The following is a 57,671-nucleotide window of genomic DNA, read 5'->3' on the forward strand; positions in this document are numbered from 1 at the left end:
AAGACAAACAAGCCCTCGATCAAGTAGACATGAACAAGGTCAGGACCTGGGGAATTACGTGACGCCGGGCCCGGGGAATTACGTGATCGTTCACAAACCCGGGCGGATAAGAGGCTTCTTCTGTCCCCGGACACCGCGGTCCTGGGACAGGCCAGGCCCACTGTCACCGGCCCGGCGGGCTGCAACACTCGTACCCATGAGCAGCAGCAACTCCCGCGACAGCGAACTGGGCGCCTTCCTCAAAGCTCGGCGCACAGAGCTGAGCCCGGCCGAAGTGGGGCTGCCCGACTCGGCCGGCAGGCGCAGGGTCAAGGGCCTGCGGCGCGAGGAGGTGGCCTTGCTGGCGTCGATCAGCCCCGACTACTACACGCGCCTGGAGCAGGGCCGCCGCCAGGCCTCCGAACCAGTGCTGGACACCCTCGCGCGCGTCCTCCGGCTCGATGACGGTGAGCGTGCCTACATGTTCGAACTCTCCGGTCGGGACGCCGCCCGGCCGCGTCGGCGCACCGCGCAGAAGGTCCAGCCGCAGCTGCGGCGCCTCCTGGCGGACCTCTCCACCACGCCGGCCGTCGTCCTGGGCCGCCGCACGGACATCCTCGCCTGGAACGCCATGGCGGCCGCCCTGTTCACCGACTTCGCGCGGATCCCGGAGAGGCAGCGCAACTTCGTACGGCTGGTCTTCTGCGAACCGGCCATCAGGGCGCTGTACCCCGACTGGGACTGGGTTGCGCAGATGACCCTGGCGCAGCTGCGCATGGAGGCCGTCCGCGATCCGAAGGATCCGCGACTGGCCGAACTGGTGGGCGAACTGTCGCTCCAGGACCCCGACTTCCGGCGCTGGTGGGGTGCCCACCGCGTCGCCACCCAGGGATCGGGCACGAAAACGCTGAACCATCCCGTCGTCGGCCCGCTCACCCTCGACTGGTCCTTCCTCACCTCCACCGACGACCCCGACCAGCAGCTCATCACCCTGACCGCCGAGCCCGGCACCCCCAGCCACGACCGCCTGCGCATCCTCGCCTCATGGGCCGCGCAGGCCGCCGACCACCCGATCGCGGACCGTTAGAGGCTCCGGCCCCGGGATGTCGCCGAGGACGAGCGCGCCGTGGCGTGCCTCGTGAGGCTGACGCCGATCGCGAACACCGTTCACCGGCCGCACGCCCTGCTACCCTGCGTTGCCAAATGACAGCTTTGGGTAACTCCGGCAACTCCTAGGGGTGTGCGTGAAGGTCGCCTGCGTCGGCGGCGGGCCCGCCGGCCTGTATCTCTCGATCCTGCTGAAGCGGCAGGACCCGTCCCACGACATCACCGTCCACGAACGCAATCCGGAGGGCTCGACCTACGGCTGGGGCGTGACCTACTGGCGCGGACTGCTCGACAAGCTCCACGAGCACGACCCCGAGTCGGCCCGCGCCCTGGAGCGGCACTCCGTCACCTGGAACGAGGGCGAGGCCCGCGTCCGGGACCTCGCCACCCGGCGCGACAGCGACGAGGGCTTCGGCATCGGCCGCCACCGGCTCCTGGAGATCCTCGCCGCCCGCGCCCGCTCGCTGGGCGTACGGCTGGAGTTCGAGCACGAGATCACCGAGGGGAACCTGCCCGCCGCCGACCTCGTCGTGGCCGGCGACGGCGTGCACAGCGCCCTGCGCGGTGCGCACGCCGACCACTTCGGCACCGAGCTCAGGCCCGGCCGCAACCACTACATCTGGCTCGGCACCACCAAGGTCTTCGACGCCTTCACCTTCGCCTTCGTGGAGACCGACCACGGCTGGATCTGGTGCTACGGCTACGCCTTCAGCCCCGAGCGCAGCACCTGCGTCGTCGAATGCGCCCCCGAGACCTGGACCGGCCTCGGCCTCGACACCGCGAACGAGGTCGACGGACTCGCCCTCCTGGAGAAGCTCTTCGCCGACATCCTGGACGGCCACGCCCTGATCGGCCGCTCCTCGGCCGACGGCGCCGCCCAGTGGCTGAACTTCCGCACCCTGACCAACCGCACCTGGTCCCGCGGCAACCTGGTCCTGCTCGGCGACGCCGCCCACACCACCCACTACTCCATCGGCGCCGGCACCACCCTCGCCCTGGAGGACGCGATCGCCCTGGCCGGCGCCCTGCGCGACCAGCCCGAACTCCCGCAGGCCCTCGCCGTCTACGAGCGGGAACGCAAGGCCGCCCTCCTGTCGATCCAGAGCGCGGCCCGCTACAGCGCCCAGTGGTACGAGAACCTGCCCCGCTACATGCACCTGCCCCCGGAGCAGATGTTCGCCCTGCTCGGCCAGCGTCACTCGCCCCTGCTGCCGTACGTCCCGCCCCAGCTCTACTACCGCATCGACAGGGCGGCCGGGCAGCTGGAGGCGCTGCGCCGCTTCAAGCGCTGGCTCGGACCGAGGATCGCGCGCACCGTGCACGCGCGGGCGCTGGCCTCCCGGAAGTAGCGGGCACCCGGAATCCCGCTTGGGTGAATGGCAATTCACCGGCTATGGTGAATTGCCATTCACCCGTTTTTCGTGTCGTCCGGGAGCGCCGATGGATCAGCCCGTACCGATAGCCGAGCCCTCCGAGGCGAGGGCCCTGCGGGATCGGCTGACGATCCCGGTGCTGGCGTTCGGCGGCATCCTCATGGCCGTCATGCAGACCGTGGTCGTGCCGCTGCTGCCCGACCTGCCCCGGCTGACCCACTCCTCCGCGGGCACCGTCTCCTGGATGGTCACGGCGACCCTGCTGTCCGGAGCCGTCCTCACCCCGGTCCTCGGCCGCGCCGGCGACATGTACGGCAAGCGGCGGGTGCTGATGGCGGCCCTCGGCCTGATGACCGTCGGCTCGGTCACCTGCGCGCTCTCCTCGAACATCGGCGTCCTCATCGCGGCCCGCGCGCTGTCGGGCGCCGCCTCCGCCGTCGTACCCCTCTCGATCAGCATCCTGCGCGACGAACTGCCGCCGGAGCGACGGGGAAGCGCGGTCGCGCTGATGAGCTCCACCGTCGGCATCGGTGCCGCGCTGGGCCTGCCGCTCGCCGCGCTGATCGTGCAGTACTCGAACTGGCACATCATGTTCTGGGTGACCAGTGCCCTCGGCGCGCTGGGCACGAGCGCGGTCTGGTGGGCGGTGCGCGAGTCGCCCGTCCGGGAACACGGGCGCTTCGACGTGCTGGGCGCGGTGGGGCTCGCCGCCGGGCTGGTGTCCCTGCTCCTCGGAGTGTCCCAGGGTGGGCAGTGGGGGTGGGGGAGCCCGCGGATCCTGGCGCTCTTCGCGACCGCCGTCGTCGTACTCGCCCTGTGGTGGTGGCAGCAGCTGCGGACCGAACAGCCGCTCGTGGACCTGCGGTTGGTGAGCCGGCCGAAGGTCGGGCTGTCCCATGTGGCCGCGCTCTTCACCGGCTTCGCGTTCTACGCCAACTCGCTGGTGACCGCACAGCTGGTGCAGGCGCCCGAGGCCACCGGATACGGGCTCGGGCTCTCCATCGTGAGCACCGGCCTGGTGCTGCTGCCCGGCGGCTTCATCATGCTGGTCTTCTCACCCCTGTCGGCCCGCATCTCGGCGTCCCGCGGGCCGCGCATCACACTCGCCATCGGGGCGCTGATCATCGCCCTCGGCTACGCGGTGCGCATCGCCGACAGCCGCGACCTGTGGATGATCATCGTGGGGGCGGCCGTCGTGGGCACCGGGACCACCCTGGCGTACTCCGCGCTGCCCACCCTCATCCTGCACGCGGTCCCGGCCGGGCAGACCGCGTCCGCCAACGGCGTCAACGTCCTGATGCGCACGATCGGCCAGGCCACCTCCAGCGCCGCCGTGGCCGCCGTCCTGGTCCACCACACCAGCCTGCTCGGCGCGGTCGCCGTCCCCACCCTGCACGGCTATCTGCTCGCGTTCACCATGGCGGGCATCGTCGCCCTGGCCGCGAGCGCGACCGCGCTGACCATCCCCGGCGACCCGGCGCAGGGGAGGACTCGCCGCGCCCGCGGCCGTGCCCGGGACGCCCGTGACGAGGCCCTGGAGGGAGCATGAGTGCCGTGAGCACTCCCCCCACCGCGCCCGCACCCGCCCGCCGCGACGCCGAGGCCACCAAGGCCGCCATCCTCCGGGCCGCCCGCCATCTGCTGGCCCGGCACGCCCACGCCGACATCACGCTCAAGGCCGTCGCCGAACGCGCCGGTGTCAGCGCCCCGTTGATCCTCAAGTACTTCGGCAACAAGGACGCCCTCTTCGCCCGCGTGATGTCCTTCGAGGCCGACGCCGACGCCCTGCTCGACGCCCCGACGCCCGAACTCGGCCGGCACATGGTCCGGCACGTGCTGGTCAGCCAGTCCCGGCAAGGCGCCGACCCGCTGCTGCGCATCGTCTTCGCGCCCCTGCACGGCGAACAGGGCGACATCCTGCGCGCCAACTTCCGCACCCAGGTCACCGAACGCCTCACCGCCCGCCTCGACGGCCCCGACGCCGGCCTGCGCGCCGAACTCGCCGTCGCCGCGCTCCTCGGCCTCGGTGTGGTCTACGGCATCGCCCGCGGCAGCCACGTCCGCACCGCCGAGGTCGACGACGTCGTGGAGCGCTACGCCCCCCTCGTGCAGCAGCACCTCACGCCAGGAACTCCGCGACCGTAGCCACGAACCGCCCGGGGTCGTCGAGCCACGGGAAGTGCCCCGCACCCGGCTGCACGACGCACTCGCCCTTCGGGAAGAGCCCGGCGAACTCCTCGACCGAGGGCGCGGGGGAGTTGAGGTCGACTTCCCCGGCCAGGGCGAGCACCGGCGCCGTGAACCCGGCCAGCGCCGCCCGGGTGGCGACCGGGTCGAAGGCACCCGGGTCGGCAAATGCGGCGGCGGCCTCCTGGTTCCGTTGCTCGGCGCCGGCGGCGTGATGGGCCCGGGCCGCCTCGTCCCAACGGCCGTACAGGAAAGGCGCGATGGCGTCCCAGCTGTCGGGCGTGGCCTGTCCGGTGGTGATGGCCCGGAGGGCCGCGAAGGCGGTGGGGAACCACCGTTCGTCCTGGCGCAGCCGGGCCGTCGCACGCCGGACCTCGGGCGGGACCGTGATCCCGACGGCCGTCGCGCTCGGCGTGATCAGCGCGAGCCTGTTCACGCGGTCGGGGTACCGGGCGGCGTACAGCACGGCGATGTTCGTGCCGGCGGAGTGCCCGAGCAGGTCCACCGACTCCAGGCCGAGGCGCTCGCGCAGTGCCTCCACGTCGTCGACCAGCCGGTCGCAGCGGTATCCGGCCGGGTCCCGGGGGAGCGCGGAGTCGCCGGTGCCGCGCAGGTCCGGCAGGGCGAGACGGCGGCGCGCGGACAGGCCGCCGAGCTCACCGAGGTAGGCGGAGGCCTGCATCGGTCCGCCCGGCAGGCAGATCACGGGCGGGCCGTCGTCCCCGTACACGTGATAGGCGAGCTGGGTCCCGTCGGGCGCGGAGAAGATCGGCATGACCGCGACCCTCTCAGCGCCCGTGCGGGACGGCAACCGCTTATCGGAACAGCCGGTCCAGGAATCCGTTCCCGAACACGCGGTGCGGGTCGAGCCGGTCCAGGGTGCCGGCGGCCTGCCCCCACACCGCCTCGCCGAAGGACGCCGGGATCGCCGTACCCAGCACCTCCTCGTCGCTCCAGACCGAGTCGTCCGTGTAGGCCCAGCCCTTGGACCACTCGACGCGGGTGAGCGCGTGCTCGCCGTCGTAGGTGCGCAGCAGGAACTGTTCGAGCTCCCGCAGGAAGGCCTCCGCGTACGGCGTGCCGGGCAGCGTCAGGACGTCCAGCCACACCGCGGTGTCCCACTCGGGATGCGCGTCGCTCTGGCGCAGCGCGGACAGCAACGGGGCGCGGGCGCCGTCCAGTTCGGCGTCGGCCGGGTCGTCGAGACCGGTCACCCGGATCTCGACCGAGCCGTTCACCGGGAACCGGCCCAGCGCCGAGTACGCGGCGAGCCGCTCACGGTAGTAGGACGTGAACTCGGCGACCACGCGCTGCACTTGGTCCCGCGTGGTGAGCACGGCGTATCCGTTCGCGGTCACCCGCAGCGTGGTCGGCCGGATGTAGAGCAGGGTGTTCTTCGAGGGACCCCAGATGTCGGCCGACAGCGTTGCCACCAGCCCGAGCGCCGCCGCGTCGTACTGCGCGTTGCCCAGCACCGGCGCGAGATACCAGGCCGCACCCGACGTCATCCGCCCCACCAGATCCGCCACCACGGTCGGCACGTTGTCGGAGAACGGGTAGTTGTACGGCGAGGTCACATGCCGTGAGGTGAGCGGCCGGGTCGGCGACACGCTCCACACCTTGAACCACGGGAACTCGGTGAACGCGAACCAGATCGCCTCCACCCGCCCCGCCTCGTCGAGGAAGCTCGCGAGCGTACGGCCGTCCGAGCCGGGGGCCGCGAACAGTTCGGCGGCAGGGATCTCCGTATGGGACACGCACCGCAGATGGGAGTTGGCGCCCACCCGCAGCACCACCTCGGTCACCAGCGCGCGGCCGAGATGGGTGAGCAGGGCGGGACAGTCCGCCTCGTCGCGCTCGTACGTCCGCAGCGCGTACGCCCCGGCGTCCTCGTCCCACACCACCGCCGTCAAGGACAGCACGCGATTGCTGAGCGAGCCGTACGTCTGACCCGGCAGCCGCTCCTCGCCCTGCGCCGCTACGGCCGTGCCGTGCGCGTCGATGGCCAGGGCGCCGCCCAGCGTGAGGTCGCCGGGAGCGGGCGCGGCCGTGACGCCCAGGCCGTGTCCTTCGAGGTAGGTGAGCAGCGCCTCCAGCGTGACGCCCGTGCCGGCCCGCACGGCCGTCGGCGAGTCGAGGGACAGGCCGGTCAGATGGGTGGCGGTGTCGACCAGGAGGACGGGCGCGTCCGATACCGTGCCCTCGGTGATCGTCAGCGGTGACCAGCCGTGCGAGGCACCCCGGGCGCGGACCGTCCAGCCGTTCCGCCAGGCCCAGTTGACGACGTCGACCACCTGGCCCGGGCCGGTAGGCGCACAGGCCCACAGGCCGTCGGCGGTGATCTCGCCGACCCAGTTGCGGTAGGCCGAGCGGTAGAGGGCCACGCCCTCGGGGAAGTCCGGCAGCTCCTGTGCCGCCACCGCCGGATCGACGGCGATCAGGACGGGTGCGGCAGCCAGCGCGGCGGCCGAGAGGAGGAAGCCGCGGCGGGTCCAGGACGGGTCGTCCGCCGCCTCTGACGAGTGGTTGCTCAGTGAACGATCAGTCACGGGGTCACGCTAGGCGCGAGTTGACACGAGTCGGCCGCCTGTCGGGTCGTATCACCCGTGTGAGTGAACGATTCACAGGCGGCGGGCCGGAGCGCCCGATTCCGTGCACGGTCGCGACGGATGACAGACTGACGCCATGGACGAGCGCACTTTCGGCAGGTCGGGTCAGAATGCTTCCGTCGTCGGTCTCGGGACGTGGCAGCTGGGCGCCGACTGGGGAGACGTCGACGACAAGGAAGCCCTCGCGGTGCTGGAGACGGCGGCCGAGTCGGGGGTGACCTTCTTCGACACCGCCGACGTGTACGGCGACGGCCGCAGCGAGCAGACCATCGCCGCGTTCCTCGCCGGGCGGCCCGATCTGCACGTGCTGGTGGCGACCAAGATGGGCCGCCGCGTCGAGCAGCTCCCGGAGAACTACGTCCTCGACAACTTCCGCGCCTGGAACGACCGTTCGCGCCGCAACCTCGGCGTCGACCGCATCGACCTGGTCCAGCTGCACTGCCCGCCGACCCCCGTCTACTCCACCGACGAGGTCTTCGACGCCCTCGACACCCTGGTCGAGGAGGAGCGCATCGCGGCCTACGGCGTCAGCGTGGAGACCTGCGCGGAGGCGCTGACCGCGATCGCCCGCCCGGGCGTGGCGAGCGTGCAGATCATCCTCAACCCGTTCCGCATGAAGCCCCTGCGCGAGGTCCTCCCCGCCGCCCGGGAAGCGGGCGTCGGCATCATCGCCCGCGTCCCGCTCGCCTCCGGCCTGCTGTCCGGCAAGTACACCAAGGACACCGTCTTCCCGGAGAACGACCACCGCACCTACAACCGGCACGGCGAGTCCTTCGACGTCGGCGAGACCTTCTCCGGCGTCGACTACACGACCGGCGTCGAGGCCGCCGCCGAGTTCGCCGCCCTCGCCCCCGAGGGATACACCCCGGCCCAGCTCGCCCTGCGCTGGATCGTCGACCAGCCCGGGGTGACCAGCGTGATCCCCGGCGCCCGCTCCCCGGAGCAGGCCCGCGCCAACGCGGCCGCCGCCAGGCTCCCCGAGCTCTCCGAAGAGACCCGCACCGCGATCCGCGACCTCTACGACCGACGGATCAAGGACCAGGTGGAGAGCCGCTGGTAGGACCCCCGGACGGGGGGAGCGGCCGCCCCGCCGGTCCCCCCGGTCCGTTTGGGCGATCAGCCGGCGGATACCCGTACCGCATGGTGGAGACGCAGCCTCGGACGGGCCGCGACGAGACCCAGGAGGAGCGTGCCGACCGCATGTGGGTCGAGCTCATCCAGGAGGTCCGTGTCGCGCAGACCGGCGTGCAGATCCTGTTCGGCTTCCTGCTGACCGTGGTGTTCCAGCAGAAGTACGCCTCGCTGGAACAGACCGACAAGACCATCTACATCGTCACGGTGGTCCTGGGCGCCGCCGCCACCGGCGCGCTCATCGGTCCCGTCTCCCTGCACCGCGTGGTCTCCGGGCGGAAGGTCAAGCCGCAGGCCGTCCAGTGGGCCTCCCGGATGACCTTCGTCGGCCTGCTGCTCCTCCTCGCCACCATGACCTCCTCGCTGCTGCTGGTCCTGCGGGTCGCCACCCACAACGCAGCGGTGCCGTGGATCGTCGCCTGCGTGGTCGCCTGGTACGTGCTGTGCTGGTACGTCATCCCGCTGTGGACCCGGCGCCGCCATACGACGACGTGACCCCGAGCCGGTCCAGCTGCCGGTCGTGCACGCGCGAGAGCACCAGCACCGAGACCGTGGCGCCGATCAGCGCGCAGAACATGTCCCACTGCGTGTCCCACACATCGCCCTGCGTGGCCAGGAACGCGTCCGCGGAGTGTCCGCCGGTCACCGCGGCCAGCCACTCCAGCATCTCGAAGACGGCGCTGAAGGCCAGGCACGCGCACACCGTCAGCGGCGCCAGCCACCGACTGCCCCGCAGCGGCGAGGTACGGCTGAGCAACTCCCGTACCAGCACAGCCGGTACGAAGCCCTGCATGAGGTGCCCGAAGCGGTCGTACGGATTGCGGTCCAGGCCGAAGGCGTCCCGCACCCAGTCACCCAGCGGCACCTGCGCGTACGTGTAGTGGCCGCCGACCATCAGGACGAGCGCGTGGAAGGCGAGCAGGCAGTACAGCAGGTCGGTGAGGGGGAAGCGGCGGTGGGTGAACACCAGCAGCGGCAGCCCGACCAGCACCCACACCGTCTCCAGGAACCAGGTCGTGCGGTCCTTGGCGCCCCAGGCCGACACGGCCATGCCCAGGACCACGAGGACGGCGAGCACGGCGGGCAGCTGCCGTCGCGGGACGGCGGAGTGCGCAACAGCAGTCATGGGGGCTCCCTTTCGTAGGAGCCCCCATGCTGGTGGAGCGGGTGGACGGCGGCATGAGTACGGCTACTCAGCCCCGACCGGGTACGGGAACGCTCAGTCCGTCGCGCCGCGCAGCGCGGTCAGGCAGCTCGCGATGGCCTGCTGGAGCTCCTCCAGCCGTTGCACCATGTCGTCCTCGACGAACTCCTGCACGTCGTCGAAGGTCAGCTCCTCGAAGGCCTTCGTCGCCTTCTGGAGGCTGCTGTAGAACTTCGTCCGCCGCTCCTGGACGCGCAGTTCGGGGTCGGCCTCGACCGTCTCGGCGACCAGGGACTTGAGGGTGTCGTAGGCCTCGGTGGCCCACTCGCCGGTGTCCTCGTCCTCGTCGAGCTCGTCGATGAGCGAGAGATGCCGCTCGGCCTCCTGGCGCAGGTCGGCCGGCGCCTCGATGGTCTGTCCCGCGGGCGTCTTGACCTGGCCCGACTCGGCGATCTGACGCACGTAGCCGATCCGGTCGGCCGAGCGGCTCTCGGTGGCGACGGCCTTCTTCAGGTCGTCGGTGCGTACGACGTCCCGCGCCAACTCGGCCTGCAGCTCCGGGTCTTCGCGCACCCGGTCCAGCAGCGCCTGACGGGCCGCCCGCGCGGTGGAGGGGTCGGCGAGGATCGCGGCCCGCAGCGCGGTCGGGTTCTCGGCGACCTCCAGGGCCTTGGTGGGCCGGATGCCCTCGGCCTCGGCCGCCTCGGCGATGGCGGTGCCCCGCTCGGACGTGGCGCTGTTGCGGGAGACGTAGTAGCTCAGCCACACGTCGGCGTCCGGCAGCTCCACCTCCTGGCCCGGCGCCAGCGCCTCGAAGTGCGGCACCATTCCGTCGTCGGCCGCCCGGTCCCAGGCCTTGTAGTAGCGCATCACACGCTCCGGGGAGCAGCCGGCCAGCTCCGCGAACTCCTTCGCGGACACCTTCGGCGTCTCCTCGGCGCCCTGGCCGCCGGGCCGGACGCTGCGCGCCACCATCAGGCCGAAGGCCCAGCCGCCGGTCCGCGCGTAGACCCCGAACTCGCGCGCGTCGCGCGCCACGAGGTCGGACAGCGGCGCGGGGGACGCCTCCGGGGTGTCGGACGACTCGGATGTCTCGGACGGGTCGATCGCCAGTGTCACCGATGACTCTCCTGTGCAAAGCTTGTCGGACTGCGAAACGTGCAGACCGGCAGCCTATATGCACCCCTTGGCCATGGTTTGCCAGGTCCCTGGTGTCGGCGCGCTCAGGGTCAGCCGAACGCGTCGTGCAGCGCGGGCAGCAGCGTCTTCTCCGCCCAGTCCAGATACGCCGGCTGCGACTCGCCGCCGATCTGCACCAGCGCGATCTCGCCGAAACCCGCCTCGGCGTACGGCCGTACGGCCTCGATGAAGGCCTCCGGGTCGTCGCCGCACGGAATCGACGCGGCGACGTCGTCCGGGGTGACGAACTGGGTCGCCGACTCGAAGGAATCCGGGTGCGGCAGCTCGGAGTTGACCTTCCAGCCGCCGCCGAACCAGCGGAACTGGGCGTGGGCGCGCTTGACCGCCGTATCGCGGTCGGGGTCGTAGCAGACGGGCAGTTGGCCCACGCGTGGCTTGCCCTCGCCGCCGTGCCGGTCGAAGGCCGACAGCAGGCCCTCCTCGGGCTCCAGGGCGATGACCAGGTCGGCGAGCCGGCCCGCGAGGGCACAGGACTGTTCGCCCGAGACGGCGATCCCGATGGGCGGCGGCTCGTCCGGCAGGTCCCACAGCCGGGCCGACTCCACGTCGAAGTGCGTGCCGCGGTGGTTCACATGGCCGCCCTCGAACAGCGCGCGGATGATCTCCACCGCCTCCGCGAGCATCTCGTGCCGCACATCGGCGGAAGGCCAACCGCCGCCCACCACATGCTCGTTGAGGTTTTCCCCGGAGCCGAGCCCCAGCCGGAACCGGCCCTCGGACAGCAGCTGCATGGTCGCCGCCTTCTGTGCCACACGGCCGGGTGGTAGCGCCTGGTCGGACACGTCACGTACGTCATCAGGGGAATGCGCGAGGTCGCCTGCGCGGCCGCGCCCAGCACGCTCCACGCGTACGGCGAGTGGCCCTGCGAGCGCAGCCACGGAAAGTAGTGGTCCGAGGTCACCGAGAAGTCGTAACCGGCGTCCTCGGCCCGCACCAGATGGTCGACCAGCTCACGGGGGCCGGCCTGCTCGGTCATCATCGTGTATCCGATTTGCACCATAACCGCCGAGTCCCCTGTGCGGGCGACGGAAAACGGCCCCTCGATCCGACGTGGATCATGGGAGAGGATGCCCTCATGAGCGCCCGTCCGCTGCCTTCCAGCACCCCCGCGGCCCAGGGGGTCGACGCCGCCGGCGTCCACGCCTTCCTCGACGCCCTCGAAGCCGCGCCGGACATCGAGCCGCACAGCCTGATGATCATGCGGCACGGTCACCTCGTCGCCTCCGGCTGGTGGGCCCCGTACACCCCGGACCGCCTCCAACTGCTGTACTCGCTCAGCAAGAGCTTCACCTCGACGGCCCTCGGCCTCGCCGTCGGCGAGGGGCTGGTACGGCTCGACGATCCGGTGATCTCGTACTTCCCGGAGTTCGAGGCCGACATCACCGACCCGCGCAGCCGCGCGATGCTGGTGCGGCACATGGCGTCGATGTCCAGCGGGCATGTCGAGGAGACGTACGAACGGGCGCGTGCCCTGGACAGGACGGATCTGGTCCGCGGGTTCCTGCTGCTGCCGCCCGACCGGGACCCCGGGACCGTCTTCGCGTACAACCAGCCCACCACGTACACACTCGCCGCGATCATCCAGCGGGTCACGGGCGGCTCGCTGACCGAGTACCTGCGGGCGCGGCTCCTCGACCGGCTCGGCGTCGGCGAGGTGGCCTGGACCCGTGACCGGTCGGGTCGTGAGCTGGGCTTCAGCGGGCTGCACGCCACCACCGACGCGATCGCCCGGCTCGGCGAGCTGTATCTGCGGGACGGGGTGTGGCAGGGGGAGCGGCTGCTGCCCGAGGGCTGGGTGGCCGAGGCCACGCGTGTGCACATCGACAACGCCGACAGCGCGGGCTGGGGGCCGATGACGGACTGGCAGCGGGGATACGGCTTCCAGTTCTGGATGGCCCGGCACGGCTATCGGGGCGACGGCGCGTACGGGCAGTTCTGCCTGGTGCTGCCCGAGCAGGACGCCGTCGTCGCGATCACGGCGGCGACCGAGCAGATGCAGCACACGCTGGATCTGGTGTGGGAGCACCTGCTGCCCGCCCTCGGGCCCGAGCCGTTGACCGGCAGGGACGCCGAGGACGCGGCACTGGGGGAGCGGCTCGCGCGGATCGCGCTGCCGCCGGCCGCGGGGAGGCCAGCACCGCCCGAGCGGACAGAGGACTGGTCCGGCGCCGAATTCACTCCGGCCGGAGGTGTGTGCGCCGACCAGCCGAACCTCGCCTCCGTCGCCGTCCGCCCGGGCCCCGACGGCTGGAGCGTCACGCTCACCGAGGACGGCCGCCCGCTGGAGCTGCCCGTGGGCGGGGCGGGCTGGACGGTCGCCGAGGAACCGCTGCCCGTCGCCGTGAGCGGGGGATGGGCCGACGCGGAGACCCTCGCCGTGGAGATCGTGTTCCTGGAGACACCGCACCGCCTGGCGGTGACCTGCTCGCTCCCGGCCGGGACCTTCACCGCGCTCTGGCGTACGACACCCCTGCACAGCCCCCCGCTGCGCGCGCTGCGCGCACCCCGCGCGTCAGTCTGACTCCACACGGAAGGTCCGCAGAAAGGTGCTCAGGGCCTGACGGTTCGCGGAGTCGTTCCAGTCGGCGGCCGGGGTCGCCCAGCGCAGCGAGAACCCGCGGCCGCCGCCCAGCAGGAAACCTCGCCCGAAGGTGCGCACCTGCGTGCCGTCCTCCTCGGACAGCCACTCCATGTCCGCGGCCTTGTGGCCCTGGTACGTCGTCGCCTCGATGTCCCCGATCCGCTTGAAGCCGGCGTCCTGCGCCAGCTCGGGCTCGACGTCGTCACGCCACACGGCGACGGGATCGGGACCCAGGACGGTGCTGTAGGTGATCGCCAGGGTGCGCGGATCGCCGTCCGCGCCGAAGGTCACCCGGGTCGACAGATCGCCCACCTTCGAGGTCGCCACCCGCTTCCACCCCTTGGGCAGGGCGACGGAGAAGCCCTCGGCGGCCGTGTAGCGGTGGAAACCCGGCGGCAGGGCGGAGGCCGACGGGGACGCCGGGGCCGACGGCGACAACGATGCCGTCGCGGACGCGGTGGGCGATGCGGTGGCCGAGGCCGACGGGCCGGACTTGCGGCCCTCCGTGCTGTTGCCCGGCGTCGAAGCGGTGGCGGACGCGGACGGCCGGGGTGCCGATTCCGTCGAGGAGTTGTCGAGCCCGGGGAGCTGGTCGGTGGCGGCCAGCGCGGCCACCGCGACCGTGACCACGGCCAGCGCGGTACCGGCGGCCATGGTCCTTCTGCTCCAGCCCGGCGCGGCATGCACGGCGGCCGCATAAGCACCGCGCAACCGCGGCCTGGGCACCGTCGCGGCGAGCATGTCGGGATCCTCGGTCACGACCCGCGTGAGGGCCTCGCGCACCACCTGGCGGGTCAGCCGCTCCCGGGAGTTCTTGCGCAGCAGCCCCAGCACGGTCGTGGTGAGGGGACCCGCGTGCAGCGGGCTGCGCAGCGGCAGCCGGTCGACGCCCTTGAGCGTGGCCTCGGGCCGGTCCCGGTCCCGGAACGGCGGGCGCCCCTCGATCATCGTGTAGAGCATCGCGCCGAGCGCCCACAGGTCGGCGGCCGGCCCGATGCGCTCGTCGCGGGCCTGTTCGGGGGAGGCGTACGACGGCGCGGTCACCCTCGGTGCCAGGGTGGCGCCGGCCAGTCCGAAGCCGGTGACCACGACCGATCCGCGGTCCCGCACGAAGACCTGGCCGGGGCTGAGCTCGCCGTGCGTGATGCCCTCGCCGTGCGCCGCCTCCAGCACGTCGAGGATCTCCAGCGCGGTGCGCGCCGCCCGTACGTAGTTGAACGTGCCCTGCTGGGCGAGGAGTTCGCCCAGCGGCGTCCCGTCGATCCACTCGGTGACGATCCACAGCGTGCCGTCCTGCTCCACGGCGTCGACGACCGTGGCGACCGCGCCCGGACACAGCAGCCCCATGGTCTCGGACATGCGGATGACCCGGGCGCTCGCCCGCATTCCGGTCTCGCCGTCCGGATCGGGTGGCAGCGATATCTGGGTGAGCAGATAGGGGCGTTGGGCGTCGACGTCCTTGCCGTACCAGCAGACCCGGTTCGTCTCGCGATGGACGACGTCCACGAGCCGGTACCTTCCGGCGACCAACTCCTGTGTGAAGACATGCGCCTTGACCATGGTCATCCCTCGTCGAACCCCTGGCTCTTTCCGTACACAGAGGTACGCGGGGTGCGACGGGGTGTGTTCAAAGCATCCGCAAATCATGCTCAGGCAGCCGCATTTGCTCACACAGCGTCGACCTAATTCCGGGAACTCCCCTTTACCTGACCGGAATTCAGGACCGGTCATTCAAGTGGACGATGAAAGCAGTTCAGCGCAGCCCGAAGCGCTCCGCCCACCCCATGACATCGCCGGTCGTCGCGTTGCCCCCGCACACGACCAGCCCGAGGCGCGCGCCCTCCCCGACCCGTTCGAGGACCCGGCGGGCCGCGGGCAGCAGACAGCCGGCGGCGGGCTCGGCCCACACCTTGGCGTGGTCGGCGAGGTCCAGGGTGCCCTGCACCGCCTCCCGGTCCGACACCACCAGCACCTCGTCGACCTGCGCGGACACATGCTCGTACGTCAGCGGTGAGACGGCCGGCGCGCTGAGCGTGGACACCACGGAGGTCAGCTCGACCGGCACCGGCCCGCCCGCCGCCAGTGCCCGCGACATCGCCTCGGCGCCCTCGGTCTCCACACCCCAGACGCGGACGTCCGGCCTGCGGTCCCGCAGCGCCGTCGCCACACCGGCGATCAGCCCGCCGCCCCCGATGCTGACCAGGACGTCGGTGAGCTCGCCGGCGTCGGCCGCGAGCTCCAGCCCGACGGTGCCCTGACCGGCGATCACCACGGGGTCGTCGAACGGGTGGACCAGGGTCAGCCCCTCCTCCTGGAGCCGGGTCATGAGCGCGAACGCCCCGGCCATGTCGTCGGTCAGGCGCACCGAGGCCCCGGCGTCCTCCGCGATCTCGACGGCCCGCGCGGGTGCCGAGCGCGGCATCACCACCGTGGCCTTCACATCGAGCGCCGCGGCCATCACCGAGAGGGCGATCCCGTGATTGCCGCCGCTGACCGCCACCACCCCGGCCGCCCTCTCCCGCTCGCTCAGCGAGAGCAGCTTGGCCGTCGCCCCACGGGACTTGAACGAGCCGGTGCGCTGCAGCAGTTCGAGCTTGACGGTGACCGGTGCGCCGAGCAGCGTGGTCAGTCCCGGGCTGGGCAGCGTGGGTGTGCGCAGGACGTGCCCGGCGATGCGTTCGGCCGCGGCCTCGACGTCGGAGATCCCGATCAAGGTACTCACCCTTCCGGCGCGGGGTGACGGACCGCGCCCTCTGCACCCTGACCCGGGACGCGGCCGAGGTCAAACCGGATTCCGGCAGTACGCCCGAGGTGCCTCCCGGCGAGCAACGAGCAGGCGACAGCGCGTCACATGTCGCGCCGCAACAGGTCGTCCAGCAGTGCCCGCAACTCCTCCCCGGCGCGCACCTCCAGCGACACCTCGGCGAGAGCCGTCTCCACGGCGTCGGTGTGCCGCCGGGCCTCCGCGAGCGCCCCCGCCCGGCCGCCCAGCGCCTCGATCAGCGCGGCTGCCTCCTCGGGTGCGTCGCCGCGGTCCAGCAGCGCGGCCAGCCGCCGGGCCCCGGGCGAGGGCGAGTCGAGTGCGGCCAGCACCGGATACGTCTTCTTCCGCTCCCGCAGATCCCCGTGCACGGGTTTGCCGGTGACCTCGGGATCGCCCCAGATGCCCAGCACGTCGTCGACGATCTGGAAGGCGATGCCGAGATGCCGCCCCGCCCGGTCCAGGGCGGTGACCGTCGCGGGCGGCGCGCCGCCGAGCAGGGCGCCGAGTGCGGCCGCGCATCCCAGCAGCGCGCCCGTCTTGTGCTCGGCCATAGCCCGGTACTCCCGTGGCCGCACCCGCTCCGGCCCGGTCCAGGGGCGCGTGGCGAACAGCAGGTCGTCGGCCTGCCCGCGCACCAGGTCGCCGAGCGCCACGGACAGCACCCGCACGGCCTGCGGCCCGGCAGCAGCGGCGAGCGTCTCGACGGCCAGCGCGAACAGCGCGTCGCCCGCGAGCACCGCGGGCCCGGTGCCGTACGCCTTCCAGACCGTGGGGCGGCCGCGGCGGGCCGCATCGCCGTCCATGATGTCGTCGTGCAGCAGCGAGAAGACGTGCACCAGCTCCACCGCGACCGCCGCCGGCACCCCGGCCGCCCCGGGTGCGCCCGCGGCCTCCGCACCGAGCACGGCCAGCGCCTGCCGCACACCCTTGCCGCCGGACGCGACAGCCGGCGCACCGCCCACCTCGCACCAGCCGAAGGAGTACGCGGCCATCTCACTCACCCACGGATGCAGCCGCCCCACCGCCTCCACGAGTGCTGGCCGCACCAACTCCCGGCACCGCACGAGGACTTGGGGAGCGTCGGCCGGTGCCCGCAGCACCGAGTGAAGCGCCGTCACCGTACGACCTCCGCCGTCACGCCGAACTCCTCCTGCGCCCGCGCCACCATCTCCCGTGCGTACCGCAGCCCGATCCGGTCCAATTCGTGGGCCAGTGCATCGAGTTCGGCCGCGGTCTCGGCGCGGTCGCGGCCCAGGTGGGCCAGTGACTTGGCCAGCCCGAGCCGCGACAGCGCCTCGCCGCGCGGCTCGCGCATCGCGCGGAACTCCGCAAGCGCCTGCTCGTAGAGGTCGCGTGCATCGGCGTAACGCCCGGCCCGGTACAGGACGTTGCCGCGCATCTTGTGGTTGTAGGCCAGCGCGCTGGACAACTTCATCGCCCGGCAGGTCGTCTCCGCCTCGGACAGCAGCGCGAGCGCCCGAGCGGTGTCGCCGTCCCGCACCGAGACCACGTCCGCGAGGCCGCGCAGCGCCCAGGCGTGACCGCGCCGGTCCTCGGCCCGCGCGGCGATCTCGGCCGCCTCCTCGAACAGCGCGTACGCGGTGTCGTAGCGGCCGGTGTTGCGGTGGATCTGCGCGATGCCCTCCAGCGCCCACACGGTGTGCCGTGCCTCGCCGCGCCGCCGGGCCTCGGTCAGAAGTTGCTCGTGCAGCCTGGCCACGGCCTCGTAGTCGCCCTGGATCCGGCCGGTCTCGGCGAGGCCCGCGAGCGAGTAGCCGCGTACTACGACGTCGCCGCCCAGCTCGCCGAGTTCGGCCGCGAGTCCGAGCAGCCGCCGGGCCAGCGGGAAGGAGCCCCGCTGCCGGGCCAGGGTGCCGCCGCTCCACAGCGCCCAGGCCATGGCCGCCGTGTCGCCGGCCGCCCGGGCCGCGCGGTAGCTCGCCTTCCACGCCCGGTCGGCGTCCCCGATCTGCCCCAGCCGGCGGTGCGCCTCGGCGACCGCGAGCCCGGACCGCGCCGCCTCCCCGTGCCGGCCGGCCCGTTCGGCGGCCTTCAACTCCCGTGTCCCGGCGGCCAGTACGTCGGTCAGCGACGAGTTCACGGACAGGGTGGTGAGGGCGCCCTGGTACTCAGGGGCGAATGCCTTGCCGTACATGCATCCCTTTCGGTTGGTATACACAGTGTGTATAGATGGTGTGTATGCACCCTGCGTATACATAGTGTGTATAGGGCGGTGAAAATTAGGCCCTGACCCCTTGCGGGGGCCAGGGCATCACCTGTTGCCGATCAAGACGTCATGGGTCGCCGAGAGGTTGCTCGTGAGGCACAGATCACTCGGAGGCGGCTCAGTGCTGCTGGGCTTTCTGCGGTGTCGCCTCGCTCGGCCGGACCACGACATAGCCCTCGCCCTGCAGCATCAGCTGCACGGCCTCGCCCGAGCCGCCGCGCAGCATCGAGCCGATGGACTGCGAGCGGTGCAGCGAGGTCTGCAGGCCCGCTGTCCAGCCGACCACGGCGTCCGTGTCGACGTACACCGGGTACTGCGGCGAGACCGGGATGACCAGCGGGTTGCCTTCGCAGACCAGCCCCAGCCGGCCCTGCCCGGTGAAGACGCTGTTGAACAGGCCGCCGCCCGCGACGCCGGCGCCCTTGACGGTGGAGATGCGGTACGACAACGAGGCGTCGAAACACAGCACGTTGCGGCCGTTGACGGTGAACTCGTCACCCGGGTCCACGTCGACGATGAAACAGTTCTGCGCCTCGTGCGCGAACCAGGCCTCGCCCTGCCCGCGCACCGTCATGAGCGGGAGACCCTCCCCGGTGACCGCGCGCTTGAGCATGCCGCCCACGCCTTGGCCCTTGCGCTCGAACTGGAGGTTGCCGCGGTAGGCGATCATCGCGCCCTGGCGGGCGAGCATCTCGCCGTTCACCGCGTACTTGATGCACTTGGCGTTCTCTACGGTCATGCCCGCCTGCGCGGCCGGCTGGACCATGTGCTCACTGGAAAAGAGGGATCCCTTCATGCGGGCATCCTGGCCCGGACGAAGTCATTCCGCCAAGATCGCGGACGCGGGTCGTCGCCGGGGCCGTCCGGAGGGTCTACGGCGGTCAGGCGCCGAAGAGTTGGGTCCAGTACGTCCCGGCCTGGCCGCCGCCCGCGAAACCTATACCGATGTGGGTGAAGTCGGGCTTGAGAATGTTGGCCCGGTGGCCGGGGCTGTTCATCCAGCCCTCCACGACCTCCGCGGGGGAGCGCTGGCCGCAGGCTATGTTCTCGCCGATCGAGCGGCGGGTGGAACCGGCGGCGGCCGCCCGGTCCCACGGCTGGCTGCCCTCCGGGGAGGTGTGGGAGTAGAAGGCACGGGCCACCATGTCGGCGCTGTGCGCCTGCGCGGCGGTGGTGAGCAACGGGTCGACGGCCAGCGGAGGCAGGCCGGCCGCCCTGGCGCGCTCCCTGTTGGTGAAGTCGACGACCTCGGCGGCGGTCCGGGCCAGAGCGGCGGGGCTGAAGGGGGTGGCCCACAGGGCCGTCCAGAAGACGTCGCCGGAGCGGGCGTCGGCGACATGCCCGACGCCGACGTGCGTGAAGGCGCGGTCCTGCAGTGTCTGCCGGGACTGCTCGTTGCGGACGCAGTACTCGACGAACTCGGCGGGCGTGCGCGGGCCGGAGACCAGGTGCTCGCCGACGGTGATGTACGTGTATCCCGTGGCCGTGAGCCGTTGGTGGACGGAGACGCCGTCCGGGCCCTCGACACCGAGCCGGCCCGCCGATGCCATGGCGGTGGCATGCGCGTTGGCGGCGGTCGCGAGGCGGGAGTCGAGCGAGACGGGGGCGGAACCGGCCCTGGCGCGGGCGGAGTTGACCAGGGCGAGGAACCCGTCGTCGGCGGGGAGAGGCCGGTACGAGGGTGGCGGTACGGCGGGAGCCGCCCCGGGGCCGGGGGTTCGCTGCTCCGGGATGACGGGGCGTGCCATGCGGGTCGGCGCACTGTTCGTCGACGGCGCCGGCGTCGGCGTCCCGGCTCCGTCTTCGAGGACATCCACGCCGAAGTCCCTTGCTATACCTGCGAGTCCGTCCGTGTACCCCTGCCCCAGGGCCCGCAGCTTCCAGGCGCCGCCCCGCCGGTAGATCTCCGCGAGCAGCAGCACCGTCTCCTGCTGCGGACGCGGCGGGGCGAACCGGGCGAGGGAACGGCCGCCCGCGCCGGTCACCTGGAGCGTGGGTGCGGGCAGCCGGCCCAGGGGAGTGCCGGGGTCGGCCGGGCTGACGGCGATCGTGACGCGGGTGGCTCCCGGGCGCAGTCTCGGCGGGTCGACGGTGAGCGTGTCGCCGTCGAGACGGGCGCCCGGGGCCGACGGCTGGTTGTAGAACACGAAGTCGGCGTCGCCCCGGACCCTGCCCCCGTCGTCCGTGATCAACGCGGACACGTCGAAGGGCCCGGGCACCCGGACGGTCACGGCGCCGCCCGGGAGGGGCATGTTGCCCCCGGGAACCAACTCGCTCATACCGCCGCCCTGGTGTGCTCCGTGGTTCGCCCCTGGTGGGGTTGTCCGGAAAACGTCCACCCGGGCTCGCGGGTTCCCGACACAGGTCAGAAGCCCCTGCCGGTCACTTCGTCCAGTAACGGATGTTGCGGAAACGCGCCTCCGCCCGGCCCGAGCCGTGGTTGTAGACGCCGTTCTTGAAGTAGCGGGTCGCGGGACCCCGGTCGGCGACCGTCAGGGTCAGGGAGTCGTCCAGGTAGACCTTGATCGTGCCGGTCCCGCTGCTCGCCTGGTGGGCGATCTTGACGTTGAACCAGGTGTCGTACGCGTTCGTCCTCAGCACGGTGCCGTCGTAGCGCCGCACGGTCCCGCCGCCGGTGTCGTACACATTGAGCATGATGTCGGTGGCCGGTGTGCCCGAGGGATGCACGCTGCGCAGGATCTGGACGAAGGACGCGCCGTCGGTGCCGGAGGGGAGGTACACGTCGGCGTCCCACATGTGGTTGCCCGTGCTGTAGTCGACCTTCCAGCGCATCTCGGTGCGCGGGTCGGTGGAGCTGCCCTCCTCGAACGGCTCGTCGGTGGCGTACACCCACATCCGGTCGACGCCGCCACTGGAGCTGTGCCGGTCGCTGAGATCGAGGTTCCACGGCTTCTGCCAGCTGTACGTGAACGACTTCTGCGTCCAGCCGTCGGTGGGGTCGGCTGCCGCGGCGGCGAGCGGGGCCGGCGGCAGCGCGAGCGCGGCGCCGCCCGCCAACAGGCCCGCCCCGGCCCGTAAGACAGTTCTCCTGTTCATCGCGTCCTGTCCTTTCCGGTGAGTGAGTGGAGGTCGACCGCGTCGGCCGTCGCCTGGAGGCCGCCGTCGTTGAAGTGCAGATGGTCCCCGGAGCCGTACGCAGGGAGGATCCGGTCGGGGGAAGCGGGGGCGCGCACCACGGCGTCGAAGATCTCGCCGTACGGGGTGATCGTGCCGCCGATCACGCGGATGCCGTGGGCGTGCGCGCGGGCCACGATCTCGCTGTAGGCGGCCTCGAAGGCGGCGGGGTCGGTCTGGTTCGGGCTGCCCTTGATGTCGTTGACGCCCTCCACGACGACCAGGGCCCCTACACCGCTGCGGGAGAGCACGTCCGCGTCCAGCCGGGACAGGGCGCTGGGGTCGGTCCCGTCGAGGAGTACGCGGTTGCCCGCGATGCCGACAGTGGTTCACGCTCGCCATCGAGCCGGAGCCGTCCGTCAACGCGACCGTCGCGGCGCCCAGTTGGAGGGGTGCCGTGCCGAGACGGTTGGAGACGCGGATGCGGACGGCGCGGCACTCGCGGGCAGGGGCAGAAGTGCCAGGGGCAGTGCCACCGCGAGTGCCGCGAGTAAGTGCCGACCGAGACCTTGCCCATGCGGAGCCGTCCTTCCGGAGGGGAGTCGAGGCGAACGCAGAGAACCCCAATACATCGGATGAGTCAAGGAGTTGTGCGCGATTCAGGTGATGCCAGGACTGTTGACAGGTGTGCAGGAGGTGTCTAGGTTCCCGGATACACCCGATGTCTCGATGATCCGTCCGGTTCGGCACGTCAACACGGGAGGCTTCACATGGCGGTTCCTGTCAGGACCGCGGTCGCCGCGCTCTGCGCCGGTCTGGCGGCCACACTCTGCACGACCGCGCCCGCACGGGCCGGCCAGGACACCACGTCCCCCGAACACGTCTGGTCGGTCTCCGGCCCCGAGCGCACCGCGGCCGCACACGAACCGCTCGCACGGATCTCCCTCGACGACACCACCGGCGCACTGAGCCTCTCCGTGTCCCGCGGCGGCCGTACCGTCATCGAGCCCTCACCGGTCGGAATCGTCACCCAACAGGCCGACCTTTCCAAGGACTTGCACTTCCTGCACCGAAGAGACCGGCTCGTCGAGGAGCACTACCGGACCAAGTCCGGCAAGCGGCTGGACCGCCAAGTCCGCATGAACGAGACCCGTTTGTCGTTCGCCACGGCAGCCGGGGCGAGACTCGACCTCGTCGTCCGCGCCTCCGCCGACGGCGTCGCCTACCGCTACGTCCTCCCGACCGGATACGGCGACGTGCTCGGCGAGACCTCCGCGTTCAACCTGCCGCCGGACGCGAACGCCTGGCTCGGTACCTACCGGGTCGACAACGAGGGCCCGTTCAACCAGTACACCGCCGCGACCGCGCCCACCGGCGAGTACTCCGACCAGGCGCTGTTCGCCACCGACGGCGGCTACACCCTGCTCGCCGAGTCCGACCTCACCGGCGCCTACTCCGGCGCCCGCCTCGCCCACGACCAGGGCACCGGCACCTACCGCATCAAGCTGGCCGACGACGCGGTCCACACGGACGGCCGGCTCGCGACTCCCTGGCGGGCGATGGTCACCGGCGACCTCGCCACCGTCACCCGCTCCACCTTCACGGACGACCTCGCCCCGGCCTCCAAGGTCCGCGACGCCTCCTGGATCCGGCCCGGCACCGTGCTGTGGACCTGGCTCGCCGGCGGCAGGGAGGCCGGCCAGAGCCTCACGGCGCAGAAGGCCTACGTCGACTACGCCGCCGAGCGGGGCTGGCCGTACGAAGCCGTCGACGCGGGCTGGTACTTCAAGAGCGACGCGTGGGACACCACCGACCCGAACTGGCAGACCGACAGCTGGATGCCCCAACTCGTCGACTACGCAAGGGCCAAGGGCGTCGGCATCGTCGTCTGGATCCATCAGCGCGACCTCGACACACCCGAGGAACGCGCCCAGTGGCTGCCCACCCTGGAGCGCTGGGGTGTCAAGGGCGTCAAGATCGACTTCATGAACTCCGAGGCGCAGTCCATGCTCCAGTGGTACGACGCCATCCTGAAGGACACCGCCGCCCACCACCTGATGATCGACTTCCACGGCTCGACCATCCCCAAGGGCATCCAGCGGACCTGGCCGCAGGTGATGACCCTGGAGGGCGTCGGCGGCGAGGAGAAACGCACCAACACCGCCGCCCACCTCACCACCCTGCCCTTCACCCGCAACGTCATCGGCTCCATGGACTTCACCCCCGGCGCCTTCCAACGCGTCGGCCTGCGCCCCAACTCCGACGCCGCCGAGGTCGGCCTCACCGTCGCCTACGAGTCGGGCCTGCAGATGTTCGCGGGCACACCCGAGTCGTACGACGCCCGGCCACTGGCCCGCGCCTTCCTCGACCAGGTCCCCGCGGCCTGGGACGACACCCGGCTGCTCGCCGGAACCCCGGGACAGGAGGCCGTTCTCGCCCGCCGCAGCGGCGACCGCTGGTTCCTGGGCGGGGTGTACGCCGGCGCGGCCCGCACGGCGGAGGTTCCGCTGACCGTCGGATCCGGACGCTGGCTCGTCGAGACCATTCGCGACGGCGCCGACGGACTCGTCCAGGACCGCCAAGTCCTGCGCGGCGGCGACAAGTTCGACGTCGACGTCGTCGCGAACGGCGGCTTCGCCGGGATCGCCTGCCCCTGGCGCCCGGGCATCACCACCTGCTATCGCTGAACTCTGCGCAGCGAGCCCGGCTTCTTCGCGGTGAAGGGTGGTGGACGGTGAGTCCGTCGATCGGGGTGGTCGTGCACGCGAGCCGCCGGGGCGTCTTCGAGGAAGCCGTGGAACCACTCTCCGGCATCTCGCTGAAGTGGGTCACCTACGGGCACGAACAGGAGATCCGCCCCCGCGTCCAGCGCCTGGTCGACGGACACGCCCTGGACGGGCTGCTGGTGGGTGCCGTCCCCCATCGCGCCTGCCGGGACGCCCTGCCCCCGAGCCTCCCGGTCGCCGTCATCCGCAGCTCGGCCCTCGACCTGGCGCTGGCCCTGTCACAGGCGCAGGCCCGCGGCTGGCAGCCGGTCCCGGTCAGCATCGACACCTTCGACCACGAGGTGGTCTCCGAGGTCACGGAGTCGGTGCATCTGGACCGCACCCGCGTCACCTGCCTGCCGTACGCCGACGACCAGACCATCGACGAGATCTGCGCCTTCCACCACCGGTCCCTCCAGGACGGCGACGGCTATGTCATCACCGCACGAACGGCGGTGCTGCGACAGCTCCGCGGAACCCTGCGGGTGCTGAACGGTTCACCCACCCCGTCCAGCATCCGCGCGGAACTCCACGAGCTGGCACTGCGCATCCGCTCGGAGCGAGCGGGCGCGGCCGGCTTCGCGGCGGGCGTCTTCAGCATCAACAGACCTGGAAACTCAGGGGAGTCGGAGCGAGCGCGGACGGGTCTCGTACGTCTCCTGCGGGCCACGCCCGAACTCGCCGACGCCTGGATCGAGGATCGCGGCCGCCGCGGCGCGGTGGTGCTCGGGCGCCGGACGCTGTTCGAGCGCCTGACCCGCGACTGGCTCGTCCTGCCGCTGCTGGACCGGGCGCGGGAGTCACTCGGCGTGGAGGTGGCAGCGGGCTTCGGCGTGGGACCGTCGGCCCGGTCCTCGGTGGTGCTCGCCGAACGGGCTGTCGCCCGCGCCGAGGCGGAGAACCGGCCGTGCGGCTATCTGATGGAGGACGGCGGGCTGGTCATCGGCCCGATGGGGCCGGGCGGACAGCCGCGGAGCGAGCCGTGCCGCGAGCAGGACGACCGGCTGCGCGAACTCGCCCGGACGATCGGCTTGAGCCCGGCAACGTTGTCACGGCTGGCCGCCATCGAGCACGACCTCGCCGGACGCCCCGTCACCCCGAGCGAGTTGGCCGACGGCATGACCATCACCGACCCCAGCGGCCGCCGCCTGATCCGCAAACTCCACGCCCACGGCCTGATCACCTCGGAGGGCTGCACCCAGACCCACCGCAAGGGCCGCCCGACCGGGCTGTACCGCCTGGCGATCGACGCGGCCCTCACCGGTTCCGGCGACGGGCATCACCTGAGAGCCCGCTAGGGGGTGTGGCGCCGGGTCAGAACGCGCGTGTCCGTACATGCACGTGACCGGCATGAGGGTAGGCGGGCGGAGACGCGGGCAAGATCGAGGCCAGCGCGTACCGCGTCTTCTCCGCGACCCGGCAGGACGCCGTGTTGTCCTCCTGGTGCAGGAGTTCGAGGCGTGTCAGTTCCTCACCGGGCAATGCCGTGAAGGCCCACTCCGTCAGTGCCTCCAGGGCTCGCGGCGCCACTCCGCGCCCACGTGCGTGTGCCGCTGTCCAGTAGCCGACCTCGGCGGACGCGCTGCCGGGCGTGACGATCTTGAGCACCATGTGACCCGCCAATAGGCCCTCGGTGTCCCCGGTCGGCGACTCGACGACGGCGAACGCGAAGCGGTGTCCCGTCTCCCATCCCTGCTGCTGGATCCCGATCCACCGCGTCGCGCTCGCCTCGTCGTCCGTGGTCGCGGTCGTCCATCGCCGCAGGGCGTCGTCCCAGTCCAGCGCGACCAGGGCGGTGGCGTCCGTCGGTATCCAGGGGCGCAGTACGAGCGCGGGTGCCGACGGCGTGGCGGGCGCCGTCAGGCGTGCGGTGATCTTTTCCATCGGGCGAGGGTACGACGTCGGGGGCGCCGGCGGCCGACCAGGGGCCGGTCGCCGACACCCGTCGGGTCATGCCCGTGTGGCCACGGCCCCGCCGAGGTGGCGGGCGAAGAAGTGGACCGCCTTGTCGGCCTCGAACCTGGGCAGTTCCTTGTGTGCGCCCGCGTTGGCGTGCAGCGTCTTCTCCTTTGAGGCGAAGGCGTCGAACAGCGCGAGACCGGCGGCCCGGGGGATGTACTCGTCGTCCCACTGGAGCATGTACTCGATCGGGACGGTGATCCGCCTCGCCGACTCGGCGAGGGCATCGGGCCAGTGGAGACCGAAGACCGCGGCCGTGATCCTGGGTTCGGCCGCCACGAACGGCACGCCGATCGCGGTGCCCATGTTCAGCCCGAAGTAGCCGACCGGCCCGTCGGAGCCGATCTCAGGCAGTTGCTGGAGGGCGTCCAGCGTCGCCCGCCACTCGGGCAGCGCCTGCTCCGCAAGGTGGGCGTTGTAGCGGACGACGATCTCGCCGACGGGCTGGCCCGCCGCCATCGCCCGCTGCATCGCGGCGATCTCCTGCTCGTCGTACGCCGTCCGGGGCCGGCCGCCGTGCCCGGGCGCGTCGATGCAGGCCGCGTGGAAACCGGCGCCGGTCACCAGGCGTTGGGCCCGGCCGACCATGGCCGGTGAGTGGCGGTGGTTGCCGCCGCCGTGGCCGAGCAGGACCAGCGGCGCCCGCTCGGGGCCGGAGGCGGGGGACCAGAGCGCGCCGGTGATCTCGCCGATCGTGAAGTCGCGTTCGACGACACCGTCCGCCGACGTCGTCTCCGCGGTGAAGTGCACAGTGTCCATGGGATGTTGCCTTTCGGGAGTGCCTTGTGGTCGAGGCGCTCCCGGCGACCCCTAGATCGGTCGCGCGCCCGTGACGGAGACGGGGAGCACCCACGGCGTTGCAGCGTTCATGGGTCTCACCTCCTCGGGCGGTGTCACGGCCGAGAGAGAAGCTAGCAGGCTGATCGTCGCCCGGACCAATGTTTTTCCCGCCCTCCCATCGGCTAGAGCAGAGCCTCGGCAACGGCTCGCAGGTTGGCCCGGCCCCGCCCGTAGACGCACAGCCCGTCCGCCGCCTCCGTCTCCGCGTCCGGCAGGCCGGTGGCGATCAGCAGCGCGTCCGGGCGGCCGGCGAGCAGCGCCGTGCGGACCGCGGCCTGCCAGGGATGCAGGTCCGGATCCTCCGTGGCGATGAGCAGCGGCCGGCCCTGGGCCCGCCGCAGGACGTCGGCCACGTCGACGGGGTCCCGCGTGGCCGCGACGCCGTCCGTGCCGGGCATGACCTCGCGCAGGACGCGAACCAGGTCCGTACGGGACCATTCCAGCGCGGGTTTCGGGGGACGGTGCAGGTCGACGACGAAGGGGTCGAGGACGGGGCCGGGCAGTGGCTTCCACCGTATGGCCCGGCGGGCGGCGCGCAGCCCGATGTCCGCAACGGGGCTGTGGCTCGGGGGCGGCGGCTGTGCGAAGCGTTCGGCCAGCGCGTCCACCCGGCGGGCCGCCTCGACCACCCTGGCAGGATCGAGACGACCGTCGGCCATCGCCTCCACCAGCGCGTCCCGGCAGCGCAGCCAAAGGCCCGGATCCGGGCGCGCGATGATCAGCTGGTCGGCGCCCGCGCCGATCGCGGCCACGGCAGCGGCGGCCTCACCGACGCCGTCGGCGATCGCCTTCATCTCCAGGGCGTCGGTCACGATCACGCCCTCGAAGCCGAGTTCGGTGCGCAGGAGGTCGGTCAGGATGCGGCGGCTGAGTGTGGCGGGGGCGGCGGGATCGAGTGCCGGGTAGACGACGTGTGCCGTCATGACGAGCGGTACGCCCGCGGCGACGGCGGCGCGGAAGGGCAACAGGTCGGTCTCGCGCAGGACTTGCTCGTCCCGTGCGTCGACGGCGGCGCCGAGATGGCTGTCCACGGTCGTCGAGCCGTGCCCCGGGAAGTGCTTGGCGCACGGAGCGACCCCGGCCGCCAGCGTGGCCTCGATCCAGGCGGTGACGTGCCGGGCCGCGTGGACGGGATCGGCACCGAAAGCGCGCGTCCGCACGATGGGGTTGGCGGCGACCCGGTGCACATCGGCGACCGGGGCGAAGCTCACGGTCACGCCGCACTCGGTGAGATGCCGGGCGAGCGCGTCCGCGACGGCGCCGGTCAGCCCAGTGTCGTCGGCGACGCCGAGCGCCCAGTTCCCGGGCGTCTCCGGCGCCCCTGCCCTGGCCAGATGGCTGATACCACCGCCCTCCTGGTCGACGGTGACCAGGAGACCGGGCCGGAGTGCCCTCAACTCGTCGGTGAGGGACCGCAGTTCGGAGCGACCGGCGACGTTGCGGGTGTGCAGGATCACGCCGCCGAGCCCGGTGTCGGCCAGTCGTTTCAGCTCGTCGGGGAGGGCGGTTCCGTCGAAGCCGAGAACGAGGCAGCGGCCTGCGGCCTCGACCAGATCCCCGGGAAGAGTGGTCACGAGGTCATCTCCCGAGTCGTCGTACGGCCGTGGGTGTCCTCCTTGTCCGGGGCCACCAGCAGGACACAGCTGGCCCAGTGACGGTCCGTCACATCCACGCGTGGGGGAACCTCGGTGGCGCACGAGGGCCGGGCGAGGGGGCAGCGGGGGTGGAAGCGGCAGCCGGTGGGCGGGTGGACCAGGTCCGGGGGTTCGCCGTAGTCGTCCTCGACCGCATCCGGTGCGACGCCGTCGGTGCCGTCCGGGCGCCGGCCCGCCAGGAACTCCATGCGGTCGGGATCCGGCGTCGAGTCGAGCAGCAGCCGGGTGTACGGGTGGGCCGGGCTCTGGGTGACGTCCTCCGCGGTGCCGTACTCGACGATCTCGCCCGCGTACATCACCGCGATCTCGTCGGCGAAGTAGCGGGCGCCCGCGATGTCGTGGGTGATGTACAGCATGGCGAGGTGCTCCTCGTCGCGCAGGGCGGCGAGGAGGTTGAGGATCTCCAGGCGGATGGAGACGTCCAGCATGCTCACCAGCTCGTCGCCGAGCAGCACTTCGGGCTCGACGGCGAGTGCGCGGGCGATCGCGACGCGCTGCCGCTGGCCGCCGGAGAGCTCGTGCGGGAAGGCGTCCAGGAAGCGCTCGGGCGGGGTGAGCCGCACCCGTTCCAGCAGGGCCCGCAGGCGCCGCTCCAGGTCCTCGCGGCCGGTGACGGAGCCGTGCAGCCGCAGCGGGCGTTCCAGCAGATACCGCACGCGGTGCAGGGGGTTGAGGGAGCCGAACGGGTCCTGCAGCACCATCTGGACCCGGCGGGCGTAGGCGCGGCGGCCGCGGGCGGAGGCCGGTTCGCCGCCCAGCAGGACACGGCCGTCGGTGGGCTCCTGGGCGAGGGCGAGCGTCCTGGCGAACGTGGACTTGCCACTGCCGCTCTCGCCGACCAGGGCGACGGTACGGCCGGGGCGGAGGCTCAGCGAGGCCTTCTCCAGCGCGTGCACGATCTCCCCGCGGGCGCGGTGCACCGGGTAGTGGACGGTGACGTCCACCGCTTCCAGCACGGGTGCCGGCTCGTCGGTCATCATCGCCCTCCGGTCGTCGGCGCGGGCAGGCTCCCGGCGTGGACGCAGGCCACCGTGCGCTCCGTGCCGCATCCGGCGAGCTCGGGCGGGGCCGCGCCGCACTCAGGCGTGGCGTGCGGACAGCGCGGCTGGAAGGGGCAGCCCGGCGGCAGGCCGCGCAGGTCGGGTGGATTTCCGGGGATGCCGTTCAGCCTGCGCATCGGCCCGCGCAAGGGCGGGAACGAGTCCCGCAGCCCGCGCGTGTACGGGTGCCGCGGATCCCGGTACAGGTCCCCGGCGGGCCCGCTCTCCACGATCCGGCCGCCGTACATCACGGCGATCCGGTCGGCGATCTCCAGCAGCAGCGACAGGTCGTGCGTGATGAACACGACGGAGAACCCCAACTCCCGCTGCAGCCGGATCACTTGGCGCAGGATCTGCCGCTGCATCACCACGTCCACGGCCGTCGTCGGCTCGTCCATCACCAGCAGATCCGGCTCGCACACCAACGCCAGCGCGATGGTGGCGCGTTGCCGCATCCCGCCCGAGAGCTCGTGCGAGTAGCTGTCGAGTCGGCTGGTGGGGATCCCGACGAGTTCCAGCATGTGCGCGGCGCGTTCGCGGGCCTCCCCCTTGGGGATACGACGATGAGCGCGCAGGACGTCGGTGAACTGGGCGCCGAGCCGCGCGACCGGGTTGAGGGCGTTCATCGCGCTCTGGAAGACGACGGCAGTGTGCTCCCACCGCGTCCGGCGCAGTTCGCGGGCATCGGCGTGCAGCAGGTCGACGGGGGCACCCGAGCGCGGATGGAGGACGGCGCTGCCCGACCGGACCACGGCGGGTGGCCGCAGGAGCCGTAGCAGCGCGTTGACGAGAGTGGTCTTGCCGCTGCCGCTCTCGCCTGCGATGCCGAGGATCTCTCCCCGGTGCAGCTCCAGGGACACCTGCGACACGGCTGGCAGGGGCTCGGCCTCCGTACCGTAGTCGACGCTCAGGTCCTTCACGTCCAGCAACAGATTCATCGTGCCCCCTTCCGCGAGGACTTGGGGCGGCGAGCACCGCGCAGTCGTGGATTGGTCAGTTCGTCGATGCCGAAGTTGACGAGCCCGGCCGCCGCGCCCAGCACGGTGATCGCGACCCCGGGCGGCACGAACCACCACCACGCGCCCGAGACCATCGCCTGCCGCTGCTGGGCGAAGTAGAGCATCGTGCCCCAACTGACGGTGTTGATGTCGCCGATGCCCAGGAAGTCCAGGCCGGAGACGGCGAGGATGGAGGTCACCAGCGAGAGCATCAGCGTCGCCGAGATCACCGGCAGCAGGTTCGGCAGCACCTCGACGAGCATGATCCGCAGATTGCTCTCGCCGAGGAGCCGCGCGCCCACCACGAAGTCCCGGTTGCGCAGGGACAGTGTCTGCACGCGCTTGGAACGGGCGCCCCAGGCCCAGCCGGTCAGCCCGATGACCAGCGCCACCGCGAACGGACCGCCCCGCCCCCGCAGATACCCGGCGAGGATGATGACCAGCGGCAGCCCCGGCAGGACCAGGAACACGTTCGTGAGGGCCCCGAGCACGGAGTCGACCATCCCGCCGTAGTAGCCACCGATGAGGCCCACGGCCACCGACAGCGTGGTCGAGACCACGGCCGCCAGCGCGCCCACGAGGAGCGAGGTGCGGGTGCCCACGACGAGTTGGGCGAGGACGTCGGTGCCGTCCTGGGTGGTGCCCAACGGGTGCGCGGAGGACGGGGGTTGGAGGACCACACCGGTCAGTTCCGTGGGGGACAGGCCCATGAGCGACTGCACGATCCACGGGCCTACGGCGGCGACGAGGACGTACACCCCGATGATGGCGAGTCCGACGCGGGCCTTGCGGTTGGCGGGGACGAGCTTGCGCAGTGCGGTGCGCCAGGTCAGCCGGCCGGTGGTGGGAGTGAGCGGGGCGGCGAGCGTCATGCGTCCTCCCGGGTGCGCGGGTCGAGCAGGACGTAGACGGAGTCGGCGATGAAGTTCGCCACCAGCACGGAGAGCGAGATGATCAGGAACAGGGCCTGCATCAGCGGGTAGTCGAGGTTCACGACGGCCTGGTAGAAGAGGTAGCCGATGCCGGGGTAGGCGAACACCGCCTCGGCGAGCAGCGAACCGCCCACGACCGTGCCGATCGAGATGGCCAGGCCCGCCACCTGCGGCAGCATAGCGTTGCGGGCCGCGTACGCCAGCAGGATCCGACCGCGGCCGAGTCCCTTGGCCTCGGCCAGAGTCACATAGTCCTCCGCGACCGTCGTGATCATCATGTTGCGCATGCCGAGCAGCCAGCCGCCGACCGAGGACACGATGATCGTCGCCGCGGGCAGGAAGCCGTGGGCGATCACGCTGGTGACGAAGGTGAGGTTGAAGCCCGGTTCGAGATTGAGGTCGTAGCCGTTCTGCGAGGGGAAGACCGGCAGGTTCACCGACAGCAGCAGGAGCAGCATGGTGGCGACCCAGAAGTACGGCATCGAGCCGAGGAAGGTCGCGAGCGGTGCCATGACGCTGTCCAGGCGGCTGCCGGGCCGGGCGCCCGAGACGATGCCGAGGCCGGTGCCGAGCAGAAAGGCCAGGACGGTGGTCAGGCTCACCAGGCCCAGCGTCCACGGCAGGCCCTGCGAGATCATCTCGCTGACCGGCTGCGGGAAGTACGCGGTGGAGACGCCGAAGTCGAGGTGGGCCAGCTGGTCCAGGTAGTGCAGGTACTGCTGCCACAGGCTCTGGTCGGGCACGCCGAACAGGGCCCGGATCGACTTCTCGGTCGCGGCTGAGACCTGGGAGCGCTGGGCGAGCTTGTTGAGGATGACGGAGGCCGGGTCCCCCGGCATCAGCCGGGGGATGACGAAGTTGAGGGTGATCGCGACGGCGGCGGTGCCGACGTAGAAGCCGAGCCGGCGCAGCAGGACCCGGGCCCGGCCGCCGCGCCGGCGCGGAGCCGCCGAGTCCCGCGCCTTGCCGACCGGCAGTGTCGTCGCCGTCATCGCGCCAACTCCTGGGAAGCGGCCATCACTTCACCGGCTTGAGATGCGCGAGCACGTTCTCGAAGGCCGGTCCGCCGTTCCAGGGCGCGCAGATGTCGTACGGGTTGTCCTTGCTGGGGAAGCCCGTCCAGTTGCGGGCGCTCCAGGCGCAGCCGGCGGTGATGTTGGAGAGCGTCACGTACGGCACCTGGTCGACGATGATCTTCTCCAGCTTCCGGGTGAGCGCGATCTGTGTCGCCTCGTCGCCGGTGTTGGACAGCTGGTTGAGCAGGTCGTCGGTCGGTGTGTCGCGCCAGCGCAGGTAGTTGTTGGTCTGCGCCTTGCCGCCGTTCGCCGTCCCCGCGAACTCGCTGTTCAGCAGCGGGTTGTAGATCTGCCAGGGCACGGCGCCGTACGCGATCCCGTACGCGGCGAGGTCGAAGTCGCCCTTCGCGCGGGTGTCCGTGTAGGTGCTGCTGGCCAGCGTCTGCACATTCACCTTGATGCCGATCTTGCCGAGCTGGTCGGCGATGATCCGGGCCCGCTGCACGGAGTCGGCGAAGTCGGCGACCTCGATGTAGTCGAGCGTGAGCTGCTTGCCGTCCTTCACCGCCTTGCCGCCGCTGAGGGTGTAACCGGCCTGCTGCAGCTGGGACTTGGCGGCCGCGAGATCGGTCTGAACGGCGTCCTTGTACGCGGGGTCCAGCCATTTGCCCTGCGTCGCCGCGTCCAGGCCGGTCTGGCTGATCGGGTCGGCGCCGAGCTGGGTGACCAGCTGGATGAGCTGCTTGCGGTCGATCGCCAGCTCGACTGCCTTGCGCAGATGGACGTCCTTGAGCGGACCCCGGTCGTGGTTGAAGACCAGGATCAGCGCCCCGTACGTCGGATAGAAGTAGCCGTTCTTCGCCGGGTCCTTGTCGATGTACTGCTTCTCCAGATTGGGTATCGCGCCGCCGCTCAGATCCTCCTGACCGCTGGTCAGCTGGGACAGCTCGGTGGCGGAGTTCACCACGGGCAGCCGGACCTGCTTCACCTGCATCTTGCTGCGCCAGTAGTCGTTCCTGAGCGCCAGCGTGATCTGCTGCGGATCGAACCGCTTCAGGGTGTACGGCCCACTGCCCACGGGATTGGGATTGGTATAGGTGACCGGATTCTTACCCGTCCAGTATTTCTCCGGCACGATGTACTGCTGGAGAATCGACGCCACCTGTGTGAAGGCGGGCTTGTCGAAATGGAAGACGACCGTCTTCTCGCCCTGCGCGGCCACCGACGTGAAGGAAACGCCGTAGGAATTGAGCGCGGGCGTCTTCTTCACCAGCTGGAAGGTGAACACCACGTCCTTGGCGGTGACCGGTTTTCCGTCGCTCCAGGTGGCCTTCTTGTCGATGTCCACGGTCAATGTGCGGCCGTCCGACGAGAGTTTCTGTGCGGAGGCGAGCCACGGTTCGAATTCGCCGCCCTTGAGGACATCGACCCCCATGAGCGACTGGTACATGTAGATCCTGGTTCCCGGAGACGCGTCACCGGTGCTGGTCAGCGGGTTGAAGTTGCGCTGGAGCACGGTTTTTCCGGACGCGTAGTTGATCATCATCGAGCCATTGCCCGAATTCGCCGAACCGCTGTCCTGGCAGGCGGTGAGGGCGAGACTCATCACCACGACCACCGCTGCCGGACCGGTTCGGAAGGAACGCCTGAGCCGCACGGCTGACCTCCCGTCTCGGTTGCCGAATTGTGTGAACGGCGAACGCCGGGTGTCAAGAAGAAACCGGAAATACGCGATAAACGAACCTGGTTCGAAAATGCAATGGAACCAGGTTCGTATGTCGGAGAAGGGTTTCGACGGATGTGGTTTCAGGGCAAGAATGGTCCTCAGTCGATCCGGAGGAAATGAAATTGACCCAGACTCGTGACACGCCCTCGGTGACCGGCTGGATGCGTGAGGCGCGGTTCGGCCTCTTCGTCCACTTCGGCGTCTACAGCATGGCCGCACGGCACGAGTGGGTGCGCAGTTACGAGGAGATCGGCGACGCCGAGTACCAGAAGTACGTGGACCACTTCGACCCGGACCTGTTCGACGCGGCCGACATCGCCCGCACCGCCCGCGCGGCGGGCATGCGCTACGCCGTCCTCACCACCAAGCACCACGACGGCTTCTGCCTCTGGGACTCGGCGCTCACGGACTACTCCTCGGCGAAGGTCTGCGGCCGGGATCTCGTCGCCGAATTCGTCGCCGCCATGCGTGCCGAGGGCCTGAAGGTCGGCTTCTACCACTCGCTCCTCGACTGGCACCATCCCGACTACGTCATCGACGGTGTCCACCCGCTGCGCAACGCACCGGAGGTGACCGCCCTCAACTCCGGTCGGGACATGGGCAGATACCGCGCCTACCTGCACGGCCAGGTCAGGGAGCTGCTGACCTCGTACGGCCAAGTGGACCTGATGTTCTACGACTTCACGTTTCCATGGAACCGTGGCGGAATGCCGGGCAAGGGCCCGGAGGACTGGGACTCACCGGAACTGCTGGCGATGACCCGCGCCCTCCAGCCCGGCATTGTCGTCAACAACCGCCTCGGCATTCCGGGGGATTACGTCACTCCCGAACAGTTCCAGCCGGACCGCCCACTCATCGACGAGAACGGCGCCGAGGTCATGTGGGAGGCGTGCCAGACGCTCAACGGCTCGTGGGGGTACCACCGGGACAACCTGGAGTTCAAGGAACCCGGCGACCTGGTGCGCATGCTCGTCCAGTCCGTGTCGAACAACGGCAACATGATCCTGAACGTCGGTCCCGACGGCCGGGGCAACCTCGAACCGCGGGCCCGGACGATCCTCGACGCCGTTGCCGACTGGATGCGGCTGCACGCCCGCTCCGTCCACGGCGCCGGCCCGGCTCCGTTCACGCCACCCGCCCACGGCGTGTACACCCAGCGCGGCAACCGCCTCTACCTCCACCTCTTCGCCTGGCCGTTCAGACACGTCCACCTGCCGGGCCTCGCGGGCAGAGTGAAGTACGCCCAACTCCTGGGCGACGGAAGCGAAGTGGGCCTGAGCGTGCTCGACGGTGTCCCGCAGGCGCACGCCAACCTCGCCCCCTTGCCGCAAGCCTCGGACACGCTCACCCTCACGCTGCCGGTCATGCGCCCCGAGGTACTCGTACCGGTCGTCGAACTCTTCCTGACGGACGAGCCCTAGCCCGCCGGCGGCCCGCTGCTCTCCCGCACCACCAGCTCCGTCGCCACCTCCACCCGCGTTGTCTCCGGCGCCTCACCGGCCAGCAGGCGCAGCACCATCCGCGCGGCCAGCGCCGTCATGTCGGCGATCGGTGTCCGCATGGTCGTCAGCCGAGGGGTCACCCAGTCCGCGAACGGCAGGTCGTCGAAGCCGACCACGCTCACATCGTGCGGGATGCGCAGCCCCAGCTCGGCCGCCGCGCGATAGGTGCCGAGCGCCTGATGGTCGCTGCCGGCGAAGATCGCCGTCGGGCGGTGGGGCAACGCCAGCAGCTCCAGGGCGTGTTGATACGCGAGACCGTGCGTGAAGTCGCCGTAGCGGACCAGTCGCGGATCGAAGGGCAGCCCGGCCTCGGTCAGTGCCGAGCGGTAGCCGTCCACGCGTGCGCGTGACGTGAGCCGGCGCTCCGGGCCGCTGATCACGGCGATACGCCGGTGGCCGAGCTCGATGAGATGGCGGGTCGCGGCCAGCCCGCCGGGCCAGTTGGTCGCGCCCACCCAGGGGATGCCGGGCGCGGGCTCGTCGATCGGGGCGACGAGGGCGTACGGGATGCCGAGTCCGGCGAGGTCGGCGTGCTGCTCTGGGGTGAGCTCGGGCACCACCAGGATCGCCCCTCGGGTCGGGCGCGTGGCCAGCGAGTCGAGCCACTGGCGTGCCCGCTTCTGCCGCCCGTGCGTCGCCGAGACGACCAGTCCCATGCCCGCCTCGTGCAGCACGTCCTCCGCGCCGCGGATCAGCTCGACCGCCCAGGGGCTGTCGAGTTCGTTGATGACGAGATCGATCAGCCCGCCGGGCGGCGCGGCGGTGGCCGCGGGCCGCTGCCGCGCGAGATAGCCGTGCTTCTCCAGCAGCCGCTGCACCTTGGCCCGCGTCTCAGCCGAGACATCGGACCTGTCGTGCAGCACCTTGGAGATCGTGGAGACGGAAACCCCGGCCTCATCCGCTATTTCCGCCAGTGTGCGCCGCCGTGCCCCGCCGGATCCTGTCCGGACTGTTGACGTCATCGGATGAATCTCCTACGTTTCCCGGCGACCGCAGCTTGCGAAAACTATCGCAATCGGTCCTCCTGGCGTAGAGGTGGCAGGTGGCTCTCGATGAAGAGACGGCGTCCGGGCCGGAGTTGGCGGATCACCTCGCCGGCCGCCGCCACCGCGCTGTTACTCGCGGGCTGCGGCGGCACCGGGGGAGGGGCGGCCAACTCGAGTGGCGGTAAAGGTGAGTTGCTGGTCTGGGTGGACAAGACCCGTACCCCGGGTGCTCAGCAGTACAAGAAGGCGGTGATCCTCCCGCTCTCCTTCTACCCCTTCGGCGTCTACCCCGCCTTCCTGCACTTCCAGGCCAACCTGCCGGACAGCCTGCTGGACGCCGGACGCGTCGACGGGTCGCCGTCAACAACTCCAGCGGCTTCGCTGACCCCGACATCCACCAGCCGGAGAAGGGCTGAGCCATGACCGACCACTGGAGACGGATGTGAGACTGAGACAACTGTCAGTACTGGCCGCTGTGACGGCGCTGGTGGCTCTGCCGGTCCAAGCGCAGGCGGCGGGCCCCGGGCGCACCTATCACGTGGCCCCATGGGGCGGCGATCACGCGTCCGGCTCCCCGTCGAGCCCCCTGCGCACCATCGGCGAGTGCCTCTCGCGCGTCCACCCCGGCGACACCTGCCTCATCCACCGCGGCACCTACCGCGAGCAGGTCACCCCGCCCTCCGGCACGAAGGACGCCCCGATCACCCTCGCCGCCTACGGCGACGGCGCCGTGACGATTGACGGCACCGACCCGGTCACCGGCTGGAAGGACGCCGGCGGCGGACTGGTCGCCGCCGATACGAACCTCCCGCTCGACCCCGACTTCAACGCGGTGTTCCTCGACAACGGCCGTGCGGCGGAGGGCCGTTGGCCGAACTCCGGGTCCGACCCGCTCAACACCACCTGGGCGGAGGCGGATCCGACCTCCACCGACCAGCACATCGACGACACCGACCTCCCGGACGCCGACTGGACCGGCGCGACCGTGCACCTGTGGGCCGGCTCCAACCCCTGGGCCCAGCAGACCGGCACGGTGACCGCGACCTCGCCAGGCAAGCTGGACTTCAAGGGCGGCAACTACCGCTGCCCGCCGCTGTGCATGGGCAACCAGAACTACCGCAACTACTACCTCGTGGGTTCGAAGGCCGCCCTCGACCAGCCGGGGGAGTGGTACTACGACAGGACCGAGCACCGCCTCTACATGGTCCCGCCGAGCGGTGGCATGACCGGCCACACCGTGACCGCCAAGCACCGCCTCTGGGGCGTCGACCTCACTGACAGCTCCTACGTCGCCGTCCGCGGCCTGGACCTGTGGGGCACCTCGCTGCGAACGGGCAAGTCCAGCAGCGGAGTTGTGGCCGACGGGCTGCACGCCACGTACATCTCCGAATTCTCGACCCTTCCCATGCCACCGGACAGCGACCTCGCGATCCCGCCCTTCGAGGGGCACATCGTCGCCTCCCGCATCCTCGACTCGGGCGTGCAGATCCTCGGCACTGGCAACACCCTGAAGAACAGCGAGATCTCGCAGTCGGCCGGAGACGGCGTGCTGGTACGTGGCAGCGGCAACACCATCACCGGCAACTACATCCACGACGTCGGCTGGATGGGCAGCTACACCCCCGGCATCGAGATCAACGGCAACGACCACACGGTCACCCACAACACGATCCGCCGTACCGGACGTGCCTCCATCGACACGGCCTGGCAGCTCAACGGCACCGAGTTCCACGGCAACCGCATCGCCTACAACGACCTGTCCGAGGCCATGCGCACCTCCCGCGACGGCTCGCCCTTCTACGTCTGTTGCAGTCTCGACGGCACCGGCACCTCCATCGACCACAACACCTCGCACGACGCCGACGGCCAGGTCGGCTTCTACGTCGACAACTACTCCGGCCACTTCCTGCTGCACCACAACGTCGCCTGGAACACCGGCAGTCGGGGCACCTTCTTCAACGGTCACACCGGTCCGAGCATCGCCAACCAGGACCACAACTCCAGCTACGGCGTCGGCATCAACGGCAACTCGGTGCTGCTGAGCGGCGCGACCGACGCCTCCGGCTCGTACATCAGCAACATCGCCGGCCCGAAGCCGGTCACCGCGACCCAGACCGGCGACCCGCTTCCCGTGGTCCGCTCCAACCTCATCACCGACACGCCCGGCTACACCGACGCCGTCAACGGCGAACTGTGGCCCACCGCCGGCTCACCCGCCGTCGACGCGGGCGAGACCATCGACGGCATCACCACGGACGTGCGGGGCACGGCCCCCGACATCGGTGCGTACGAGTACGGCGAACCGATCTGGTCCACCGGCTGCGACCTCCCCGGCTGCCAGGAGCGCGTCCGGCACGGCGCCTGGACCGCCACCGCGAGCGACGGCACGGACGCCTCCGCCGCCGTCGACGGAGACATCAACACCCGCTGGACGGCCGCCGCCGCGCAGACCCCCGGCCAGTCGCTGACCGTGGACCTGGGGGAGACGAGGACCTTCGACCGGCTCTCGCTCGACGCCGGCCGCGACACCAGCGGACAGCCGTACGGCTTCGCGGTCTCCGTCAGTCGCGACGGCACGGACTGGAGCGGGGCCCTCGCCCGCGTCTCGGGCCGGTCGTTCACGCAGGACGCGGTCTTCCCGACGCGGACCGCCCGCTACGTCCGCATCACCCTCACCGCGAGCGGCCCCGCCAACTGGGTGGTCAACGACCTGCGCCTGTACGGTGACGGTCCCGACGCCTCCGCCACGCTCCAGGCCGAGCAGGCCACGACCGTGCGCGGCGCCGAGCGGGGTGCGGCCGCCACCGGTGTGCTGGATTCCGGTGAATGGATCGGATTCCGGCGAGCGAGCGTGCGCGGCGACAGGCTCACCGTACGCCTCGCCTCCACCTGCGCCGCCGGCTGCTCACTCCAGCTCCGGCTCGACGCCCCGCAGGGACCGGTGGCCGCGACCCTGCCCGTGCGCTCCACCGGCTCGGTTGACACCTGGCAGGAGCAGTCGGTCACTCTGCCCCGGCGGCTGTCCGGTGTTCACTCCCTCTACCTGGTCGCGAAGGGAGGGCCTCGGGTCGCGCGCCTGGACTGGCTGACGATCCGGTCATGACGCTCCGCGGCTTCGCCTGCTTGCCGCAGAACGCCGACTCCAGGGTGCCCAGCATGGTGGTGAGCACCGCCCCGTTGTTGGAGGTGTCGGCCATCGCCGCGAGGCTGCGGCGGCCGTCCTTCGTGGCGAACGCGTACGTGTAGTAGCCCTGGACGGCACCTGTGTGGCCGTACACCGAGATCCCGCACGACAGGTCGCGGCGGCGCAGGCCCAGCCCGTACGCCTGGGTGCTGTTCACCGGGATCATCCGTTCCATCTGGCGGAGCTGCGCGGCCGAGGTGAGCCGGCCGCGCAGCAGCGCGGACAGGAAGGTGTTCAGGTCGCGGGTGCTGGAGATGATCGCGCCCGCGCTCTGCGCCCAGGACGCGGTCTGCCGCGTCGCGTCGATGAGGGCAGCGCCCGCCTTGTCCGGGGTGAGGTAGCCGTTGGCGTGACGGCCGGGGATCTTCGTGCCGGGGTGCACGTAGAAGGTGTCGCGCAGCTTGAGCGGCTTGATGATGCGGTTCTGGTACGCGGTGTGTACGGAGTGGCCGGTCAGCTTCTCGATGAGCATGCCGGCGACGACGAAGTTGGTGTTGGAGTACGAGTACGCGGCTCCGGGCCTGTTGGTGCGGGCGTGCCGCAGGGAGCGGTTCACCAGCTGGCGGTAGGTGAAGACCTTGGTGCGGACGGCCTCGAAGCCGGCGACCGAGCGCGCGAACATGTCGTTCGTGTAGTCGTACAGACCGCTGCGGTGGCCGAGGACCTGCCGCACCGTGATGGAGCGGTCGGGCAGCAGCCCCGGCAGATAGCGGTCGACCGGGGCGTCCAGGTTGAGCTTCCGCTCATCCACCAGCTGCATCAGCACCACCGCCGAGAACACCTTGGTGACACTGCCGATGCGGAACCGGTCGGCGTTGGAGGCGGCCCGTCCGGTCGCGCGGTCGGCGAGGCCTGCGGCCGTGGTCCGGACCGTGCCGCGGTCGTCGACGCGTGCGATCGCCCCCGGCGCGCCCTGTCGGAGCGCGGTGCGCAGAACGCCCTGGAGGCCGGTGATGTCCGGTTTCGGTAGTGACTCGGCCGGGGCGGCGTGCGCCGGAACCGCGACAAGGGAGAGCACGACCGTCCCCAGCAGGGCGCTCTTGGATGCGAGATGAGTCACATTCACGCGAGGCAACTTTCTTCCGTCTCGTCACATCTCCGTAGTCGCTACACAGTTGGTCATCTGTTGATCACTGTGTGGCATGGATTTGCAAAGTATTGCCATATTTCGCGCTGAAAGCGACGATTTCGGCTTTACATGTCCATGACTCATCCGAAAGGGTTTCGTTCCGGGGCCCGACCAGCCCCCATGGCGCCCAACCGCGCCATGCCTCAGGGCGGTTGGTGATCCCGGCCGCCTTGCGAGGAAGGAACCCTCACCAGTGCGTAGACCGCACATACGCAGCCTGGCCGTCGCCGTCGCCGTGACGACGGCCGCCACGGGCCTCGCGGGCACCGCCTTCGCCGGACCGGACGCGGGGGCCGGTCAGACTGCCGTCGCCCAGTCCACCTCGGCGGCGTCCGTGGTGTCGGCCGCCCGCGCCGCCGCATTCGCCCACGCCTCCGCGACCGGCGTCTCCCAGGGCGACGAACTGCACGCCACGGACGTCATGATCGACCCCGAGGGCGCGCGACACGTCCGGTTCACCCGGACCCACCAGGACATGCCGGTGCTCGGCGGCGACCTCGTCGTCCACCTCACCAAGCAGCTGTCGTACGCGGGCGTCACCCGCGCCGCCGACCACACGGTCAAGCCGGCCACCACCGACGCCAAGCTGTCCGCCGCGCAGGCCGAGGAGAAGGCCGCGTCCGTCGCCAAGGGCGACGCGGGCACCGCCGTACTCGTCGTGGACGCCCGCGACGGCGCCTCCGCGCTCGCCTACCAGGTGACGGTCGCCGACAGCGGCACCACCGAGGGCGGCGGCTCCCGGACCGTCGTCGTCGACGCCGTCACCGGCAAGGTGCGCAGCAACACCCCCGACAGCGACGAGTTCCTCTCGCCCGAGCTGCTCAAGACCCTGCGCCAGCGCGGCGAGGTGGCGGACCCCGCCACCGGTGTCGGCACGCTGTCCGCCGGGCTCACCTCGGCGTCCGCGGCCACCGCCGCCTCGGCCTACCCGAAGACGGCCAACGGCACCGGCAAGTCGCTCTTCGTCGGCGTGGTCCCGCTCAAGACCACCCAGACGGCGCGCACCACCTTCCAGCTGAAGGACCCGACCCGCTACGGCACCGAGACCCGTGACGCCAGGGGCGGTTACACGGAGAGCTTCAGCCGCGGCGCGAAGATCACCACCAAGAACGACATCTTCGGCAACGGCGCCACCTCCAGCCGCAACAGCGCCGCCTCCGACGCCCAGTACGGCATCACCAAGACGCTGGACTTCTACAAGAAGACCTTCGCGCGCAAGGGCATAGCCAACAACAGCAAGCCCGCCAAGGCGATGGTCCACTGGGGCGAGAAGATCGCCAACGCCTTCTGGGACCCGACCTGCGGCTGCATGCTGTACGGCGACGGTGACGGCGACATGTTCAAGAAGCCGCTGGTCGCCCTGGACGTCACCGGTCACGAGCTCACCCACGGTGTCGTCGACGCCACCGCCAAGCTGGAGCCGACCCGCGTCGACGCCGACGGCAACCAGTACGGCGAGCCGGGCGCGCTGAACGAGTCCCTCGCGGACATCTTCGGCTCGAACGTCGAGTTCTTCGCCAACAACGCGAAGGACAAGCCGGACTACCTCATCGGCGAGAAGATGGGCCTGGCCCAGAAGTTCCTGCGCCGTCTCGACCACCCGTCCCTCGACGTGCTCGAGGGCACGATCGACTACTGGGCGCTGGAGACGTACGACGCCGAGGTGCACGCCGGGTCCGGCGTCTCCTCGCACGCGTACTACCTGCTCGCCGAGGGCAGCGGCCAGAAGACGATCGGCGGCGTCCAGTACGACTCGCCGACCTACGACGGCTCGATCGTCAAGGGCATCGGCCGCACCAAGGCCACGGCGATCTTCTACCGCGCCCTGACCCGCTACATGGTCTCCACGACCGACTTCCACGACGCGCGCACCGCGACGCTGAAGGCGGCCAAGGACCTCTACGGGCTCAACAGCACGGAGTACCTGACGGTGAACAAGGCCTGGGCCGCCGTCAACGTCACCAGCGCCAACACGCCGGCCGCGCACCGCTGACCCGCGGAGCGCGCGCACCGGTCCGGGCGCCCCGGCCACGAGCGGGGCGCCCGGATCAGATCCACTGCCGCTCGACCTCCTGTGACACCGTGAACTCGGTGTCACAGGAGGGGCAGCGTGCCCTGCCGAAGACGTACGTGAGCGCCTTCGCGAGATCCGTCCGCCCGGCCGCCGTCGCCTCCCGGTACAGACGCGCGCCGATGCCGTCGAGCCGGTCCGGCGCGATCGGCATCAGGTCCACTCGGCCCTCCTCGCTCTCGGCACCCGGTCCGACCACGTAGTCGCCGATCACGGTGAAGCAGCCGTACGAGCCGAAGGCGACGAACAGAGCGGCCTCGCACTCGGGGCACTCCAGTTCGTACTCCTCGTGGACCAGGTGCTCCAGCGCCTCGGCCCACACGCCGGCATCCTCGAAGGCGAGCACGGCCATCTGCAGGTAGACGAAGTCGCCGGTCTCCCGGGTCGCGGCGGCCAGCAACCCGCGTGCCACGCCCAGCAGCTCCTCGATCTCGTGTGCGTAGCGCGTACGCCGCTCGGCGTCCGGATCCGTCGTGATCAGCCCCGCCATGAGCACCGCCTGTATCGGCTCGCCCGGCGCGCGTCCGAGCGCTATGTCGGCGAGGACGGGCATCGCCGCCCAGCTGGCCTCGTACACCGACCCCTGATGGCACAGCGCCGACCACAGGTCGGACCACACTCTGTCGTCCTCCGGGCCGCCGAGCTGTGCGAACAGCCCCGGGATGTCCTCGGCGCTGCCATACGCGTGGGTCAGCTCGGCCCAATCGATCGTCGTCATGGGGCGATTGTGCCGCGCGGGACTGACAGCGGGGTCAGAGACCAATCCTGCTTCTTTTATTGACGGCGGAAAAGAAGGGCCCTAGGTTCCCGGTCATGCGCCCGACCCCTCGTGTCGAGACGTTCCCGGCGAACACCCCGGCCGTCTCGCAGATCTTCACCACGGTCCTGTCCCAAGGGCCCCTGACCCGGCTGGAGGTGGCCCGCCGGGCGGGGCTGTCTCCGGCCGCCGTCACCAAGGCGGTCCGGCCCCTGATCGAGGCCGGCTACCTGGTGGAGGACGCGGCGGAGGAGGCCCGCCCGGCGCTCGGCCGACCCGCCAACCCGGTACGGGTCGACGGCGGACGGGCGCTGTTCATCGGCGTCAAGGTCACCGGCGGCGAACTGATCGGCGTGCTCACCGACCTGTGCTGCCGTATCCGGGTCGCCCGGCACGTCCCGCTGACGGACCGGACGACCGAGGCGGTGCTGCCCCGTCTCACGGAGCTGCTGCACCAACTGCTCGCCGAGGCCGAGGACTTCGGCGCCCCGGTCCTCGGCCTCGGCGTCGCCGTCTCCGGCGATGTCGACCGCGCCGAGGGAGCCGTGCGCTACTCGCCCTTCCTCGACTGGCGCGACGTGCCCTTCGCCGAACTCGCCGCCATGACAACCGGGTTGCCGGTCACCGTCGAGAACGACGTGCGCGCACTGACGGTCGCCGAGCAGTGGTTCGGGGCCGGCGTGGGCCTGTCCGACTTCGCCGTGGTGACGGTCGGCACCGGCATCGGCTGCGGCCTCGTCGTGCACGGCCGGGTGATCGCCGGCGCCCACGGCGTGGCCGGCGAGATCGGCCACGTGACCGTCGATCCGGCGGGCCCGCCCTGCCACTGCGGCAACCGCGGCTGCGTCGAGGCGATCGCGGGCGAGGCGGCGATCCTGCGGCGGATCCGCGAGACCACCGGCGTCGACGTCACCGACACCGCCGAGGCCGTGGAACTCGCCCACCAGGGAGCCGCCGGAGCCCGCGAGGCGTACGCCAGGGCGGGAGAGGCCATCGGCCGCGGCATCGCCACCGTCGCCAACCTCCTCGGCCCCGAACGCGTGATCATCTCCGGCGAGGGCCTCGCCGCCTACGACCTGTTCGCCGAGCAGATCCGCAGCGCCTTCGCCACGGCCGCCTTCGGTTCCGCCGCCCAGTGCGACGTACAGACCCGCCCACTGCCCTTCGAGGAGTGGGCCCGCGGGGCCGCCGCCACCGCGATCCAGTCCTTCATCACCCCCGACGACCCGCACCCGAGCCGCTGAACCAACTCCCCTTGGAGGTACGACCCATGCGGTCATCCTCGTACTCCGTCATGCCCGTACGCGCCCTCAGAGCCGCGGTGGTCCTGGCCCTCGCCGCAGGCGCCGTCACCGTCACCCCCGCGGCGCACGCCGAGACCACCGCGCCGGCCCTCGCCGCCAAGCCCTATATGGGCTGGTCGAGTTGGAGCATGCAGTCGTCCAAGTACCCGGGCCTTAACCCGGACGGCGACTACAGCTACCTCACCGAGGCGAACGTCAACAAGCAGACCGACGCCCTGGCCGCCAAGCTCAAGAAGTACGGCTACGAGTACGTCAACATCGACGCCGGCTGGTGGATGGACAAGACCTGGAAGACGGGCTACGACCAGTACGGCCGCCAGAAGCCCGACCCGGTCCGCTTCCCCAGCGGCATGAAGGCCGTCGCCGACCGCATCCACTCCAAGGGACTCAAGGCCGGCATCTACCTCCCCGCGGGCCTGGAGAAGGGCGCCTACGGCGACGGGAAGACACCGATCTGGAACGCCGACGGCTGCACCACCGCCGACGTCGTCTACAGCGACCTGCGCACCACCAACGGCTGGGACAGCGCCTACAAGATCGACTTCTCCAAGCCCTGTGCGCAGAAGTACATAGACTCGCAGGCCCAGTTGATCGCGGGCTGGGGCTACGACTTCCTCAAGCTCGACGGCGTCGGCCCCGGGTCCGGGAAGAGCGGTGACCAGTACGACAACGTTGCCGACGTGGCCGCCTGGAACAAGGCCATCGCCGCCACCGGCCGCCCGATCCACCTCGAACTGTCCTGGTCCCTCGACATCGGCCACGCCGCCGACTGGAAGAAGTACTCGCAGGGCTGGCGCATCGACACCGACGTCGAGTGCTACTGCAACACCCTCGTCAGCTGGGAGAACTCCGTCGACGACCGCTGGGACGACACCCCCGGCTGGACGAAGTACGCGGGACCGGGCGGCTGGAACGACCTCGACTCCCTCGACGTCGGCAACGGCGAGATGGACGGCCTGACCAAGGCCGAGCGGCAGAGCTACGCCACCCTGTGGGCCATCGCCAAGTCCCCGCTGTTCACCGGCGACGACCTCACCCGCCTCGACTCCTACGGCCTCTCCCTCCTGACCAACAAGGAAGTGATCGCGATCGACCAGGGCGCCACGCCGCCCGCGCGCCCGATCACGCCGTCCGACCCGCAGCAGGTGTGGGCCGCGAAGAACCCCGACGGCAGCTACACCGTCGCCCTCTTCAACCTCGCCGACAAGCCCGCCGCGGTCTCCGCCAGTTGGGCCTCCCTCGGCTTCACCGGCAAGGCCGCCGTCCGCGACCTGTGGAACCACGAGAACCTCGGCAGCTTCAAGGACAAGGTCACCGAGGCCCTGCCCGCGCACGGCTCCCGCCTGTTCACCGTCACCCCGCACGGCAGCGCCCTCGCCTTCACCGGTTACGAGGCCGAGTCCGCGGCCAACACCCTCGCCGGCAACGCCTCCGTCGCCGACTGCTCCGCCTGCTCCGGCGGCAAGAAGGTCGGCAACCTCTACCTCGGCGGCAAGCTCACCTTCAACGACGTCGTCGTTCCCAAGGCCGGCACCTACCAGGTGAAGATCGCCTACGTCAGCGGTGACGCCCGCTCGGCCGCGGTCTCCGCCAACGGCGGCGGCGCGGTCAGCCACAAGTTCCCCTCCACCGGCGACTGGGGAACGGCCGAGACCGTCAGCGTGCCGTTGACCCTCAAGGCCGGCTCCAACACGATCACCTTCGACAGCGGCAACAGCTACGCGCCGGACATCGACCGGATCGACGTACCGAAGTCGTTCTGAACGACCGACCAGGAGCCGCCATGACCACCGACCCTTCCTCCATGCTGCCCAGACGCGACCTGCTCGCCCTCGCCACGGTGACCGGCGCGGCCCTGGCCGGCCTGCCCGCCTTCACCGCCTCGGCCGCACCCGAGCGTCCTGCCGACTCGCCCTCCACAACGGCGAGTTCACCCCTTGAGCTGTGGTGGCAGGCCCCCGCCGACGACAACTCGATGATCGAGCAGGGCCTGCCCGTCGGCAACGGCCGCCTCGGCGCGCTCGCGGGCAGTGACTCCGGGCGCGAGGTCCTGCTCGTCACCGACGCCACGATGTGGACCGGCGGACTGAACGACACCCTTGACTCCGACGGCCAATTCCCATACGGACGGACGGACTTCGGCTCGTTCACGCTGCTCGGCCGGCTCACCGTCGACATCCCCGGCCACGACCTCGGCGCCGTCTCCGGCTACCGCCGCACCCTCGACCTCGCGCAGGGCGTGGTGACGACGTCGTACGTCCGATCCGGTGTGACGTATCGGAGGAAGATCTTCGCCAGCCGCCCCGACGACGTGATCGTCCTGCACTTCACCCAGAGCGGGGGCGGGCGCTACACCGGCACCGTGACGCTGGAGGGCACGCACGGCGAGGGCGCCGGCGTCTCCTTCGGCGCCGCGTTCCCCAACGGGCTGAAGTACGGGGCCGCCGTCACCGCGTACGGCACCGGCGGCCGCGTCACCGTCAGCGGTACGCGCATCGACTTCTCCGGCTGCAAGGACCTCACCGTGGTGGTGAGCGGCGGGACCGACTACGCGCCGGACGCGGCCAAGGGCTACCGCGACCCGTCCCTCGACCCGCAGAAACTCGCCCGCACCAAGGTCCGCGACGCCGCCGCGCACTCCGCCGACACCCTGCTGCGCACCCATATCGCCGACTATCGGGAGGTGTTCGGGGCGTTCGACCTCTCGCTCGGCACGTCCAGCGCCGAGCAGCGCTCCCTCGACACCTGGGAACGCATCCAGGCACGAGCCCGGGACGGCGTGCCCGACCCCGAACTCGAAGCGGCCTACGTGCAGTTCGGCCGCTACCTGATGATCTCCGGCTCGCGCGGCAGCCTGCCGCTGGGCCTGCAGGGGCTGTGGCTCGACGGCAACGACCCCGACTGGATGGGCGACTACCACACCGACATCAACATACAGATGAACTACTGGATGGCCGACCGGGCGGGCCTGTCCACCTGCTTCGACGCGTTCACCGACTACTGCGTGGCCCAGGTCCCGTCCTGGACCGACCTGACCCGCCGCCTGTTCAACGACCCGCGCAACCGCTACCGCAACTCCACGGGAAAGAACGTCGGTTGGACCGTGGCCATCTCCACCAACCCGTACGGTGGGGGAGGCTGGTGGTGGCACCCGGCGGGCAACGCGTGGCTGTGCAACACCCTATGGGAACACTACGAGTTCACGAGTTCACGCACCCATCTGCAGAAGATCTACCCTCTCCTCAAGGGCGCCTGCGAGTTCTGGGAGGCGCGGCTGCTGACGACGACCCTGCCGGGGACATCCCGGGAGGTCCTGATCGCCGACAGCGACTGGTCGCCGGAGCACGGCCCGCTCGACGCCAAGGGCATCACCTACGCCCAGGAGCTGGTGTGGGCGCTGTTCGGCAACTACTGCGTCGCGGCAGCCGAGTTGAAGAAAGATGGCGGGTACGCGGAGACGATCGCCGGGCTGCGGAAGCGCCTGTATCTGCCGCAGGTGAGTCCGAAGTCCGGCTGGCTGGAGGAGTGGATGTCCCCCGACAACCTCGGTGAGACGACCCACCGCCACCTGTCCCCGCTCGTCGGCCTCTTCCCCGGCGACCGGATCCGCCCCGACGGCTCCACCCCTGCCGACCTCGTCGCCGGCGCCACCGCCCTGCTCACCGCGCGCGGCATGGAGAGCTTTGGCTGGGCGAACGCCTGGCGCAGCCTGTGCTGGGCCCGCCTCAAGGACGCCGACAAGGCCTACCAGCTCGTCGTCAACAACCTCCGCCCGTCCACCGACGGCAGCAACGGCACCGCCCCCAACCTCTTCGACATCTACGAGGTCTCACAGGGCCGGGGCATCTTCCAGATCGACGCCAACTTCGGCACCCCGGCCGCCGTGACCGAGATGCTCCTGTACTCCCGCCCCGGTCACCTGGAACTCCTCCCGGCCCTCCCCGACGCCTGGTCCGCGGCCGGCTCACTCGTCGGCGCCCCCGCACGCGGCGGCTTCGTCGTCGACCTGCGCTGGCGCGACGGCAGGCCGACCGAGGCCCACATCCGCAGCGTCGGCGGCCGTACGACGACGGTGGCGTACGGCGGCAGGTCCCGCACCGTGACCCTCCGGCCCGGCGGGTCCGTCACGCTGAAGGACCTGGCCCGGTGAGGGCCCGGATCGCACGGGCCCGCCGTCTGGCCGTCCTGCTCCTGCTGGCCGGCACCGTCCAGGCGGCGCCGGTGCACGCCTCCGACGACGGGTTCCGGACCGTGGGCGCGCCCGCCGACCGGCGTGACGTCGTCACCTGGGGCGCCGGCGCCGACCGCATGGGCGACGGCGTCCCCGATCGCGGCTACCGACTGGTCGTGCACACGAGCGTCGGCGGCAGCGGCCTGCGGATCCGGCTCTCCAACGTCTTCGGGGACCGGCCGGTGACCTTCGACAGCGCCTACGCGGGCGTCCAGTCGGCAGGCGCCGAACTCGTCCGCGGCAGCAACCACCGCCTCACCTTCGAAGGCGCCAACTCCGTCACCGTCCCCGCGGGCGCGGTCGCCCTCAGCGACCCCCTGCCCGGCCGGGTCCCCGCCGCGACCAACCTCGTCATCAGCATCCACTCAACCGACGCGACGGGCCCCGCGACCGGCCACTGGATGGCCATGCAGACGTCCTACGCGACCAGCGGCGACCACACCGCCGAGGAGAGCGCCGCCAACTGGCCGGAGACGACCGGCTCCTGGACCTACCTAGACTCCGTGTCCGTACGACCGCCCGCGGGCACCGGAGCCGTCGTCGCGCTCGGCGACTCCATCACCGACGGCTGGCAGTCCACCACCGACCTCAACCGCCGCTGGCCCGACTACCTGGCCCGCCGGCTCGCGAAGGCCGACACCGCCGTGAAGGGCGTCGCCGACGAAGGGATCTCCGGCAACAAGGTCCTCGCGGACGGCGCCGGGCAGAGCGCCCTGAACCGCCTCGACCGTGATGTCCTGTCCCAGCCGGGCGTCCGTATCGTCTTCCTCTTCGAGGGCGTCAACGACATCAAGGCCCACACCGGCGTCACCGCCCAGGACCTGATCTCCGGCTACCGGGAGATCGCCCGGCGGGTGCACGCGGCCGGGAAGTGCGTCGTCGGCGCGACCGTGGCCCCCTTCGAGGGCTGGTCCGAATGGGACCCGGCCGCCGAGGCCGTACGCCAGGAGGTCAACGCCTACCTGCGCGGCAGCGCCGACTTCGACGCCGTCACCGACTTCGACCACATCCTGCGCAGCCCCTACGACCCCGAACGGATCCTCCCGTTCTTCGACGGTGGCGACCATCTGCACCCCAACGACAAGGGGATGCAGGCGATGGCCGACGCGGTGGACCTCAAGAGCCTCGACTGCGCCGGTCCCTAGGAGGACGCCGTCCGCTCGGGCGCGATCAGCCCCTCCCGGATGGCGATCGCCACCGCCTCCGTACGGCCGGCCGCGCCCAGCTTGGCCAGGATGTTGGAGACGTGCACGCTCGCTGTCTTGCCGGTGATGAACAGCTCCTCGCCGATCTGCCGGTTGCTGCGCCCGCGGGCGAGCAGCCGCAGCACGTCCTGCTCACGGGCGGTGAGCGGCGAGGTGCGCCCACCGTTCGCCGGGGCGTCGGCGAGGCGGCCGCGGCGGATCAGCCCGTCCAGCGACTCCAGCAGGGGAGTCGCGCCGAGCCGCTCCGCCACCGCTCTCGCCTCGCGAGCCTGTACGGCCGCCTCCTCACGCCGTTCGCCCGCCAACAGGGCCTCGACGTACCGCACTTGGCAGCGCACCCGCTCGTACACATCGCCGTAGCCGAACGCGGTCACCGCCTTCTCCCAGGCCGCCGCGTCCGGCCCGGACACGGCCCGCGCCCACTCGGCCTCGGCGCGGGCCAGCCAGGCCTGCCCCTCGGGGCCCTGCGGGACATCGCCCTCGCCGTGCAGCGCGGTCCGGCGGGCGACCTCGACCAGCTCGTCCGCGGTGTCCTTCCAGCGGTGGGACGTATCACCGGCCTGCCGCAGCTCCGCCGAGGCGTCGGCGACGGCCGACAGGGCGAGCGCCGCGAGCCGGACCGCGATGTGGGGCCGTACGCCCGAATCGTCGGTGAGCGCGTCGATACTCACCCGAGCCCGCTCGACGGCCGCCTCCGTGTCGCCCTGCAACAGGGCGGCCTCGGTCAGCGCGATGCTCGCGACCATCGTCGCCATCCAGTCGAAGTGCCCCTCCAGCAGCGCCCGCGCGCGCTCGGCGGCCGACAGATCGCCCCGGGCCAGCGCCACATACAGCGCGGGCCCCACCGCGTACCCGCCCGACGACGGCAGCACCGCGGCATCGGTCGCCGCGGCCCGCACGCACTCGTCCCAGCGGCCCAGCGTGTACAGCACGAGCAGATGCAGATACCGCATCTCCAGCGGGTACAGCGACGACAGCAGCCCGGCGCGCCGGGCCCGGTCCAGGCCCTCGGTCACCCAGGGCAGACACCCTTCGAGATCCCCGGACTCGAAGCAGCCGACGGCCAGATTGAACAGGGCGCGCATCTCCACCGGTGTGCTGCCGGCCTGCCGCGCCAGCTCCCGGGCCGCGACGAGCCGCTCGCGGCCCTCGACGGTGCGCCGCCCGCCGTTCTCCAGGATGGCCAGCGAGATCAGCAGGTCGGCCTGCGCGTCCGCCACCCCTAGCCGTTCGGCGACGCCGAGGGCCTGCCGGGCGACCCGCAACGCCGTCTCGTTCTCGCCCATGTGCCGGGCCGCCAGGACATGCGTGGCCGCCGCCCACACCCAGGTACGGGAGGGCGGCTCGGCCGGGATCATCGCGAGCGCCTCGCTGCTGTAGGCGAACGCGGCCGTCAGGTTGTCGACGCTCATCAGATTGCCGGCCAGCGTGTACCGCACCCGCGCGGCGAGTTCGGAGTCCGCGTCCTGCCCGATGCCCGCGAGCGCGGACCGGGTCAGCGACACCGCCCGATGCAGCTGACCGGCGTGCGCGGCCGCCGCCGACGCGCGCAGCGTGAGCGTGACCCGGTCCACGCCCTCGCCGGAAGGGCGTGCCGCTGCGTCGACCGACGCCCACAGATCGAGGGCCGTTTCGAGGTGCCGCAGCTCCTCGGCGGGAGCACCGACGCGCTGGGCGTGGCCCGCGGCCTCCAGCGAGGCGGCCAGCGCCTCCGGCAGATCGTGGCTCTCCCGGTAGTGGTGGGCGCGCTCCGCGGCGCTCTCGCCCGGATGCCCGCGCCCTTCGAGCAGCCGGGCGAACGCGCCGTGCAGCCGGGCCCGCTCACCCGGCAGCAGATCCGCGTACACCGCCTCCCGGGCCAGCGCGTGCCGGAAGGCGTACGTGTCCCCGCCGCCGGCGACGAGCAGCTGCCGTCCGATCGCCTCCCTGAGCGCCGACTCCAGCTCGTCCTCCGGCAGCCCGACGGCGTCCCGCAACAGGTCGTGCTCCACCCGCCGCCCGGCCACGGCGGCGGTCCGCAGCACCTGCTGGGCGGTGTCCGACAGCTGCTCGATACGGATGAGAAGCACGTCGGCCAACCCGCTCGGCACCCCTCCGGCGTCCGTGTCGGCGGCGACCAGCTCCTCCGCGTAGAAGGCGTTCCCCTCGGCCCGCTCGACGATCCGCCGCACGGTGGCGTCCGGCAGCGGACGGTCCTGGAGCGCCCGCACCAGTTCGGCGACCTCGGGATCGGCCAGGGGCCGCAGTTCGAGCCGCTCCACGGCAGGCAGCCGTACCAACTCGGCCAGCAGCGGACGCAGTGGATGCCGCCGATGCAGATCGTCCGCACGGTACGAAGCGAGCAAGGCGAGCCGATGGGTGGGCGCACCCCCGGCGGCCCGCTGCAGAATGCCCCGGCTGAGCAGGAACCGCAGCAGATCCCGCGACGACTGATCCGCCCAGTGCAGGTCTTCGAGCACCACCAGCAGCGGCGCCACGTCAGCGACCTCGGCGAGCAGCCCGGCGACCCCTTCGAAGAGCCGCAGTCGCCCACCCGAATCCGCCGCGGAGTCCACGCCGGCCCCGAGCAGCCGCCCCACCACGGGATACGCATCCACCACGGAGGCGAACCGAGCGTCCCCCGCGAGCACCCCGAGAATCTCGGTGAACGGCAGATACGGAAGCCCCACATCCCCCAGATCGACACAGTGCCCGGTCACCACGGTCATCCCGTCGGCACCGGCCCGCCCCGCGACCTCGTCGAGCAGCCGAGTCTTCCCCACCCCAGCGTCACCGGCCACGAGCAGAGCCCCCGCCTCACCCGCACGGGCACGCTTCAGCACGTCAGCAAGGCGGGCAACGTCTTCGCTGCGCCCAATCAGGGGAGTGGGGAACTGGCTCTCAGACACACACCCATCCTGTCACGCACCACTGACAGCACATTCTTGAGAACGACGCCCTAGAGGGGCGCGGGGAACTGCGCGACCAGCCACGACGAGCCCGCAGCCGCCGTCGAACAGCAGTCCCCACCCCCCTTAGGCACTCAAGACCGCAACGTCCGCGCCCAATCCTCCGGCACCCGCCCCTCCGGCCCCGGAGCCGGCTGATCCACCGGATGACTCACAGGCGGCGCCAGCTCAGGCCCCTCCTCGTACAGCTGCGAACTCGAGAAGTCCCAGAACCACCCCTCACCCGGCTCGAAACTCCGGATCACCGGATGCCCCGTGGCCTTGTAGTGAGCCGTCGCATGCTTCGCGGGCGAGTCGTCACAACACCCGACGTGCCCGCACTCCGCACACCGCCGCAGATGGAACCACCACCCACCCACCTCGTCGCACTCCACGCACCCCGTACCACTGGGCGGAACACTCGGATCGATCCCATTCGCACTGCTCATGCGGACTCCTCGGACGTCTCGTCGGCCGCGGCGGTGAGTGGAAGCAGAACCTGGAAACGCGTGTCACCCGGCTCGGACTCCACCTGCAAGGTCCCGTGATGCTTGTTCACCACGATCCGCCAGGAGATGTCCAACCCCAGCCCGGTCCCCTCACCCACCGGCTTGGTGGTGAAGAACGGATCGAAGATACGGCCGCGGATGTCCGCCGGCACCCCGGGACCCGTGTCCCGGAACTCCACCAGCAGCTGATCGCGCTCCAACGCCGTCCGAACCGTCAACGTACCTTCTCCGCCGACGCCGTTGATGGCGTGCACCGCGTTGTCGATGAGGTTCGTCCACACCTGGTTGAGCTCCGCCGGGTAGCACGGCACCTTCGGCAGCGTACGGTCGTACTCCTTGACGACCTGGATCCGCGTGCCGATCTTGCCCGACAGCATCAGCAGTGTGCTGTCGAGGAGTTCGTGGACGTCGGCGTTCTGGTAAGGAGCGCGGTCGAGCTGCGAATACTGCTTCGCCGCGTCGACCAGATGCGAGATGCGGCTGGTCGAGTCCTCGATCTCGTCCATCAACAGCTCGGTCTCGACCGTGTAGTTGAGCCAGCCGATCGCTCCCGGCAGGATCTCCGCGTCCACGGCGGCCGCGACCTGGTCCAGCCAGTCGATGTCGAGGCCGGCCTGGACGAAGGTGGGCGCGAGCCGCCAGCCGTCCGGGATGCCGTGGTCGTCGAGCCAGTCGGTGACCGCGTCCTCGCGGTCCGCGGCCTCCAGCGGGCTCAACGTCGGTGCCTTGGCGACGCGTTCGGCCGTGCGCTCCTGCACCTCGATGAGATTGACGAGCGCCTCACGCGGATACGGCCCCGAGGAGATGACGGCGAGCTTGTGCCGCATCTTGGCGACCCGCTCCCGGAGGGTCGCCGTGGCGCGGACGGCCGCCGCCGCGGGGTTGTTGAGCTCGTGCGTCAGCCCGGCCGACAACGAGCCCAGGGCCAGCAGCCGTTCGCGCTGTCCGATCGCCCGCTGGGTGCTCTTGGACCCGAAGAACAGCCCCTCCAGCAGGTGGACCGCCATCGGGAACCACTCCTGCATGATGTTCGCGAACGTGTCCGCGGGCATCACGAAGAACCGCGAAGTGTCCGTCACGCGCATGGAGTTGTTGTAGACCTGCCGGACCCGGTCCCCGAGGTAGGCCTGCATGGCCCCGCAGTACACCCCGGGCTGCGCGGTCCGGGTGACCTCCACGTCGTCGCCGCCGACCCGCCGGGACAGCACGAGTCCGCCCTCGATCATGACGTAGAAGCAGGTGGCCGGTTCGCCCTCGGTGTACACCGGGCCGGGCTCGAACTTCTCCACCCGCCCCTCGCTGCACAGCCGCCCGAGCTGCTCCGGGGTCAGCTTCTCGAACAGGAACAGCGACCCGATCTCCTGCGGGCTGCAGGGCATCAACTGCCCGCTCACGACTGCTCCAGATACCGGTGTACGAGCATCACGGCCATGGCTCCCTCTCCGACGGCGGACGCGACGCGCTTGGCGGACTCGGCACGCGCGTCGCCCGCCACGAACACGCCGGGAATGTTGGTCTCCAGGTGGTACGGCGGCCGGTCCAGCTCCCAGTCCGCCGGCGGCCGCCCGTCCGCGGTGAGGTCGGGCCCGGCCAGGATGAACCCGTGCTCGTCCCGCAGCACGGTCCCGTCCAGCCAGCCGGTCAGCGGGGCCGCGCCGATGAACACGAACATCCACTGCGCGTCGACCAGTTCGGTCTCACCGGTGTCCATGTCACGCAGGGTCAGCTGCTCCAGGTGGTCGGAGCCGTACGCGGACTCGACGACGGTACGCGCGCGTACCGAGATGTTCGGCGCTTCGTTGATCTGCTGGATCAGGTAGTACGACATCGACGCCGACAGGTCGGCCCCGCGCACCAGCAGGGTCACCGACTTGGCGCCCCGGGACAGGTACATCGCCGCCTGCCCGGCGGAGTTGGCGCCGCCCACGATGTAAACGTCCTGCCCCTGGCAGGAGGACGCCTCCGTGAGCGCCGATCCGTAGAACACGCCGCAGCCGGTGAGGTCGTCGCAGCCGGGCGCCTCCAACTGCCGGTAGGACACGCCGGTCGCGAGGATCACGCTGTGCGCGGCGACCGCGGACCCGTCGGAGAACCGCACCGTCCGCGCGGCCCCGTTGACCTCCAGCCCGCTCACTTCGCGCGCGGTGAGGATCTCGGCGCCGAACTTCGCCGCCTGCCGCCGGGCCCGCTCGGTGAGCTGCGCCCCGGACACACCGTCCGGGAAGCCGAGGTAGTTCTCGATGCGGGAGCTCTGCCCGGCCTGCCCGCCGGTCGCCGACCGCTCCACGAGAACGGTCCGCAGCCCCTCCGAGGCCCCGTACACCGCGGCACCCAGCCCGGCGGGCCCGCCGCCGATGACGACCAGGTCGTAGAAGTCCGCGGCCGGTGTCGTCGCCAGCCCGACCCGCGCGGCCAGCTCGGGCGCCTCCGGCTCCACCAGCGGATCCCCCTCCGGGGTGATCACCAGCGGCAGCCGCTGCCCGTCCGCGCCGGCCGCCGCGAGCAGCCGCTGCCCCTCGGGCTCCTCCGCCGAGTACCAGCGGTACGGCACCTGGTTGCGGGCCAGGAACTCCCGCACGTCCGAGGAGCGCGCGGACCAGCGGTGCCCGACCACCTTGGTGGCGGGCACCGGCCGGAAGTCACTGCACCGCCACGCCTCCAGCAGGTCGTCGAGGACCGGATAGAGCTTCTCCTCCGGCGGATCCCACGGCTTGAGGAGGTAGTGATCGAGATCGACGACGTTGATCGCGTCGATCGCCGCGTTCGTGTCCGCGTACGCGGTCAGCAGGACGCGCCGTGCCCCGGGATACACGTCCAGGGCCTGTTCGAGGAATTCGATGCCGTTCATCTGCGGCATGCGGTAGTCGGCCAGGATCACGGCCACGAGGTCGCCGCGCAGCTTCAGCTCGCGCAGGGCGTCCAGCGCGGACTCGCCCGACTCCGCGCGCACGATCCGGTACGACTCGCCGTAGCGCCGTCGCAGATCGCGGGCGACGGCCCGGGACACCCCCGGGTCGTCGTCCACGGTCATGATGACGGTCCGCGCTGCGTCGGACGCCTGTGCCATACGTCTCCCACCCCGAGTGGTCGGACCGACGGCGCGGCGAGCCCTGTCGCAAGACGGTCACCGCGCCGGCTCCCGCCCATCGTATGTTCGATCGTCCCGCTTCGCCCCGGCATAACGCCGACGGCGAACGCTCAGGGGCGCCGGGAGGAGAGCACGCAGAACTCGTTTCCCTCCGGATCCGCGAGCGTCACCCACGACTCGTCGCCCCGCTGCCCGATGTCCGCGTGCCGCGCGCCCAGCGCCAGCAGCCGCTCGACCTCCGCGTCCCGGTCGTCGGGGCGGAAGTCGAGGTGGAGCCGGTTCTTGATGGTCTTGGTCTCCGGCACCCGGACGAAGAGCAGGCCCGGCAGCCGGTCCTTTTCGGGCCGGATCTCGTACTCCTCGGGCTCGTCGTTCACCACGACCCAGCCGAGCGCCTCGGCCCACCACCGCCCCAGTGCCTCCGGGTCGGCCGAGTCGACGATCACTTGCTCCCATTCCAAGGTCATGGG

44 protein-coding genes and 2 pseudogenes are annotated in these 57,671 nt (G+C 71.1%); 17 read left to right on the plus strand and 29 right to left on the minus strand.

Annotation, left to right across the window (positions count from 1 at the left end):
- Window positions 1-196 precede the first annotated feature (196 nt).
- The 4 genes from ABZ848_RS41120 (at window position 197) to ABZ848_RS41135 (ending at window position 4,604) form a co-directional block, all read left to right on the plus strand.
- Window positions 197-1,066 (plus strand): helix-turn-helix domain-containing protein, encoded by an 870-nt coding sequence (locus ABZ848_RS41120; protein ID WP_360840366.1) that lies wholly within the window; start codon window positions 197-199, stop codon window positions 1,064-1,066.
- Window positions 1,067-1,217: 151 nt separating this feature from the next.
- Window positions 1,218-2,435, plus strand: a complete 1,218-nt coding sequence (locus tag ABZ848_RS41125) for an FAD-dependent monooxygenase (protein ID WP_360840368.1) — start codon at window positions 1,218-1,220, stop codon at window positions 2,433-2,435.
- 91 nt (window positions 2,436-2,526) lie between these two features.
- Window positions 2,527-4,008, plus strand: a complete 1,482-nt coding sequence (locus ABZ848_RS41130) for an MFS transporter (RefSeq protein ID WP_360840370.1) — start codon at window positions 2,527-2,529, stop codon at window positions 4,006-4,008.
- Window positions 4,005-4,604 carry a TetR family transcriptional regulator gene (locus ABZ848_RS41135; RefSeq protein WP_360840372.1) on the plus strand — a complete coding sequence of 200 codons (600 nt, stop codon included), beginning with the start codon at window positions 4,005-4,007 and terminating at the stop codon, window positions 4,602-4,604. Before ABZ848_RS41130 ends, ABZ848_RS41135 begins: the two co-directional genes overlap by 4 nt.
- On the opposite strand, the gene ABZ848_RS41140 is transcribed toward ABZ848_RS41135, so the two are convergent.
- Both ABZ848_RS41140 and ABZ848_RS41145 read right to left on the minus strand, forming a co-directional pair.
- Window positions 4,579-5,421, minus strand: a complete 843-nt coding sequence (locus tag ABZ848_RS41140) for an alpha/beta hydrolase (RefSeq protein WP_360840373.1) — start codon at window positions 5,419-5,421, stop codon at window positions 4,579-4,581. The genes ABZ848_RS41135 and ABZ848_RS41140 overlap by 26 nt on opposite strands.
- Before the next feature lie 40 nt (window positions 5,422-5,461).
- Entirely contained in the window at window positions 5,462-7,195 is a 1,734-nt protein-coding gene (locus tag ABZ848_RS41145; RefSeq protein WP_360840375.1) for a cholesterol oxidase substrate-binding domain-containing protein, read from the minus strand.
- Window positions 7,196-7,331: 136 nt separating this feature from the next.
- Here ABZ848_RS41145 and ABZ848_RS41150 point away from each other — a divergent pair, with 136 nt between their 5' ends.
- Both ABZ848_RS41150 and ABZ848_RS41155 read left to right on the plus strand, forming a co-directional pair.
- Window positions 7,332-8,315 (plus strand): aldo/keto reductase, encoded by a 984-nt coding sequence (locus ABZ848_RS41150; protein ID WP_360840377.1) that lies wholly within the window; start codon window positions 7,332-7,334, stop codon window positions 8,313-8,315.
- An 80-nt stretch (window positions 8,316-8,395) separates the two neighbouring features.
- Complete coding sequence (locus ABZ848_RS41155; RefSeq protein ID WP_360840379.1) at window positions 8,396-8,881, plus strand: DUF6328 family protein; 486 nt, start codon at window positions 8,396-8,398, stop codon at window positions 8,879-8,881.
- Here the strand turns inward: ABZ848_RS41155 and ABZ848_RS41160 are convergent.
- The 3 genes and pseudogenes from ABZ848_RS41160 to ABZ848_RS41170 form a co-directional block, all read right to left on the minus strand.
- A complete protein-coding gene (locus ABZ848_RS41160) occupies window positions 8,841-9,512 on the minus strand; it encodes a DUF2238 domain-containing protein (RefSeq protein WP_360840381.1) in 672 nt (223 codons plus the stop codon). The genes ABZ848_RS41155 and ABZ848_RS41160 overlap by 41 nt on opposite strands.
- Window positions 9,513-9,605: 93 nt before the next feature.
- Entirely contained in the window at window positions 9,606-10,649 is a 1,044-nt protein-coding gene (locus ABZ848_RS41165; protein WP_360840382.1) for a hypothetical protein, read from the minus strand.
- A 110-nt stretch (window positions 10,650-10,759) separates the two neighbouring features.
- A pseudogene (locus ABZ848_RS41170) lies at window positions 10,760-11,730 on the minus strand (LLM class F420-dependent oxidoreductase).
- A 75-nt stretch (window positions 11,731-11,805) separates the two neighbouring features.
- Here ABZ848_RS41170 and ABZ848_RS41175 point away from each other — a divergent pair.
- Window positions 11,806-13,251 carry a serine hydrolase domain-containing protein gene (locus tag ABZ848_RS41175; protein WP_360840383.1) on the plus strand — a complete coding sequence of 482 codons (1,446 nt, stop codon included), beginning with the start codon at window positions 11,806-11,808 and terminating at the stop codon, window positions 13,249-13,251.
- Here the strand turns inward: ABZ848_RS41175 and ABZ848_RS41180 are convergent.
- The 8 genes and pseudogenes from ABZ848_RS41180 to ABZ848_RS41215 all read right to left on the minus strand — a co-directional run.
- On the minus strand, window positions 13,243-14,877 hold the full coding sequence (locus tag ABZ848_RS41180) for a serine/threonine-protein kinase (RefSeq protein WP_360840385.1): 1,635 nt from the start codon (window positions 14,875-14,877) through the stop codon (window positions 13,243-13,245). The genes ABZ848_RS41175 and ABZ848_RS41180 overlap by 9 nt on opposite strands.
- 187 nt (window positions 14,878-15,064) lie before the next feature.
- Window positions 15,065-16,024, minus strand: coding sequence for a threonine/serine dehydratase (locus ABZ848_RS41185; protein ID WP_360840387.1), 960 nt, complete (start codon window positions 16,022-16,024; stop codon window positions 15,065-15,067).
- Between the two features lie 134 nt (window positions 16,025-16,158).
- Entirely contained in the window at window positions 16,159-17,193 is a 1,035-nt protein-coding gene (locus tag ABZ848_RS41190; RefSeq protein ID WP_360840389.1) for a polyprenyl synthetase family protein, read from the minus strand.
- Window positions 17,190-18,230 carry a tetratricopeptide repeat protein gene (locus ABZ848_RS41195; protein ID WP_360840391.1) on the minus strand — a complete coding sequence of 347 codons (1,041 nt, stop codon included), beginning with the start codon at window positions 18,228-18,230 and terminating at the stop codon, window positions 17,190-17,192. Before ABZ848_RS41195 ends, ABZ848_RS41190 begins: the two co-directional genes overlap by 4 nt.
- A 190-nt stretch (window positions 18,231-18,420) precedes the next feature.
- Complete coding sequence (locus tag ABZ848_RS41200; protein WP_360840392.1) at window positions 18,421-19,098, minus strand: AIM24 family protein; 678 nt, start codon at window positions 19,096-19,098, stop codon at window positions 18,421-18,423.
- Between the two features lie 85 nt (window positions 19,099-19,183).
- Window positions 19,184-20,581 carry a CAP domain-containing protein gene (locus ABZ848_RS41205; RefSeq protein ID WP_360840394.1) on the minus strand — a complete coding sequence of 466 codons (1,398 nt, stop codon included), beginning with the start codon at window positions 20,579-20,581 and terminating at the stop codon, window positions 19,184-19,186.
- Window positions 20,582-20,684: 103 nt separating this feature from the next.
- Complete coding sequence (locus ABZ848_RS41210; protein ID WP_360840395.1) at window positions 20,685-21,359, minus strand: polysaccharide lyase family 7 protein; 675 nt, start codon at window positions 21,357-21,359, stop codon at window positions 20,685-20,687.
- Window positions 21,356-21,757: pseudogene (locus ABZ848_RS41215) on the minus strand (SGNH/GDSL hydrolase family protein); the annotation flags it as partial. The gene ABZ848_RS41210 and the pseudogene ABZ848_RS41215, both read right to left, overlap by 4 nt.
- 390 nt (window positions 21,758-22,147) lie before the next feature.
- Between ABZ848_RS41215 and ABZ848_RS41220 the strand changes: the two are divergent.
- Both ABZ848_RS41220 and ABZ848_RS41225 read left to right on the plus strand, forming a co-directional pair.
- Entirely contained in the window at window positions 22,148-24,064 is a 1,917-nt protein-coding gene (locus ABZ848_RS41220) for a glycoside hydrolase family 97 catalytic domain-containing protein (RefSeq protein ID WP_360840396.1), read from the plus strand.
- A gap of 47 nt (window positions 24,065-24,111) precedes the next feature.
- Window positions 24,112-25,440 carry a helix-turn-helix domain-containing protein gene (locus ABZ848_RS41225; RefSeq protein ID WP_360840397.1) on the plus strand — a complete coding sequence of 443 codons (1,329 nt, stop codon included), beginning with the start codon at window positions 24,112-24,114 and terminating at the stop codon, window positions 25,438-25,440.
- Window positions 25,441-25,456: 16 nt separating this feature from the next.
- On the opposite strand, the gene ABZ848_RS41230 is transcribed toward ABZ848_RS41225, so the two are convergent.
- The 8 genes from ABZ848_RS41230 to ABZ848_RS41265 form a co-directional block, all read right to left on the minus strand.
- Window positions 25,457-26,026, minus strand: a complete 570-nt coding sequence (locus tag ABZ848_RS41230) for a GNAT family N-acetyltransferase (RefSeq protein WP_360840398.1) — start codon at window positions 26,024-26,026, stop codon at window positions 25,457-25,459.
- A 66-nt stretch (window positions 26,027-26,092) separates the two neighbouring features.
- Window positions 26,093-26,860, minus strand: coding sequence for an alpha/beta hydrolase (locus ABZ848_RS41235; protein WP_360840400.1), 768 nt, complete (start codon window positions 26,858-26,860; stop codon window positions 26,093-26,095).
- A 203-nt stretch (window positions 26,861-27,063) separates the two neighbouring features.
- Entirely contained in the window at window positions 27,064-28,515 is a 1,452-nt protein-coding gene (locus ABZ848_RS41240; RefSeq protein ID WP_360840402.1) for a glycoside hydrolase family 3 N-terminal domain-containing protein, read from the minus strand.
- Window positions 28,512-29,573, minus strand: coding sequence for an ABC transporter ATP-binding protein (locus ABZ848_RS41245; protein WP_360840503.1), 1,062 nt, complete (start codon window positions 29,571-29,573; stop codon window positions 28,512-28,514). The genes ABZ848_RS41240 and ABZ848_RS41245 overlap by 4 nt, the downstream gene beginning before the upstream one ends.
- On the minus strand, window positions 29,573-30,574 hold the full coding sequence (locus ABZ848_RS41250) for an ABC transporter ATP-binding protein (protein WP_360840404.1): 1,002 nt from the start codon (window positions 30,572-30,574) through the stop codon (window positions 29,573-29,575). Before ABZ848_RS41250 ends, ABZ848_RS41245 begins: the two co-directional genes overlap by 1 nt.
- Window positions 30,571-31,506 carry an ABC transporter permease gene (locus ABZ848_RS41255; RefSeq protein WP_360840405.1) on the minus strand — a complete coding sequence of 312 codons (936 nt, stop codon included), beginning with the start codon at window positions 31,504-31,506 and terminating at the stop codon, window positions 30,571-30,573. Before ABZ848_RS41255 ends, ABZ848_RS41250 begins: the two co-directional genes overlap by 4 nt.
- Complete coding sequence (locus ABZ848_RS41260) at window positions 31,503-32,558, minus strand: ABC transporter permease (RefSeq protein WP_360840407.1); 1,056 nt, start codon at window positions 32,556-32,558, stop codon at window positions 31,503-31,505. Before ABZ848_RS41260 ends, ABZ848_RS41255 begins: the two co-directional genes overlap by 4 nt.
- A 25-nt stretch (window positions 32,559-32,583) precedes the next feature.
- Window positions 32,584-34,188, minus strand: a complete 1,605-nt coding sequence (locus ABZ848_RS41265; RefSeq protein WP_360840408.1) for an ABC transporter substrate-binding protein — start codon at window positions 34,186-34,188, stop codon at window positions 32,584-32,586.
- 242 nt (window positions 34,189-34,430) lie between these two features.
- On the opposite strand from ABZ848_RS41265, the gene ABZ848_RS41270 reads away from it, so the two are divergent.
- The gene (locus tag ABZ848_RS41270; protein WP_360840410.1) at window positions 34,431-35,729 is read left to right on the plus strand and encodes an alpha-L-fucosidase; all 1,299 of its coding nucleotides are present in this window, start codon (window positions 34,431-34,433) and stop codon (window positions 35,727-35,729) included.
- On the opposite strand, the gene ABZ848_RS41275 is transcribed toward ABZ848_RS41270, so the two are convergent.
- Window positions 35,726-36,772, minus strand: coding sequence for a LacI family DNA-binding transcriptional regulator (locus ABZ848_RS41275; protein ID WP_360840411.1), 1,047 nt, complete (start codon window positions 36,770-36,772; stop codon window positions 35,726-35,728). The two genes, ABZ848_RS41270 and ABZ848_RS41275, sit on opposite strands and share 4 nt — an antisense overlap.
- Before the next feature lie 90 nt (window positions 36,773-36,862).
- On the opposite strand from ABZ848_RS41275, the gene ABZ848_RS41280 reads away from it, so the two are divergent.
- Window positions 36,863-37,219, plus strand: coding sequence for a hypothetical protein (locus ABZ848_RS41280; protein WP_360840413.1), 357 nt, complete (start codon window positions 36,863-36,865; stop codon window positions 37,217-37,219).
- A gap of 19 nt (window positions 37,220-37,238) precedes the next feature.
- Window positions 37,239-39,899 carry a discoidin domain-containing protein gene (locus ABZ848_RS41285; protein ID WP_360840415.1) on the plus strand — a complete coding sequence of 887 codons (2,661 nt, stop codon included), beginning with the start codon at window positions 37,239-37,241 and terminating at the stop codon, window positions 39,897-39,899.
- Here the strand turns inward: ABZ848_RS41285 and ABZ848_RS41290 are convergent.
- Window positions 39,799-41,040, minus strand: a complete 1,242-nt coding sequence (locus ABZ848_RS41290) for a serine hydrolase domain-containing protein (protein ID WP_360840416.1) — start codon at window positions 41,038-41,040, stop codon at window positions 39,799-39,801. The genes ABZ848_RS41285 and ABZ848_RS41290 overlap by 101 nt on opposite strands.
- 262 nt (window positions 41,041-41,302) lie before the next feature.
- Here ABZ848_RS41290 and ABZ848_RS41295 point away from each other — a divergent pair, with 262 nt between their 5' ends.
- Window positions 41,303-43,102 (plus strand): M4 family metallopeptidase, encoded by a 1,800-nt coding sequence (locus ABZ848_RS41295; protein ID WP_360840418.1) that lies wholly within the window; start codon window positions 41,303-41,305, stop codon window positions 43,100-43,102.
- Window positions 43,103-43,157: 55 nt separating this feature from the next.
- Here the strand turns inward: ABZ848_RS41295 and ABZ848_RS41300 are convergent, their stop codons facing one another.
- Complete coding sequence (locus ABZ848_RS41300) at window positions 43,158-43,898, minus strand: hypothetical protein (RefSeq protein WP_360840420.1); 741 nt, start codon at window positions 43,896-43,898, stop codon at window positions 43,158-43,160.
- 95 nt (window positions 43,899-43,993) lie between these two features.
- On the opposite strand from ABZ848_RS41300, the gene ABZ848_RS41305 reads away from it, so the two are divergent.
- From ABZ848_RS41305 to ABZ848_RS41320, 4 genes are read left to right on the plus strand one after another with little or no spacing between them, the layout of a single operon-like run.
- Window positions 43,994-45,181 (plus strand): ROK family transcriptional regulator, encoded by a 1,188-nt coding sequence (locus ABZ848_RS41305; RefSeq protein WP_360840422.1) that lies wholly within the window; start codon window positions 43,994-43,996, stop codon window positions 45,179-45,181.
- 26 nt (window positions 45,182-45,207) lie between these two features.
- Window positions 45,208-47,004, plus strand: a complete 1,797-nt coding sequence (locus ABZ848_RS41310) for a carbohydrate-binding protein (RefSeq protein ID WP_360840423.1) — start codon at window positions 45,208-45,210, stop codon at window positions 47,002-47,004.
- Between the two features lie 20 nt (window positions 47,005-47,024).
- The gene (locus tag ABZ848_RS41315) at window positions 47,025-49,391 is read left to right on the plus strand and encodes a glycoside hydrolase N-terminal domain-containing protein (protein WP_360840424.1); all 2,367 of its coding nucleotides are present in this window, start codon (window positions 47,025-47,027) and stop codon (window positions 49,389-49,391) included.
- A complete protein-coding gene (locus ABZ848_RS41320; protein WP_360840426.1) occupies window positions 49,388-50,617 on the plus strand; it encodes an SGNH/GDSL hydrolase family protein in 1,230 nt (409 codons plus the stop codon). The genes ABZ848_RS41315 and ABZ848_RS41320 overlap by 4 nt, the downstream gene beginning before the upstream one ends.
- Here ABZ848_RS41320 and ABZ848_RS41325 read toward each other — a convergent pair.
- The 5 genes from ABZ848_RS41325 to ABZ848_RS41345 form a co-directional block, all read right to left on the minus strand.
- Window positions 50,614-53,565, minus strand: a complete 2,952-nt coding sequence (locus tag ABZ848_RS41325; protein ID WP_360840427.1) for an AAA family ATPase — start codon at window positions 53,563-53,565, stop codon at window positions 50,614-50,616. The genes ABZ848_RS41320 and ABZ848_RS41325 overlap by 4 nt on opposite strands.
- Before the next feature lie 134 nt (window positions 53,566-53,699).
- A complete protein-coding gene (locus tag ABZ848_RS41330; RefSeq protein WP_360840429.1) occupies window positions 53,700-54,053 on the minus strand; it encodes a UBP-type zinc finger domain-containing protein in 354 nt (117 codons plus the stop codon).
- Complete coding sequence (locus ABZ848_RS41335; RefSeq protein ID WP_360840431.1) at window positions 54,050-55,507, minus strand: ATP-binding protein; 1,458 nt, start codon at window positions 55,505-55,507, stop codon at window positions 54,050-54,052. Before ABZ848_RS41335 ends, ABZ848_RS41330 begins: the two co-directional genes overlap by 4 nt.
- A complete protein-coding gene (locus tag ABZ848_RS41340) occupies window positions 55,504-57,180 on the minus strand; it encodes an FAD-dependent oxidoreductase (protein WP_360840433.1) in 1,677 nt (558 codons plus the stop codon). Before ABZ848_RS41340 ends, ABZ848_RS41335 begins: the two co-directional genes overlap by 4 nt.
- Before the next feature lie 131 nt (window positions 57,181-57,311).
- Window positions 57,312-57,668: a VOC family protein gene (locus ABZ848_RS41345; RefSeq protein WP_360840434.1), complete on the minus strand. Its 357-nt coding sequence runs from the start codon at window positions 57,666-57,668 to the stop codon at window positions 57,312-57,314.
- Window positions 57,669-57,671: the final 3 nt, after the last annotated feature.

Origin of the sequence: Streptomyces sp. NPDC047081 (assembly GCF_040643775.1) — a bacterium.
Lineage (GTDB): Bacteria > Actinomycetota > Actinomycetes > Streptomycetales > Streptomycetaceae > Streptomyces.

Bases quoted from the DNA above. Each gene is read 5' to 3' on its own strand.
- ABZ848_RS41130 (WP_360840370.1), top strand. From the start codon at position 2,527: ATGGATCAGCCCGTACCGATAGCCGAGCCCTCCGAGGCGAGGGCCCTG.
- ABZ848_RS41155 (WP_360840379.1), top strand. From the start codon at position 8,396: ATGGTGGAGACGCAGCCTCGGACGGGCCGCGACGAGACCCAGGAGGAG.
- ABZ848_RS41265 (WP_360840408.1), bottom strand. From the start codon at position 34,188: ATGAGTCTCGCCCTCACCGCCTGCCAGGACAGCGGTTCGGCGAATTCG.
- ABZ848_RS41205 (WP_360840394.1), bottom strand. From the start codon at position 20,581: ATGAGCGAGTTGGTTCCCGGGGGCAACATGCCCCTCCCGGGCGGCGCC.
- ABZ848_RS41340 (WP_360840433.1), bottom strand. From the start codon at position 57,180: ATGGCACAGGCGTCCGACGCAGCGCGGACCGTCATCATGACCGTGGAC.
- ABZ848_RS41250 (WP_360840404.1), bottom strand. From the start codon at position 30,574: ATGAATCTGTTGCTGGACGTGAAGGACCTGAGCGTCGACTACGGTACG.
- ABZ848_RS41280 (WP_360840413.1), top strand. From the start codon at position 36,863: ATGAAGAGACGGCGTCCGGGCCGGAGTTGGCGGATCACCTCGCCGGCC.
- ABZ848_RS41200 (WP_360840392.1), bottom strand. From the start codon at position 19,098: ATGAAGGGATCCCTCTTTTCCAGTGAGCACATGGTCCAGCCGGCCGCG.
- ABZ848_RS41255 (WP_360840405.1), bottom strand. From the start codon at position 31,506: ATGACGCTCGCCGCCCCGCTCACTCCCACCACCGGCCGGCTGACCTGG.
- ABZ848_RS41220 (WP_360840396.1), top strand. From the start codon at position 22,148: ATGGCGGTTCCTGTCAGGACCGCGGTCGCCGCGCTCTGCGCCGGTCTG.
- ABZ848_RS41180 (WP_360840385.1), bottom strand. From the start codon at position 14,877: ATGACCATGGTCAAGGCGCATGTCTTCACACAGGAGTTGGTCGCCGGA.
- ABZ848_RS41245 (WP_360840503.1), bottom strand. From the start codon at position 29,573: ATGACCGACGAGCCGGCACCCGTGCTGGAAGCGGTGGACGTCACCGTC.
- ABZ848_RS41310 (WP_360840423.1), top strand. From the start codon at position 45,208: ATGCGGTCATCCTCGTACTCCGTCATGCCCGTACGCGCCCTCAGAGCC.
- ABZ848_RS41210 (WP_360840395.1), bottom strand. From the start codon at position 21,359: ATGAACAGGAGAACTGTCTTACGGGCCGGGGCGGGCCTGTTGGCGGGC.
- ABZ848_RS41300 (WP_360840420.1), bottom strand. From the start codon at position 43,898: ATGACGACGATCGATTGGGCCGAGCTGACCCACGCGTATGGCAGCGCC.
- ABZ848_RS41260 (WP_360840407.1), bottom strand. From the start codon at position 32,558: ATGACGGCGACGACACTGCCGGTCGGCAAGGCGCGGGACTCGGCGGCT.
- ABZ848_RS41195 (WP_360840391.1), bottom strand. From the start codon at position 18,230: ATGTACGGCAAGGCATTCGCCCCTGAGTACCAGGGCGCCCTCACCACC.
- ABZ848_RS41160 (WP_360840381.1), bottom strand. From the start codon at position 9,512: ATGACTGCTGTTGCGCACTCCGCCGTCCCGCGACGGCAGCTGCCCGCC.
- ABZ848_RS41230 (WP_360840398.1), bottom strand. From the start codon at position 26,026: ATGGAAAAGATCACCGCACGCCTGACGGCGCCCGCCACGCCGTCGGCA.
- ABZ848_RS41275 (WP_360840411.1), bottom strand. From the start codon at position 36,772: ATGACGTCAACAGTCCGGACAGGATCCGGCGGGGCACGGCGGCGCACA.
- ABZ848_RS41150 (WP_360840377.1), top strand. From the start codon at position 7,332: ATGGACGAGCGCACTTTCGGCAGGTCGGGTCAGAATGCTTCCGTCGTC.
- ABZ848_RS41235 (WP_360840400.1), bottom strand. From the start codon at position 26,860: ATGGACACTGTGCACTTCACCGCGGAGACGACGTCGGCGGACGGTGTC.
- ABZ848_RS41330 (WP_360840429.1), bottom strand. From the start codon at position 54,053: ATGAGCAGTGCGAATGGGATCGATCCGAGTGTTCCGCCCAGTGGTACG.
- ABZ848_RS41305 (WP_360840422.1), top strand. From the start codon at position 43,994: ATGCGCCCGACCCCTCGTGTCGAGACGTTCCCGGCGAACACCCCGGCC.
- ABZ848_RS41315 (WP_360840424.1), top strand. From the start codon at position 47,025: ATGACCACCGACCCTTCCTCCATGCTGCCCAGACGCGACCTGCTCGCC.
- ABZ848_RS41135 (WP_360840372.1), top strand. From the start codon at position 4,005: ATGAGTGCCGTGAGCACTCCCCCCACCGCGCCCGCACCCGCCCGCCGC.
- ABZ848_RS41140 (WP_360840373.1), bottom strand. From the start codon at position 5,421: ATGCCGATCTTCTCCGCGCCCGACGGGACCCAGCTCGCCTATCACGTG.
- ABZ848_RS41175 (WP_360840383.1), top strand. From the start codon at position 11,806: ATGAGCGCCCGTCCGCTGCCTTCCAGCACCCCCGCGGCCCAGGGGGTC.
- ABZ848_RS41120 (WP_360840366.1), top strand. From the start codon at position 197: ATGAGCAGCAGCAACTCCCGCGACAGCGAACTGGGCGCCTTCCTCAAA.
- ABZ848_RS41345 (WP_360840434.1), bottom strand. From the start codon at position 57,668: ATGACCTTGGAATGGGAGCAAGTGATCGTCGACTCGGCCGACCCGGAG.